Origin of the sequence: Burkholderia sp. BE12, assembly GCF_002959955.1 — a bacterium.
Taxonomy (GTDB): domain Bacteria; phylum Pseudomonadota; class Gammaproteobacteria; order Burkholderiales; family Burkholderiaceae; genus Burkholderia.
On the sequence record NZ_PREY01000001.1, the window covers coordinates 57,389 to 111,558 of the forward strand.

Below are 54,170 nucleotides of genomic sequence, written 5' to 3' on the forward strand. Positions count from 1 at the left end.
AAGGTGAGCACGACGAATTCATCCGACCCGAGCATGCGGCGTACCTCGCGCGGACGATCCCGGGCGCGACGCTGACGATCCTGCCCGGCGTGAGCCATTTCGCGCCGCTGCAGCGGCCCGCGCGGTTCAACGCGGCGATGCTGGCGTTTCTCGACCGGTTGGCGGGTTAATGCGCGCACGGCCCGCCGACGCGCGGGCGTTACTCGGCGAGCGAATCGAGCGGCTGCGCGTACTCGAACGCCCAGACGACCCTGCGAAAGAAATGGTTGCCGAGCCACGCGAGGATGTCGCCCGGATCGCCGCGCTCGGCGCCGCGGCGGGCGAGCCGCCCCCGTCCGGCATTTCGCATATCGCATAAGTTTTTCTTTCGGCTCGCGCAACATATCGTCGATTGTTGGCGGCCGGGCGGTAGCGGATAGTCCTGCTTCGGCAGGCCGGCCGCCGCTCGCTCCGCGCGGCGCGGCCAGGTCTGTTGTCCATGCAACCATCAGAAATCGAAAGGAACCGCACTCATGCGATTCAATGCGACACGCTTCGCCGCGACCCTGTTCGTCGCCGCATGCGCGACCGCCGCGGCCGGCCGTGCGGCCGCCGTCACGCAGGACGCCCTCCACGACACCGTCACCCGCCATATCGCGCCGCTGATGAAGCAGTATGCGGTCCCCGGCATGGCTGTTGGCATCGTCGCCGACGGCAAGCCCTATGTGTTCGACTACGGCGTGATGTCGAAGCAAACCGGCAAGCCGGTGACCGGCGACACGCTGTTCGAAATCGGTTCGGTCAGCAAGACGCTGACCGCGACGCTCGCCGCCGACGCGCAGGAGGGCGGCGAACTGTCGCTCGCCGACCCCGCGGCCAAATATCTGCCTGAGCTGCAGGGCAAGCCGTTCGGCGTCGTGACGCTGCTCCAGCTCGGCACGCACACGCCCGGCGGGACGCCGCTGCAGGTGCCGGACAGCATCCGCGACGACGCGGACCTGATCCGCTATCTCGACGCGTGGCGGCCCGAATATGCGCCGGGCACGCACCGCAAGTATTCGAACGTCGCGATCGGCATGCTCGGCTGGCTCACCGCGAAGGCGATGCACAAGGATTTCGCGACGCTGATGGAGCAGCGCCTCTTTCCCGCGCTCGGGATGACGCATACCTACATCGACGTGCCCGACGCGCGCATGGCCGACTATGCGCAGGGCTACACGAAGGACGGCAAGCCGGTCCGGATGACGGAAGGCATGCTCTGGCAGCCGGCGTACGGCGTGCGCACCACGGCGGCCGACCTGCTGCGCTTCGTGCAGGCGAACATGGGGATGATCCAGACGGCGCCGCGGCTGCAGCGCGCGATCGAACGCACGCACACCGGCTATTTCCGCGCGGGGCCGCTGACCCAGGATTTGATCTGGGAACAGTATCCGTACCCGGTCGCGCTGCCCACGCTGCTCGCGGGCAATGCGCCGAAGATGCTGTTCGATGCGGTGCCGGCCAGCGCGATCCAGCCGCCGCTCGCGCCGAACCCCGCGACCTGGATCAACAAGACGGGTTCGACCGGCGGCTTCAGCACGTATGTCGCGTTCGTTCCCGCGAAGCGGATCGCGATCGTGATGCTCGCGAACGGCAACGTGCCGATCGAGGACCGCGTGAAGGTCGCCTACCGGATCCTCGGGTCGCTCGGCGACGGGCGGTAACGTTGCCGCGCCCGCCCGTCGGGAAATGCTTATGATGGGCGGGCAATCCGGTGCGCGGCGAGCGACGCACCGGGCGACGGAGGAGAGCCGATTGAGCATCGCATGGGACGGAATCACGGGCGCCGACGTGCTTGACGACGCGCAACTGGCGAGCCGGCACGCGCTGGCCGATGCGGCGCGCGACGGCGCATGGGCGACCCTGCTCGAGCGTATCGCGCAACAGCCCGCGCTCGTCAACGCGACGCGGCCGGGCGGCACGTCGCTTTACGCGCCGTTGCATCAGGCCGCGTATGGCGGCGCGCCGGAGGAGGTCGTCACTGAGCTGCTGCGGCTCGGTGCATGGCGGATGCTGCGTGATGCGCGACGCGAGCGTGCGATCGATATTGCCGCGCGGCGCGGGCATCGGCATCTGGTCGCGCTGCTGACGCCGCAGCCGCGACGCTTCGTGCCCGACGGCACGCTGCGCGCCATCCAGCGTCATTTCCACGACATGATCGGTGGCCGCATCGCGCACCTGCGGGTCGACGCGCTGCGTTTTCCCGAACTCGAACCGCTGCTCGAATTCGACGCGCAGGCCGGGCGCATGTGGTTCGCGGTGCCCGGCATGTACGGCGGATTCGATTACGCGCTGCGCACGGACGGCGATGCCGCCGTGCTCGTGTCCGAGAGCTGGAGCCGCGTGGTCGGCGGCTCGGGCCAGCGGCACGAGATTACGGCCCACGGCTGCACGCTGGTCGAAGCGGGCTTCGTCTGACACGGCCGGTCATCCCGCCGGGCACAAGACCGCACCACGTCGATGTCGTTGCGAGTGCACCCAATCAGAGGCATCGCGGCGCCCGGGAAGAATGGCTGCCGGGTTTCGCTTTCCTGCCCCGTGTGCGGTCAGTTCCCGTACATGTCGAAGTCGAAGTATTTCGACTGGATCGCGTCGTAGGTGCCGTCGCTGCGAATTCGCGCGATGGCGCGGTTCAGCGCGTCGCGCAGGTCGGTGTCGGCCTTGCGCACGCCCGCCGCATCGCCGTTGCCCATGATCTTCGCGTCGTACACCACGCCGCCCGCGAACGAGAAGCCCTTGCCGCGCGGCGTCGCCAGGAACCCGAGCTGGCCTTGCACGGCATCCATCAGCACGCCGTCGACGCGCCCGGTGACGAGATCCGCATACGCCTGGTCGTAGCTCGGATACGGCACGACCTCGACCTTCGCGGCCGCCCACTTTTCACGTGCATAGGTTTCCTGGACCGTGCCCTGTTCGACCGCGACGCGCTTGCCGGCGAGCTTGGCCGCGTCCGGGAGCAGCCCCGACCCGCTGCGCGCGATCAGCCGCGTCTGGTTGCGGTACAGGCGATCGGTGAAGTCGATCTGCTGGCGCCGCTGTTCGGTCGCGGCCATCGACGACAGGATCACGTCGAACTTGCGCGCCTGCAACCCGGGAATCAGCCCGTCGAAACTGCTCGATACCCACACGCATTTCGCATTCAGCTTGGCGCACAGCGCGTTGCCGAGATCGATGTCGAAGCCTTTCACGCTGCCGTCGGTCGCGGTCGACTCGAACGGCGGGTAGGTCGGGTCGACGCCGATGCGGATGGTCGTCCATTCCTTCGCGGACGCCAGCGATGCGAAGGCCATCGCGGCGGCGGAAAGGAGAATCGTGATGCGCGTCTTCATGGTCGGGCTCCGTTCGTGTGGGGAAGAGTGGGCGTGCGCGTCAGCTCGGGAATTCGCCGCGCTGAAAATCGTTCGACAGTTCGAGGGCGTCGGCCATCTCGCCGACGGTGACCGGCTTGATCGGCGCGCGGATCCGGTAGTGACCGACGTCGCCGACGCTGCGCTGCTGTACGTCGGCGATCAGTTCGCCGACCGTCGTGCCGCACCAGCGCCCCTGGCACGGACCCATCCCGCAGCGCGTGAACGCCTTCATCTGGTTCGGCCCCTGGCAGCCGAGTGCCGCGAGCCGGCGGATTTCGCCGGCCGTGACTTCCTCGCAGCGGCACACGATCGTGTCGTCGTCGGGGCGGCGCAGCGCGGCGGACGGCGTGTAGAGCGCGTCGAGCAGCGGGCGCACCGCGAGATGACGGCGCAACGCGTGCAGCACCGGGCGTTCGCGCGCGGCCTGCCGTTGCGCGTCGAGCGCACCGAGTTGCACGGCGATGTCGAGCGCCGACACTTCGCCGGCGAGTGCCGCAGCCCGCGCGCCGCCGATGCCCGCGCCGTCGCCGGCGATCCAGACGTGCGGCACGCTGCTGCGGCCGCGTGCGTCGCAGCGCGGCCGCCAGCACGCCGACGAATCGTCCCATTCGTGTGCGCAGCCGAGCGAGCGGGCGAGCTGCGTCGACGGAACGACGCCCTGATGCAGCAGCACGAGCGACGTGTCGAGCATCTGCACGACGCCTTCCGCGTCGCGAAAGCGAATGCGTTCGGCGCGGTCGGCGCCGTCGATGCGGATGTCGGTCGCGCCTCGATACACCGGAATCCCGGCGTGGCGCACCGCGCGCAGCATGCGCCAGCCCTTGAGCAGATAGTCGGCGCCGCGCAGCGCCGGCAGCGCATGCGGGAGCGCGCGGCGCCACGCGTCGCGCGGCGTCGTATCGACCAGCGCGCGCACGCGCCGGCCGGCATTCAGCAATTGCGCGGCGAACAACCAGAGAAGCGGGCCGCTGCCCGCGAGCACGGCGTCGGCCGATGGCGCGAGCCCCGACGCTTTCAGCAGCGTCTGCGCGGCGCCGATGCCCATCACGCCGGGCAACGTCCAGCCGGGCACCGGCCACGACCGCTCCTGCGCGCCGGTCGCGATCAGCACCGCGCGCGCGCCGATTTCGAGCGTGCCGCGCGACGGGCCGCTTTGCGTGAGCATCGCGACGGGCGCCGGCTCGAACGCGATTTGCCAGACGACGCTGCGCGGCAGGTAATGCGCGCCGCTGGCGAGCAGGCCGTCGACGAGCGGGCGGCCGGCCGTGTAGTCGGCGCCGAGCCATTGCGCGAGCGGCGCCGGCGCATCGGCGACGTTGCGGTAGATCTGGCCGCCGGGTGCGCGGCCTTCGTCCGCGACGACGACCGACAAGCCGGTCGCACGCGCGGCGGTGGCCGCCGCCATCCCGGCCGGCCCGGCGCCGACGATCAGCAGGTCGCACTGGCGGCGCGTCATGCGAGCCTCGCCTTGCCGTGCATCGTGCGCACCTGCATGCCGTCGGCGACGGGCGTCATGCAGCCTTGCACATTCGGTACGCCGTCGACTTCGACGAGGCAGTCGAAGCACACGCCCATCATGCAGAACGGGCCGCGCGGCGCGCCGCTGACGGCGCTCGTGCGGCATGCGGCCGAACCGGCGGCGAGCATCGCGGCCGCGACGCTGTCATGCGCGGGTACGTCGTACGGCGTGCCGTCGATATGGATGCGCACGCGTTCGAGCATCGCGGCGGCGGGAATGAGGGATTCAAACATGCCGGGCTTCCGTGGGCGCGGCGAAGCGCGCGGTGGTAAAGGCGGACAGGTCGGCCGGCGCGGCGCGGCCGGCGATCCACGGCGCGACGAGATCGGCGTGGGTCGCCGCGAGCGTCACGCCGCTGTGGCAGATCGCGATGAACGCGCCGGGATGCGTGGCCGACGCCTCGTAGATGGGCAGGCCGTCGGGCGTCATGATGCGCAGCGCCCCCCACGCGCGGACGATGCGTGCATGCGCGAGGGCCGGGAATGCGGTGCGGGCCCGGCGCGCGATGTCGACCATCGCGGGACGCGTCTGTCCGTCGTCGAAGCCGACGTCTTCGGCCGAGTCGCCGAGGAGCACCGAGCCTTCCCGCGTCTGCCGGACGACGAGCGTCGGATAGTCGAGAAACGGCGCAAGGCGCTCGGTGACCATGATCTGGCCGCGCAACGGCGAAATCGGTGCGCGCAGGTCGACCATCGGCGCGAGCCGTGCGTTGTCGAGGCCGGCCGCGAGCACCACGCGCCCGGCTTCGAGCCGCGCGTGGCGTGTGTCGATCTCGAAGCGCCCGGCGCGCGGGCGGATTTCCGTGACGTCGCTGCGCGGCAGATAGACGCCGCCGCACTGCTGGAATGCCAGCAGCATGGCGCGCAGCGTATGGAGCGGATTCGCGTGACCGTCGTTCGGCGACCACAGCGCGCCGGCCAGCGACGGCGATGCCGATGGAATGCGCCGGCGCAGCGCCGCCGGATCGAGGACTTCATACGACAGCGCGGCGTCCCGCCGGCGCAGCGATTCGAGCAGGTCGGTCGCGCTGTCGAGTTCCGCGCGATGTTCGAACAGCTCGATGCCGCCCGGGCGTTCGAACGCACAGTCCACGCCGGTTTCGCGCTGCAACTGCGCGGAGAATGCGTGCCAGCGCGCCGACGATTCGCACGACCAGCGCGCATACGGCAGGCAGCGGCCGCCCTTGCCCTGCACCCACACGAGCCCGAAATTGCCGCGCGCCGCGCGAAACGCGATGTCGTCGCCGTCGCACACCGCGACGCGTTGGCCGAGACGCGCGATGCCCCACGCGAGGGCCATGCCGACGAGACCTCCGCCGGCCACGACGACGTCGAAGCGGCGCACGGTCATGCGCGACTCCGGTGTCGCGGGTGACGCGGTTGCGTGTTATATCCCATGGGAGCGCGGCTCCTTGCTTTCAGTACGGTGTGGCGCCGATGTTCGGACAGGCAAAATGCGCTGTCCAATACAGCTTGATCAACGACCCATAATTCAATGTTATGACTACGCCCTCGCTCAGGATTCGTCAGATCGAAGCGTTTCGCGCGGTGATGCAGCGCCATACCGTCACGCGCGCGGCGCGCGATCTCCATATCTCGCAGCCGGCGGTGAGCCGGCTGATCGCCGATCTCGAGGACCGGATCGGCTTCGTGCTGTTCGAGCGGCAGCAGGGGCGCTTCACGCCGACCGCGCAGGCGCGCGTGCTGTACGAGGAGGTCGAACGCGCGTTCGTCGGCCTCGACCGTGTTGCGCAGGCCGCCGAGCAGATCCGCGCGATGCGGCGCGGCACGCTGCGCGTGGCCGGCTCGCCCGCCGTCGCGCTCGACCTGCTGCCGGAGCTCGTCACGCGTTTCTCGCACGCGCATCCGGGCGTCGACATCACGCTGCTCGCGCACAGTGCGTCCACCGTCGTCGACAAGGTCGCGTCGGGGCAATGCGATGTCGGGTTGATCGCCGAGCCCGTCCCGCATCCGGCCGTGCGCGGCGAGCGGCTCGCGGAAAGCGCGATGTGCTGCATCGTGCCGCGCGGGCATCGGCTCGCGCGCAAGCGCGTCGTGCAGCCAGCCGACCTGCGCGACGAATCGTTCATCTCGTTTCCGCCGAGTTTCGAGGCGCGCAGCGCGATCGACCGCGTGTTCGTCGAAGCCGGCGTGTCGCGCGTGTTGTCGATCGAGGCGCAGCTGTCGCGGACGATCGTCGCGTTCGTCGCGAACGGCGCCGGCGTTGCGCTGATCGATCCGGTGACGGCCGCGTACGCGGGCCCGCGCGTGGCCGTCAAGCCGTTCGAGCCGGCCGTGCCCGATCACTTCTATCTGGTGACGTCCGCGTCGCAGCCGCTGTCGATGATCGGCGACGCGTTCTGCGCGGATTTACGCGACGCGTTCGCGAGGATGCGGGAGAACGAAGCCGGGTGATTCGGTGGAGGGGCCGTCACGACCGCGGGGTGCGGTCGGCGCCGCGCAGCGCGGGTCGTTCAAGCGATGGCCGTGTCGTCCGCTTCGACTGCCGCGGGAGCCGCCGCCGCGGCGCCCGCCAGCCTCCGATAACGCGCGAGTGCCCAGCGGGAAGTACGCGGTATAGCCGTGATACTTCAGGTAGAACGGGCGGGACGCTGCCGATACACCGGCGTAACGGCTCAGGCCGATCGCATGTTGCGTTGATACCCGGCCCTGAGCGCGTCGACCACGAGCTCCACGGCCCGCGACGATTTGCGCCGGCTCGGGTAATAGACGTGGAGCCCGACGAACGTCGGAAACCAGTCCTCCAGCACCCAGCCGAGCCGTCCGGCTTCGACGTGATGCGCGACCAGGTCCTTCGGCACATAGGCGAGCCCGAAGCCGGCAAGCGCCGCGTCGACCATCTGATAGACGTTGTTGAACGTCAACTGCCCTTCGACGCGGACCTGCAATTCGCGGCGCCCCTTGCTCAACTCCCACGACAGCAGCGCGTTTCTGGTCGGCAGCCGAAGATTGATGCAGTTGTGCCCGGTCAGGTCCTGGGGCGTCTTCGCCGCGGCTCGGGACGCTAGATAATCGGGAGAGCCAATGATCGACATCGTCATGTCCGGCGCGATACGCTGCGCGATCATGTCCTTGGCGACCTGGTCGCCAAGCCGCACGCCGATGTCGTAGCGGCCGGCGACGAGGTCGGTCAGACCATAGTCGTTCACCAGCTCGACCTTGAGCGCCGGATACCGACGCAGCAGCGGTTGCAGCCGCGGCCACACGTACTCGTTCGCCGCATAGTCGGTCGTGGTGATGCGGACGTTGCCGGCCGGCTGGTCCGTCGTCGCGCGCAGCGATTCCAGCTCCGCCTCGATTTCCTGAAAGCGCGGGGCGAGCGATTCCAGCAACCGCTCGCCGGCCTCGGTCGGCGACACGCTGCGCGTCGTGCGCGTCAGCAACGCAATGCCCATGCGCGTTTCCAGCGCGCGCACCGTTCGGCTCAACGCCGACTGGGACACGCCAAGCTGCGCGGCCGCGCGGGTGAAATTACGCTCGCGCGCGACGGCCATGAACGCCACCAGATCGTTGAAGTCTTCCATTGATTCATGCACCCCAGCATAGGTCCATGCCGATTTTGCCATCTAGTCGCATGAATCGCGAATCATTAAAGTGGAATGGCTGACCGCTGGAGCGATCCATGCGGCACCCTTTTCGATAGAGGACGACATCATGGAACTGAAGCGCGCGGGCTCGCAGCCCTCGATCAAGGGCCCCGACGAATGGTTCACCGGCACGGTCCGGATCGACCCGCTGAACGCACCGCCGCCGCCGGCGCGCGTATCGTGCGCCAGCGTCACGTTCGAGCCGGGCGCCCGCACCGCGTGGCACACGCACCCGCTCGGCCAGACCCTGCTCGTGACCGCCGGCTGCGGCTGGACGCAATGCGACGGCGAGCCGCGCGTCGAGATCCGCGCGGGCGACGTGATCTGGTGCCCGCCCGGACACAAGCACTGGCACGGTGCGACGTCGACCACCTCGATGACGCATATCGCGATTCAGGAAGCACTCGATGGGCGCAACGTCGACTGGCTCGAACACGTCACCGATGCGCAGTACGACCCGCGCTGACGATCGCACGCGTTGCGTGTCGCGGCTCGCCGCCGCGACGGGCCTGGCGCTGCTTGCCGCCGCGTGCACCACCATGCAAAGGACCGACACCATGCAGGAATCCTTGCCTTCCAATGAGTTGAAGGCCATTGCCCCGGCCTTCGAGCGATATACGACTCGAACCGTGTTCGGCGGCCTGTGGAAGCGGCCGCACCTGTCGCCGCGCGATCGCAGCATCGTGACGCTGTCGGTGCTGATCGCTCGCGGCCAGACCGCGGAGATGCCGCTTCATGTCCGCCTCGCGCTGGATCATGGCGTGAAGCCCGCGGAAATATCGGAAATGATCGCGCATCTGGCCTTTTACTCGGGATGGCCCAACGCGAGCGCTGCGTCGATCGTCGTCAAGCACGCCTATGACGAACGCGGCATCGGGCCCGATCAGCTCGCGCCTGCGGACGTCACGCTGCTGCCGTTGAACGAGGCGGCCGAGGCGCAGCGCGCACGGACGGTCGCGGAGAACTTTGGCGCCGCTGCACCGGGCGTGGTCGAGTACACGACCGACGCGCTGTTTCGCGACTTGTGGCTTCGCCCGGGGCTCGCGCCGCGCGACCGCAGCCTGGTGACGGTGAGCGCGCTCGTCGCCAACGGCCAGGTGGCGCAGATCCCGTATCACCTGAACCGGGCGATGGACAACGGGCTCACGCAGGACGAAGCGTCCGAGACGTTGACGCAACTGGCGTTCTACGCGGGATGGCCGAACGTCTTTTCGGCGATGCCCGTGTTCAAGGAGGTATTTTCACGGCGCGCGACGTGACGTGCCGGGACGCTGTACGAGAAACCGGGCTGGCGGACGCAAGCGCGCATGCCGCGCACCCGCCTTGATACTGGCAGCTTCGCAACCGCCCGTGCCGACGCGACGACGAAGCGTCGCGGTCCTATTGCGACGCGGCGCGCGTGACCGGCCGGGGCAGCCTGCCCGCTTCCTGACGCGTGATCATCCAGCCGGGATAGCAGGGCGGCAACGCGCTCACGGCATCGAGACGCGCCAGTTCTTCGTCGGTCAGGACGGCGTCGACCGCGCCAAGGTTGTCGTCGAGCTGGTCGATCCGCTTGGCGCCGATGATGACGCTGGTGACTGCCGGCTTGGCGAGCAACCACGCGAGCGCGATCCGCGCGACCGAGACGCCATGCGCGCCGGCGATCGCGCGCATCTCCGCCACGCACGGCCAGACCCGATCCGGATCGACCGGCGGAAAATCGAAATGACCGCGCCGTGAACCTGCTTCGGTCGACGCACCGGGGCCGAACTTGCCCGACAGCAATCCGCCGGCGAGCGGCGACCAGACGAGCAGCCCCATCTGCTCGTCGACGGCGAGCGGAATCAGCTCGCGCTCCACGTCGCGCCCGGCGATCGAGTAGTAGGCCTGGAGCGTCTCGAAGCGCGTGGCGTGAAGCGCGGCACTCAGGCCGAGCGCCTTGCCGATCTTGCCCGCGCGCCAGTTCGACACGCCGACGTAACGGATCAGCCCCTGCCGCGTGAGATCGTCGAGCGCGCGCAGCGTCTCCTCGATCGGCGTGACGGGGTCGCTCGCGTGAATCTGGTACAGGTCGATATGGTCGACCTGGAGCCGTTCCAGGCTTCTCTGCACCGAATCCATGATGTGACCGCGCGACGCGCCCTGGTCGTTGGGGCCCGCGCCCATCACGCCGGCCGTCTTCGTCGCCAGCACGATCTCGTGGCGCGGGACGCCGATGTCTCGCAACGCCTGCCCGAGCACGCGTTCGGCTTGGCCGAAGGAATAAATATCGGCGGTATCGATGAAGTTGATGCCTGCGTCGAGCGCACGGGCAATCAAACGGTTCGCGTCGTCCTGGCCGACCGCGCCGATCGCCGCCCACATGCCGGCATCCGCGTTGCCGCCCAGGGTCATCGTGCCGAGGCACAGCTCGGAGACGTACAGGCCGGTGCGGCCCAATTGCTTGTATTTCAATGCAGCCCCCTTCAGAATCGGCCGGACACCAGGCGGGGCGTCGGCCGGTGGCGCCCCGCACGTCGGAATGTCAGTTGCCGCGCGATGTGCCGGCCCGCAACCGCGCGGCGATCGCCGCGACGCGGGCGCCATAGCGGCGGGCCGTTTCGAGATCGCCCGGCGACATCTCCTCGGGCGACGCATCGGCCGGCGTCTGCGCCATCGGCGCGATGTAGGCGCCCATGCGGTTCAGGTCGTCGCGCGTCGACGCTTTCAGGTTGGCCGGCTTGATGTCCATGCTGACCCAGATGCCGCCATGCTGTCCGGCCAGCAGGAAGAAGTATTCGAGCGTATTGAGCTTGTCGCCGTTAATGCTGGCGCTATTGGTGAAGCCGCCGAAGATCTTGTTCTGCCAGCCGCTGTCGAACCAGACCTTCGACGACGCATCCGCGAACTTCTTGAACTGCCAGCTCGGGCCGCCCATGTAGGTCGGCGAGCCGAACAGGATCGCGTCGGCGTCGGCCAGCGTGTTCCACGCGTCGTCGGCCAGGTTTCCGTCGGCATCGATCGCGACGAGTACGGCGCCGGCGCCGTCCGCGACGGCGGCGGCCATACGTTGCGTATGGCCGTAGCCGGAGTGGTAGACGACGACCGTTTTTACCGGCGGGTTGAGTTGATCCATGATGGTTTCCTTTCGTTTGGGGTTGTCGTTCAGACGACGTGGGAAACCACTCTACCGAGCCGCGATCGGGTTATAAACGACGGCAGATTGAACGTTCCGTTACTTTCCGGATGAACAATGCAGAACCTTGACGCGCTGTTGATTTTTGCCCGTGTCGCCGAAATGGCGAGCTTCACGCGTGCCGCCGAGAGCCTCGGTATTCAGAAAGGACGCGTGTCCATGGTCGTTCGCGGACTCGAACGGGACATGGGCGTCGCGCTCCTGCATCGGACCACGAGGCGCGTGCAGCTCACCGAGGACGGCCGCGCGTTCTATGCCCGTGCAACCGACCTGCTCGCCGAAGTGCAGGAATTGCAGTCGATGTTTTCGGGGCGCGGCACATCGTTGCGCGGCAGGTTGCGCGTGGACATGCCCACGGAACTGGCGCGCAGTGTCGTGGTGCCGGCGCTGCCGCAACTGATGGCCGCGCATCCGGATCTGGAGTTGGAACTTTCCAGTACCGACCGGCGTGTCGATCTCGTTCGGGAAGGGTTCGATTGCGTGATCCGGCTGGGCCCGATCGCCGACGAGACGCTGATTGCCCGACCGCTCGGCAGGCTGCGCATGACGAATGCGGCGAGCCCCGACTATTTGGCCCGGCATGGCGTGCCGCACACGCTCGGCGATCTGCACAGCCAGGGGCACAAGATGATCCACTACACGCTGACGCTCGGCGCGCGGCATCCCGGATGGGAATACCCGGACGGCGACGGCTATGCGTGGCTACCGTTGCCGAGCGCGATGCAGGTCAACAGTGTCCAGACTTATCATGCAGCGGGGCTGGCGGGCATCGGGCTGATCCAGGCCGGCTATTCGGCGCTCGCGCATCACATCGAGAGCGGCGCGCTCGTGGAGGTGTTGCCGGCCTTGCGTCCCGAGCCGCTTGCCGCGTCGCTCGTCGTCGCGCATCGGCGCAATCTTTCGCCGCGCGTGCGGGCGTTCATGGACTGGATCGGGGGCGTATTACAGCCCTACCTGGATTAGCTGAGAGGGGAGCGGTTCGACGTGCTGGCGGATGCGGCCGTTTGCGTTATGCGAACTTGCCGAAATCCACGGCTTCCCGGACGAATTTTCCGGTCGACAGCAGCGCTTGTTCGATGTCCGCGACGATGGCCCGATTGTCGACCGGCGCGGTGACGCACCATCCCCAGATATCGTCGTCGATTTCATAGTGACCGCGCGCATACGCCCAATAGCTGAAATAGCGGTCCTGCGACGAGGCGGCCTGCGGGTCGTCGAGGCCGTCCGGATGTGTGAGCCGGACGGAATGCAGCGCATCGCGCAGGATCGCGGCGATATCCGGAAAGTCGGCTGCGCGATGGTCGTCGAGTACCTCGACCAGCAGATCGCTACCGTGATACACCGGCCGAACCCGGAATCGAATCAGGCTCGTCATCGCTCGTTTTTCCGTTGCGATCCCGGCACGATCAGCACCACCGGAACATCGTCCGCGGCGGGAGACAATAGCGTGCCTTTCAGCGGGCCGGCCGGCCCGGGTGCCTCGATATCCGTCTGCATCATGCGTGAAAGGCCCTCCTGATTCGTGTAGCGATGAACATCGGGCACGGCATCAGCGCGCCGCGTCCCGCGCCTCGTCGAGCAACCATTCCGCAAACGCCCGCACCGGCGCCGCGCTCAATTCGATCGGCTCGGGAAGCACGAGGCAAAAGTTTTTCGTAATCGCTTTGCCGTCCGGCCAGGGTGCGACCAGCCGCCCTTGTGCAAGCTCTGTCCCGATGTAAAGGCGCGGCACCAGCGCGACACCGAGGCCGGCCAGCGCGGCCTCGATCAGCATCGAATGGAGATCGTATCGCGGGCCGACCGCCGAATTGGTCAGCGCGATGCCGGTTTCCTGCGCATAGAGCTGCCACGCGTCCGGATTCTGCCGCCGGTGAAGGCGCGGCAGCGCATCGAGCGACGGATTCGCGCCGGCGCGTTCGATGAGCGCCGGACTGCAGACGGGCACGAGCACCTCCTCCAGCAGCGGATGCCGATGCATGCCGGCCCAGGCCGGATGTTCGAAATGAATGGCGGCGTCGAATCCGCTGCCGGCCAGCAGGAACGGCTCCATCCGTTCGGCGATGTGCACGGTGACGTTCGGATGGCGCTCCTGAAAGCGCTTCAGCCGCGGGATCAGCCAGCGGGTCGCGAAGGTCGGGATCGCGGCGATGTCGATGCTCGCGCCTTCGACGGGCTGCCCCATCAGATACAGGCTGTCCCGTTCCAGCCGATCCAGAATCTCGCGCACCTGCACCGCGTATCGCGTGCCGTTGGGGGCGAGCCGCACGCGATTGCCGACGCGCTCGAACAGCGTCACGCCGAGGAACGCCTCCAGCCGGCCGATCTGGCGACTGACGGCGCCCTCGGTGCGCGCCAGCTCGTCGGCGGCGCGGGCGAAGCTGCCGTGTCGGGCCGCCGCCTCGAAGGCCAGAAGCGCGGAATTGCTCGGGATCTTGCGTCGCATCGGGGTCTCGCCGGTCGGGTGCATTCGACGGTCAGCTTGATCAAATATCACTGAAGGCTGACTTTAAGTCGATATCTCTGCGAAAAACAGCAGATTAGCATTACGTCACTGCACTGAATATCCCGCATTCGAAGCACAGGATGCTCATTCGTCACGAAGGACGATCCGATGATCTATACCGTTGAATGCAGTTTCGCCGACGCAGCCAGCGAAGCCGAATGGAACGACTTCTACAGCGTCGACAAGCTGCCGGCCCTCATCTCGGTGACCGGCTTTCATACGTCGCAGCGCTTCAGGGCGATCAGCGGCGGCTGCCCCGTTTATCTGGCCATTCACACGATCGACGGCCTCGACGTGCTGACCGGCGATGAATATCGACGCAAAGGCGGCGGCAATTTCGCGCGGTGGCAGCAGCACATCACCGACTGGCACCGCAACCTCTACAGCGATATCGGTCGTGCGCCGGCGGTCCATGCCGACGAACTGCTCCTGCTGAGCGCCAGCGGGCCCGACTCGCTGATCGAACTGGGCCTGAAACCGCTGGCCATGCAGGCCGTTGCACTCGAGCAGTGTCCGGCGCGCCGCTGGCTTGCGGTACTCCCCCGGCGCGATGCCCCGCTCGTCGACGACGTGCCGGCCGGCCTCGACCTGTACGCACCGATGACGGCGCAACTGACGAAGAAGAGCAGCGATGCCTAACGTGACGTTCCATATCGATGCGGAACGCATGCCGCCTGACGAGCGCCTCGCCGAACTGTCCGGCGACTGCATCGAACTCTGTACGGATGTCCTTCAGGCAGAAGTCGGGAACGTCCACGTCATTTACGTGGCGGTTCGGCATGGGTGCGGGCATCCCGTTTTCGCGGAAATCCAGTATCGCGTGGCGTCGTTCCGGCCGCCCGCGGTCATGAACGCGTTCATGGAAGCGCTGGATCGCGCCATCGTTCGTCGCACGGGGCTGAAGGCGCGCATCCGTTGCTTCGGTCATGCCGCGCCGAACCTTCACGCCCGAAACTAGCCACCGCGGAGAAGCATGATGTCCAACGTTACGTTTCCCGGCCAGCGCGTCGGGGATTTCACGATCACCGCGATCAGCGACGGCTACCTCACGGCCAGCCTCGATTTCCTGTCGAATATTGACGTGACCGACGCTGCCGCGATGCAGCGTGCGGCCGGGCAGCAGGAGCCGTCCGCCGTGCATATCAACTGCTACGTGGTGCGCGGCGCGGGCCGCACGATTCTTATCGACGCCGGGGCCGGTGGCATCAGGCAATGGGGCGGCCGCCTGCAGGACAACTTACGACTGGCCGGCATCGATCCTGTCGCTATCGACACCGTTCTGCTCACGCACGCTCATCCCGATCATGTCGGCGGGCTGGTGAATGCCGACGGATACGTTGCGTTCCCGAATGCGGAACTGGTCGCGCATCGACGCGAGGTCGAATTCTGGCGGGACGACGGCAATCTGAGCCACGCCAGCGAGCGCGCTCGCGGCAATTTCCGGATCGCGCGTCAGGTATTCGACGCTTACAGCGACGCGCTCCGGACGTTCGATGAAGGCGAAGTGCTCCCCGGCATTGCTGCCATACCGCTACCGGGGCATACCGACGGACATACCGGATACCTGCTCGAATCCGGCGATCAGGGCCTGCTCGTGTGGGGCGATATCGTGCATTTTCCGCACATCCAGATCGAACGGCCGGACGTCGCGATTGCATTCGATCAGGACGCGTCGCAAGCGGCGAAGACGCGTTCGCGGCTGCTCGACCGCGTCAGCTCGGAAGGGCTGTTGATCGCCGGCATGCATCTGGGCGAATCCGGCTTCGCGCGCATCAGGCGAACGAACGGCGAATACGGCCTGTTTTACGAAACCGACACCTGAAGTGAGGCACGTCAACGTGCGTGGTCGATACCGTATGCCCGCTTTGCAAGCTGCCGTTCGAGGAGGACAATCCAGCCTGAAATCTCGTCGGAGGTCGCACGTCATGGCCCCATTCCAGCCCGATGGATGGCATACCGTCACGCCGCGGATCGTCGTGCCCGATCCGCGCAACCTGATCGCCTTCATCCGCACGGTGTTCGACGCGGAAGGCGAATTCCGTACCGGTTTGCCTGCCGAGATCCGGATCGGCGACTCCGTCGTGATGATCAGCGGCGCAGACGGCCTGCGCGATCCGATGCCGGCGTTTCTGTACGTGTATGTCCAGGACACCGATGCCACCTATCGACGGGCGCTCGCGGCGCAGGCGATTCCGCTGGAAGCGCCCGCCGACATGCCGTACGGCGACCGGCGGGCGATGGTGAAGGACGCGTGGGGAAACGTTTGGCAGATCGCCACGCACCAGCGCGACCCGTCGGCCGACGAGATTCGTTCGAGGCTCGGCGACGGCGAGTAGCCGCGCTGCTTTCGCCTCCCTCTGTCGCAATCGTCAAGATTCGCGTCGCGTGCGGATAAAAGCCGCCCGTTCCCCGCGCCGTTAACCCGTTCGCAGCCCCGCGCCTGGTATTGCGCCACGGCGCGCGTCGTTCGTGTTCCGGAATTCACTCCGCCGCTGGCCGTGCCCGGCCGGCTCAAGGGAACGTCATGCGAAAACAACTCACTATCCGTGGTGGACTCGTCGCGACCATCGCCGGCTATACCGTGCTGCTCGTGCTGGTGGTCGGCGCCTGCATCGCGGCCCTCTACGTCGGCAACGGCTCGCTCGAGGCGATGTACCGCGACGACACCGCGTCGCTGCTGCACCTGAAGACCAGCTCCGAGCGGATGCTGGTGCTGCGCGAACGCATGAGCGACGTCGCGCAGATCATCAGCGCCGGCCAGCCCGCGAAAGAGGAAGTCGCGCAACTTCATTCGCTGCTCAAGCAGAGCAACGACGAACTGGATGCGTACACGCGTCTGCACGTGCGCGACGCCGGCGAGCAGGCGCTGTTCGACACGCTGCAGAGCCGCCGGCGCGCGCTGCTCGACCGCGTGTTCCTGAAGGCGCTGTCGCAGCTCGACGGCGACGACGCATTCAACTTCCTCGACACGCAGCGCACCGCGCCGCCTGCATTGTTCGCCGCCTACCAGACGGCGATCGACGCGCTCGAATCGTTCCAGGTCACGCGCCAGAAGGCCCGCTACGATGCGGCCGGCATACATTTCCACCGGATCGTGTGGGGGATGGGGGCGGTCGCGGTGCTGGCGCTCGTCGTCGGGTTCCTGGCGCAGCGCGTGCTCGCGAAGGCGATCATCGAGCCGATCAATCTCGCGGTCGAGCAGTTCGAAAAAATCTCGAAAGGCGACCTGACCGGCGCCGTCGTCGTCCCGGGCGAGAATGAAATGGCGTATCTGCTCAATGCGCTGAAGCGGATGCAGGACGGCCTCGTCGATACCGTAAGCCAGGTGCGCGCGAGCACCGAGACGATCGTCGGCGACGTGCGCACGATCGCGAGCGGCAACGTCGACCTGTCCGCGCGTACCGAGCAGCAGGCCGTGTCGTTGCAGCAGGCGGCCGCGAGCGTCGAGCAACTGACGGCGGCCGTGCGCCAGAACGCGGACAACGCGCGCGACGCGCGCACGTATGTCGAGGGCGCGGCCGGCATCGCGTCGCGCGGCGGCGAAGCGATGCAACGCGTCGTCGAGACGATGTCGGAGATTTCGCACAGCTCCACGCGCATCTCCGGCATCGTCGGCGTGATCGAGAGCATTGCGTTTCAGACGAACATCCTCGCGTTGAACGCCGCGGTCGAAGCCGCGCGCGCGGGCGAGCAGGGGCGCGGGTTCGCGGTCGTCGCGACCGAGGTGCGCGGGCTCGCACAGCGCTGTGCGGCCGCGGCGAAGGAAATTCGCGACCTGATCGGCCATTCCGCGCGACGCGTGGAAGACGGCAGCGGCCTCGTCGACCGGGCCGGCTCGGCGATGGCCGAACTCGTCGCGGCGGTCGAGCGTGTGAACGCGATCATGGGCGAAACCAGCCAGGCATTCGACGAGCAGTCGTCGGGCATCGAGCAGGTGAATGCCGCGGTGATCCAGATGGAGCAGACGATGCAACGCAATGCCGCGCTGGTCGAGGAAGCGGCGGCCGCGGCGCTGTCGCTCGACGAACAGGGCGCGCGGCTGAGCGCGGCGGTCGCACAGTTCCGTCTGCGCGACGCGGCGCTCGCGTGACGTGCGGGCTTATTGCGGCGCGTCCGGCAACGCGTAGTCGAAGCGGTACGCGTGCTGGCCGTTGTCGATGTCGATGAGCATCGCGCCGGAGAGCCCGAGCAGTTCGTCCGTTCCGGAATCGGGCACGACCGTGATCGACTGCGTCGGCTGCCCGCGCGTCATCGTGGAGCTGTGCTGCAGGACGAAGCTGCCCTTGCGTCCACCGAGCACGCCTTCGACGGTTTCCATCGCCACGTAGCCGGCCGAACCCTGAACGCTGCTGCGAAACGCGAGCATTTCTCCGTGGCTGACGGCTTCCAGATCGCCGTGAAATTGCTTGTCCAGCGACATGCGGCCGAGCCCGCTGCTTTCCGCGACGTGACTCAGGGGTTCCGGATTCAGCTTCACTTCGAACGGACCGCTGGCCTGCAGTTTCATGACTGTTCTCCTCGTCGAATGGGAATCGGCACTATAAGCCAACGCCGTCGACGGCGGCCGGTCGCGGCGCGTCAATCGTCGCCGGATCGATAAAGCGCTTTCAACTGCGACAACTCGTCGATGAATCGATCCTTGAGCGCCTGCGGCCCGAGGATCCTCACCTGTGCGCCGTACCCCAATAGCTTGCGTGCACCGTGCTCGATCGATTCGATCGGCATCAGGAGCGCTTTCCATCCCGCCGGGACATCCGGGCTGCCCGCGTCCGGCGATACCGGTGCGGTTTCGATCCGCGCGTTGGCCAGCCAGGTTTCGGCGCGCGGCGACACGGCGATATGGGCGGTCAGCCGATAGAGATCGGCCTCGTACCGGCTCATCGCGTCACGCCAGTGCGCGGCGAGATCGAATCGCGCGGGGCGCCTGAAACGGCGGTGCGTCGCTTCGAGTTCGCGGATGTTCGCCAGCCGGAAGGTGAGCGCGCCGGCCTTGCCGGCCACCCGGGCAACCAGGTACCAGGCGCCGCCCTTGAGCACGAGGCCGAGCGGCTCGAGCGCGCGCCGGGACATGCCGCGCCAGCTTTGGTACTTCACGTCGATACGGTACGCACCCCACACCGCATCGGCGACTTCGCGCAGAAATTCCGGCGTTTCCTGCGCGCGGTACCAATCCACGGTATCGACATGCAGCCGGCTGGCGACGCGATCGGCCCGTTCGCGCGCGCCCGGCGGCAGGCTGGCGATCATCTTCAGCCGTGCCGAGGTTGCCATGCCGTCGAGGCCCAGTTCGCTCGCCGGGCCGGGCAGGCCCGCGAGAATCAGCGCATGCGCCTCGTGCTCGGTGAGCCCCGTGAGATCGGTGCTCCAGCCGTCGCGCAACTGAAAGCCGCCATTGCGGCCGCGATCGCCCCAGATCGGCACGCCGGCCGTCGACAATTGGTCGATATCGCGCAGGATCGTGCGCTCGGACACCTCCAGCGCTTCGGCCAGCGCCGGCGCGGTCATCCGGCCGCGCGCTTGCAGCATCATCATGATCGACAACAGGCGGCTCGCTTTCATACACGGCACGTTACCGCAAATACATGACATCGGGTGTCGTGTTTTCACGCTTATGCTTTGTGGCATCCCCGATCCGTTCCGTCGAAGCGAAGACACATCATGAAAATCATTTCAGGACCGCTGAGCATGTTCGGCGCCAAGGTCGAGATTGCGGCGCACGAGAAGGGCATCGATTTCGAGCTGGCGATGGCGCCGTTCAGCCAGCAACGCGGCTACGACCCCACGCATCCGGATGTATTGCGGATCAACCCGAGGCGCCAGGTGCCGGTGCTGATCGACGGCGCGCTGGAGATTTTCGATTCCACGCAGATCTTCGAGTACTTCGAGGACCTGCAGCCGGAACCTGCGTTGTGGCCGGCGCAACCGGCGGCACGCGCCGTTGCGCGTCAGCTCGAACATGGCAGCGACGAGATCTATTTTCCGCACATCGTCCGGCTGATGGGGCTTGAAGCAACGCCGGACGATCCGGCGGCACGGGCCGCGCGCGCCGAAGCGGCACGATACTATCGGCGCATGGAGCATGTGCTCGCGGATCGCGCATTTCTGGCGGATACCTATTCCTATGCCGATATCGCGTTCTACATGGCGCAGTTGTTTGGCGCGCGCAAGGGGGCGCCGATGACCGGAGAGACGCCCAACCTGCTCGCGTGGCGTGACCGGATGACGGCGCGTCCGGCGGTGCGGAAAGTGGCCGGTGCGATGGTCGCGTATCTGGCGTCGATCGGGGAAGCGGTGCCCGATTTTCTTTGCGAGCTCGATCGGCCACGCCCGCCAGCCCCATGATCGGGCGACGAAACGGCTGCGGCCATCGGGCCGCGCCGCCGCAGTCCGACATATTCCTCTACTCGTCGCCTTGACCTTGAAGTTGACTTGAAGCTTAGAGTGCTTGCTGACGGCGGCGAATCGGCAGGCTTCGGATCTCGCCTGCCACGGTCGATCATCGACGAGGGGCAACGGACATGGACAGGCGTTTTATACAGGTCGAATTCGGGCCGCACACGGTCGACGTGCCCGAGGGCGGGGGCTACGACCGGTCCCGGATGAAGCCAGTTGCTCGACGGGCTCGGCGCATCCACGATCATGCGTCTCGACGTGGTCGAGGATGCGCAACGGGTCCTGAATCTGCCGACGCCTTCAAGGGCCTTCGATGAACCCGGAAAGCCACGCTAACGATACGGATGCGTGCGACCTGCGCGCACGGAAGGAGTCGTCCATGCCCCAACCGACCTACGATCTCGTCGTATTTGGCGCCACCAGCTTTGTCGGGCAGATATTGGCACGCTATCTGTCCGACTATCTGTCGGCCGCCGGTACCGACGACACGCTGCGCTGGGCGATCGCGGGCCGGTCCGACGCGAAGCTCAGGCAGGTCAGGGATACGCTCGGCGCGGCCGGGCAATCCGTGCCGATCATCGTCGCCGATGCAGCCGACGAAACGCAGCTTCGGGCGCTGTGCGCGCAAACGCGGGTGGTCGTGTCCACCGTCGGCCCCTACGCGCTGTACGGAGAGCCGCTGGTCAGGGTCTGCGCGCAAACCGGCACCGACTACTGCGACCTCACCGGCGAGACGCAGTGGATCAGGCGGATGATCGACAAGTACGAGCCCGCGGCCCGGCAATCGGGCGCGCGCATCGTGCATTGCTGCGGCTTCGATTCGGTGCCGTCCGACATGGGTGTGTTCTTCCTGCAGCAAGAGGCGCGGCGGCAGTGGGGCGCGCCGGCCGCTCACGTGACGATGCGCGTCAAAACGCTGAAGGGCGGTGCGTCGGGCGGCACCGTGGCCAGCGTGATCAACGTCGTGCGCGAAGCGGCGGCCGATCCGGCATTGCGTCGGGAACTGCTCGATCCTTATTCGTTGTGTCCGCAACGGCATGGTTTCACGGTACGGCAGCATGCGGTTCGCTCCGCCGAATTCGATCGCGACTGCGATGCGTGGATCGCGCCGTTCGTGATGGCGGCGATCAACGAGCGCGTCGTCCACCGCTCCAATGCGCTGGCTGGCGATGCGTACGGCAGCCGCTTTACCTATGACGAAGCCGTGATGACGGGCGCGGGCCTGAAGGGGCGCATGATCGCGCTGACGATGGTGGCGGGCCTCGGCGCGTTCATGATCGGTGTCCTCATCGGGCCGGTGCGCGGCCTGATGCAGCGCTTCCTGCTGCCGAAGCCGGGCGAGGGGCCGAGCATCGACGCCCAACAGGCTGGCCGCTACGATTTGCGCTTCTTCGGCCGCGCCGACGACGGGCGAACCTTGCGCGTGAAAGTCACCGGCGATCGCGATCCCGGCTACGGCTCCACCGGCAAGATGCTCGGCCAGGCCGCGATCGGTCTCGCGCTCGATTGCAGCCGCGACGGCGTGAAGACCGGGCGCGGCGGCGGTTTCTGGACGCCCGCGACGATGTTCGACGAACGCTATATCGAGCGTCTGGTTCGCCATGCCGGGTTGCGTTTCGAGGTGATTCGAACGTAGTTCGCGCCAGCTATTCGAGCCGGGCGGGGGCGTCATGGATGCCCCGCCCGCCGGTACGCTCGCGGCCGCGCTTGCCCGCGCCCGTGCGGGCAGCCGTTTCGTCCAGAATCGTCGCGGCGAATTCGGCGGCCGCCGGCATCCGCGCGTCGTGCATCATCACGAATTCCATCTCCGGCAGTGCCGGCAAACCTTCGGGCAAGCCCAATTCGCGGAGCGTGTCGTCGATCGCGCTGCGCGGCACGGGCGCGATCGCGATGCCGGCCCGTGCGAAGGTCCGGATGCCTGTCACGCTCGGGCTTTCGCACGCGATCCGGTAGCGCATGCCGGCCAGCGCGAGCGCCTTGATGGCGGCGCCGCGGTACGGGCACGGATCGGGGAAGCACGCGAGCGGCACGTCGCCTTCCGGAAGCGGCTCGTGGCGCGCGAACGCCCAGACGAGCGGCTCGTGCGACAACGTCGCGCCGTGGCCCGAGTGCGAGCACCGGCTGCCGATCACGAGATCGAATTCGCCGTTGGCGTGCCGTCGAAACAGGCTGTCGCCGATGTCGACGGCCAGATCCATCCGCAGGCCGCGCCGCGCGGCGCCGTGGCGGCGCATCAGGTCCGCAAGCCAGCCGCCTGCAAAGTCCTCCGACACACCGATCCGCAGTTTGACGTCGACGGCGTCACCCGTTCCCAGCCGGGCTCGAGCTTCCTCGCTCAGATTGAGCATCGCGCGCGCGTAGCCGAGCAGCGTCTCGCCATGCGCGGTCAGCGTGACGCTGCGCGTGTTGCGCACGAGCAGCGCCTGCCCGACCTGTTCCTCGAGGCGAACGATCTGCGCGCTGACCGCGGACTGGCTGAGGTTCAGCCGCCGCCCGGCGCGGGTGAAGCTGCACACGTCGGCAACCGCCACGAAGGTATGAAGCAGCGACGTGTCGAGAGGAGGATTCATTCATCACCAATCCGGGTTAATTCGATCAATTAATATCGTTTCCGGATTATAGGCTGCCTGGATAGGCTGTGAAGCGCGGTGGGCGAGCGCGCATTGGGCGCGCCGTCGTCACCCTTGGCAAGGACCGGCGCCATGACACGCGTTCTCTATATCGAAGGCTCACCCAACAAGGCCTATTCGGCGTCCATCGAGGTGTGCGATGCATTTCTCGACGCGTACCGGCATGCCCATCCCGATCACGAGATTCGGAAGCTCGATATCTGGGATCTGCCGATGCCCGAATTCGACGGCGCCGCGCTGGCCGCGAAATATGCCGGGCTGAGCGGCACGGCGTTGACGCCGGAGCAGGCGGCGGCGTGGCGGCAGATCGAACGGCTCGCGGCGCCGTTCCACGAAGCGGACAAGTTCCTGTTCGGCGTGCCGCTGTGGAATTTCAGCATTCCGTACAAGCTCAAGCACCTGATCGACGTGATCTCGCAGAAGGATGTGTTGTTCACGTTCGACGCAGCGGGTTTTACCGGCAAGCTGGCGGGGAAAAAGGCGGCGGTGGTCTATGCTCGCGGGCTCGCCTACCAGTCGCCGGGGTCGTTTACGCCGGCCGCCGAGTTCGATCTGCAGCGCCCGTACATGGAAACGTGGCTCAAGTTCGTGGGCGTGACGGACGTCGCCGGGATCGTCGTCGAGCGCACGTTGTTCGGTGCGGACGGGAAGGTCGATCGGAGCCGCGCGATCGACGAGGCACGGGCGACGGCGCGCGCGTTCTGAGGCCGCCGCGCCATTAAGCGTCAGCGCCCGCCGTGTGCGATGGCGAGCGCGACGCCGAAGCCCACCAGCAGGCATCCGAACGTGCGATCGATCCAGTGCCGTAGCGACAGCAGGCGATCGTGGACCGCCGTGGCCGAGAAACAGAGCGCCACGAGGCTGAACCAGCCGGCATGGGCGGCCGCGATGAACACGCCGTAGCCGATCTGCACGATCAACGGCGTGTCGGGCCGGACTGCCTGCATGAACAGGCTGACGATGAACACCGTGGTTTTGGGATTCAGCGCATTGGTCAGGAAGCCCGTGCGTAACGCGGCGAGATCGGACAGCGGCGCCACGGCGGTATCGGCTTGCACGCCGCCGGCTTTCGCCATGAGCATCTTTGCGCCGAGGTAGATCAGGTAGATCGCGCCGATCAGCTTGACGGTATCGAAGAGCCACGGCGACTTGCCCCGGACCATATTGTCGCTGATGGAACAAACGCTACCTCGAATCGAAATAAAGAATGAATGGACTTCCCGACGCTTGCTCATGCCGGCCAGCGAATGGAGAATGCATCGATCGACGCACGCCCTGCAAGCAGGATGCCGAATTGCCGGGCGAACGTTCGAGGCTGATTGCCCTGGCTCGACGTTGCAGCGGCCGGCAGGATGTCGACCGGCTTTTACCGAAAAATCGCGCGGGATGGCACGCGCGTCGCCAACGGAATGCCGATGCGTGCTTTATCGCTGCAACGAATGAGCGCCGGTGAAGTCGCCGTCATTCTTCATCTTTTTGACACGGCTTTTAACGACGCACGGGCAAACCAGGGCGACGCCAGGCTGCAGCGAATATTTCCCGTTGCCTTTAAATCCGCATCCTTTACCCGAAGAGCAATGACGAGGCGAAGCCGTGCAACTTCAAACCGGTAATTTATTCGACGTCGAAGGGCGGCGCGGCGGCGACGAGCGAATCGACATGCTCGTCACGGGCCCGCGCGTGAACGTCGAGCGAATCGTATCGATGGGGCATGCGAGCCCGGACGGGTTCTGGTATGACGACCCGCGGGCCGAATGGGTTGTGCTGCTGTCCGGCGCGGCCGTGCTTGAATTCGAAGAGAATGCGACGCGGCTCGATATGCGCGCCGGAGATTACGTGCTGATCGAGCCGCATTGCCGTCATCGTGTCGCATGGACGCATGACGACGTGCAAACCGTCTGGCTTGCCATCTATTACGAACGCTGAAGAAAGGATTGGCGTGCGGCACGATCGGTGGACTGACCGATGCGCGACACGCCGATCGGGCAAAACCTCGTCAACCGGAGCGGCTTTGAAATACCGCCGGTATCGATGCCCCAATCAATGCCCAAATTGCCGGCCAGCGTGTTGAATCACGCGCCGGGCCATGCGGGAATCTTATTCCTGGATCAGGAATCGATTGCGATTCTTCGCATCCTTGATCCATGCGGGCGCGCGACCGCGGCCCGACCAGGTCGCCCCGGACTTCGGATCGCGATACTTTGCCTGCACGGGAGCGCCCGCCTGTTTGGCCGGCCGACCGCGGCGCGTACCGAAAATGTCTTTTTCGGTAATGCCGTATTCCGCGACTTTGGTGCGGATGTCGTCGACGATCGCCTGGAATTCAGCGGCACGCGCTGCTTCGGCTTTCTCGGCCAAAGCATCCATTTGAGCTTTCAGTTCCTTGTAAGTTGCCATATATCACTCTTCAGGTTGTGTCCATACATGATAGCGGTTTCAATCGGAAATGACGAAGAAAATTGCTCCGACTACGAATTCCATTGCCGATATGGCAATGCACGACTGCTTCGAACACCTGAGAAGTGGTTTGTCTGGATCGTTTGCGTCCGATCTTCTCATGCGGGACAAGCTTTGGAGACTCAATTATTCTTTATCTTTTTTCAGAGGGATTGGGGAATTCACTGATGAACAGGGATGACAAACTGAAACAGGTCGCAGCCGAATTCGGATTCGATCCAGACGAAACGATCAGGATCGGCGGAAAGTACACGCCCGTCCTGGTCGACGGAAGAACCGCCTACGTCGCCGGCCAGGTTCCGCGAATCGGGGAAGTCGTGCATTTCGTCGGCATCGTGGGCGAATCCGTTTCACTGAATGACGGCCGCCGCGCGGCCGGCATTTCCGCACTGCGCGCGCTGGCGCTGATCCGCAAGCAGTGCGGCACGCTCGATGCGATCGCGACGGTGCCGCGCATGACCGTGTACGTGCGAAGCGCGCCCGGCTTCACGATGCAGAGCGAGGTGGCCGACGGCGCGTCGGACGTGTTGTACGCGGTGCTCGGCGACGCCGGCGTCCATACGCGTTCGTCGGTCGGCGTGCTGCAATTGCCGAAGGGCGCATCGGTCGAAGCCGATTTCATTTTCGGGCTGAATCGCAGCGGCGCCACTGCCTGACCCAGAATGGCCGCGTGGGCGGACGGGCCGCGTTGCGTCGATCACCGCGCCGTCCGCGAACGGGCCGCTTCGGGCGTCATCCCGGTCCATTCATTGAAGGCACGGAAGAACGAATTCGGATCCTGGTAGCCGAGCAGGAAGGCGATCTGACCGTAGGGCAGGGCCGAGCGATCGAGGTAGTGCCACGCGAGCTTCTCGCGAACTTCGGCCAGCAAGGTTTTGAAGTTCGCGCCTTCGTCGCCGAGTCGCCGCTGCAAGGTCCGCTTGCTGATCGCAAGCGTTTGCGCGACGCCGTCCGCGGTGGCGAGCCCGCCCGGAATCAATTCGAGTAGCGCCGCGCGCACGCGCTCGACGATGCCGGCCTCGGCCGACAGCGCATCGAGGCGGCGGCGCAGGTCGGGCTCGAAGATCTTCCACATCGCATGGTTCGCGGTCACGAACGGACGCCGCGCATCCTGCAGCGCGATGCTCACGGAAGGCGCATCGCCGTACCGCGGCGTCACGCCGAAAAAGTGCGCATAGCCGGGATCGAGGCCGACGTCGCACGGCAGCGTGACGGCGTGCGCCGGCAGCTCGGTGCGGGTCGCCAGGCGCGCGAGTTTCACGAAGAAGCCGAGTTCGGCCGCGACCAGCATGCCGGGCGGCGGCACGTCGCGCTCCAGGAAGTCGACGGCGAGGGTGAGCGCGTCGGCCTCGTGCGACACGTGCAACCGGATCGGGCCGATCAGCGGCTTGAACTGGCCGATGCGCCGGATCGCGATCTCCAGGTTCGGGCTGCACAACGCGGCGAACAGCGGCGGATCGAAGGTTTCGACGGAGAGCAGATCGAGGATGCGCAGCGCGACGGCCGGCGCATTCGTCATGTCTTCCATCGCACGCCACAGGCGGAAGTATTCGCGGGTCGTCAGCCCGTTCTCCGGCCGCGCGAACAGATCGGCGGGCAACCGCGCGCGCCGCAGCAGTTCGTCGACGCGCAGGCCGAGGTCGACCATCACGACCCGCCAGCCCGGCGAAATCGCGAAGCGGTTCATCGCCGCAATTGCCCGGTTTCGACGAGCTGCTGAAAGAAGTCGTTCATCGACTCGGCGAGCGGGCGATAGCGGATGCCCAGCTCGTTGCGGCTGCGGCTGTTGTCCGCGCGCCAGGGCAGGCCGACGTTGCGCGCGATCACGCGGCGCGTCACGCTCTTGTTCGCGAGCGGGCCGACCAGCCACACCAGCCACTTCGGCAGGATGCGTCGCGGTATCGGATAGTCGGCGCCATACCGTTCCAGCAGCGTGGCGGCTATCGCCGGCAGGTTCGTGTCGTGCGCCGATACGATGTAGCGGCCACTGGCGCTCGGCAGAAACGCCGCGCGCAAATGCGCGTCGGCCACGTCGCGGACATCCACCGCGCCGATGCCGAGATCCGGCACGCCGGCCTTCATCGCGCCGTTGCCCATCTGCCGCACGATCTCGAAGCTTTCCGACGTCGCGTACGGATTGATGCCGGGCCCGATCACGAGCGACGGATTGATGGTGACGAGATCCCAGCGTTGCTGCTGGCGGGCGATCCGCCACGCTTCGCGCTCGGCGACCGTCTTCGAATACGAATAGGGTTGATGGGCCAGCGACGAACTGGTGTTCCAGATTGCTTCGGTGAACCTACCGTCGGGCGTCGCGGCGAGATCGGCGTTGTCGCCGTAGATCGCCGCGCAACTGCTGGTCAGCACGACGCGCCGCACCGACGGTGTGCGATTGGCCGTCTCGAGTACGTTGCGCGTGCCGAGCAGCGCCGGATCGACCAGCTCCTTCTGCGGATCGCGAACGGTGACCGTGAATGGCGACGCGGTATGGAACACGATCCCGCAACCCGCCATCGCGTCCTCGTACGACCCGGGTTCGAGCAGGTCGGCGCGGAAGTAGCGGATCGTGCCGGGCTTGCCGGCCGCGATGCGCTGGAGATGCCTGAGCTTGTCCGGGCTGTCGGGGTCGCGAACGGCTGCATGGACCGTCAGGCCGGCCTCGAGCAGCCGTTGCACGAGCCAGCCCGCGACGTATCCGGTTGCGCCGGTCACCATGACGGGCAGGTCGGTATCGATATTCATGGACGGGATTCCGTGGCGGAGAGGATGCGCCATGATGCCGCCTTTTGCGCGCCACTTCACTCGCAAAGCGCGCCAATCGACATGCAGGGGACGACAGGCGACGCGATGCCGGCCGCGTGCGGCGATGCTCGGGATCGCTGACGGATCCGGATACGGCGACCGCACCGCGCGCCGGTTTGCCGGCGGCCATTGACGCGTCGCGCCGTGTCCGATTACGCTCCTCTCCGATCTCATTCCGGGGACGATCGATGAACGACGACGCGACAGAACGGGTGATCGAACTCGCCCGGCACGTAATCGGCTACATGCAATCCGCTTTTCCCGGCTGGCGCGAAGTTTACGTGTGCTTCAGCGCACCGGGCGACGCGCAGTACGGCGTGCGTGCGTCCTATGCGACGGCGACCGGCGTCGAGCTGGTTTCGACCATGGAGCATCGGGATTTGATCGGCGGGATCATGCGCATCGGGCCGCAACTGCGCGACGCGCTCGCGAACGACGGCAGGAAATTCCGCGCCGCGCTGTTTCGCGCCAATGCCCGGTTTTCCTATCGAATGGATTACGACTGGAACGACGCCGCACGCTGGAACATCACGAAGCTCCGCGGCGCATCCGGCCGCCCGGAGGGGCTGGAGGCGCTGGAGCCGCTGGACTGACGGATGCGGCCGGTTGCACGCGCACCGGCAACGAACGCAAAACCGCGTTATCACTTTGACGAATGGCCGACGATACGGACGCGATCGAAGGCAGGAGAGCCGCCATGCCGAAAGCAAAAAAGAAGCTGCTGCCGAAGGACTTCGACGCGCTGCTCGACGAAGGCGACGTTGCGAAGCTTCAGGCGGTGTTCGACACCTGCGACGTGAATGCACGCGGCGGGCCGAGCAAGCGGACCGCGCTGTCGTTCGACCGGTGTCCCGACGATCTCGCGCGCTGGCTCGTCGCGCACGGCGCGGATATCGGCGCGGCCGATGCGTACGGCAACACGGCATTGCACGCGCGGGTGCAATGCCGGCGCAGCCGCTTCGACGTGCTGCTCGAACTCGGCGCGGACGTTCACGACGACGGTGCGTCGATCGGCACGCCCCTGCATGCGGCGGCCGACTCGCGTCATGCATCGTCCGCGCGCCTGCTGCTCGAGCACGGCGCGCGCGTCGATGCATTGAACCGGGACGGACAGACCCCGCTCGAGCGCGCATTGCGCACCTGCGGCAACGCGGATCTCGAGCACATGGTGGCGCTCGCCGACGTGCTGCTCGACGCAGGTGCGGCGAAGACGCCGCAAATGCAGGCCAGCGTCGCCGAAATCGGGGAGCGTTTCGAGTTCATGCGCGAGCGCTACAACCCGCAGGAGGTCGATGCGGCGAGCGCTGCGCTGGACCGGCTCTACACGCTGTTCGACGTGCCTCCGGCGCCGCGTCGTCGGCTGCACGACGGCCGGTCGCCGATCGTCGTCGCGGCCGGAACCTGGCAGCAACAGCATCAGGCGTTGTGGACGCAACTGGTGCCGGGAACGGGGCACGCGGCGACGGTGCAGGGCGAACTCATCCGGATCTCGGGCCGCATCGCGCATGAACTCGACCACAACGGCGGCTGCAACTGGGACGCCGATTTCAGGAAGATGGCCGATGCGTTCGCGGCGATCGTGCGCACCGGCACGTCGCTGCCGGCGGCCGATTTGTCAGACATGGAGGCCGTCGTGCAGGACGTCAAGCGGCAATCCGGCGACCCGGCGCAACTGTGCCGGCTCGCGGTGGCGTGGGTACGCCTGAACCCCGATCCGCTCGAACTCGCGCCGCCGCCCTATCGCCGGTAGCGCGCGGCAGCGTCACCGCGCAGCGCCGGCCGGCCACCCCATGCCGGCCGTTTCGGCGCCTCGTCGTTTCCGGACGTCATCACCCGGCCCATATCGGCCGGCATCCCCACTTTTGGGGATGCCGTCGCCGGGCCGTACGCCTACGATGGACGACGAGGCACCGGGACCGGATGTCGCCAGAACACTCGAACAGGTCCGTCGTTCCTTCGTCGATCTCTGTGCGCGCTCGCACACTTGATTGACACGGTCGTCGCGTACGCTGATGCGCAACGTGTGCGGTGCGTCGTCGGCGCCGCGGACGATGGCGCGTTGATGACGGAAGGCCTTACGTCGTATTTCGGGGAATTTCAATCAATATGCTCGCACGAGACTATGTGGAACGTGAGCTCTCTCACATCCAGAGAATGGTGGCGCTGCTGGACAGCGAGACGGACGTCGACGATGTGTCGATGTCGGGCGCGGGGCGCGTCCGGCATCCGAGATACTGGCGCGGGCGTATCGAGGCGCTGCTGTCGACCCCCGACGTGCCGCGCCACGTCAGAAAGCTGAGCGAAACGGTGCTCGCGAAGATCGACGAGATGGAAGTGCGGTTCGCGACGATGAAGTAAGTGCATCGTCGGGCCGGGCAGCGAAACGCGTTTCATCGCATCGTCGGCCGCGTCCCTTTATCCGGATGCCGTCACGTCGATCGGCGCTGCGCAGGCCGTCTGCTGCGTCGACACGGATGACGCCGCCATGTCGAAAACGGCCATTACGTCTGACGAGAAACGGTATTGAACGTGGTATTTCGATCAAACCTGCATCGGCAATTTGAACAATGAGGCCGATTGAGTAAGATGCCCGAACGGCGTTCGACACAAACGCACGGCGCGGGGTGGCCAGATGCAGATGAACGGGTGGGTTCCGTCGGCATGGATCGATGACGTCTACGCTGCGGCGCTGGGCGACCAACGATGGGAAACGGTGCTGGACGGGCTGCGTCTGTCGGTCGGCGTACGCATGGCCATCCTGCTGTCGTTCGACGATGCCGCCAGGCTGCCGGCGATCGAGCAGGTGGCCGGCGACGATCCGTCCTGGGTCGCCGCGTGCCTCCACCGCTACAACACCGAGTTCCACCTGTACGACCCGGTCGTGCCGGTTGCCGCGGACTGGCCCGTCGGGCGCTGGTTCGAGGACGTGAAGCACCTGTCGGTGCGGCAGCGCACACATGGCGTGTTCTATCGGGAATTCATGCAGCCGTTCGGGCTCGGCGGCATCTCGGGCCTGTACATTCATCGCGGCGACGGCGCGGGCGCTTTTCTCAGCGTACAGAGCGGCCCCGAATCGCAAGGGCTGTCCCATGAGCAGCGTCGCACCATCGAAATCATGGGCGCGCACATCAGCCGCGCGCTGCGCATCCACGCGCGCATCGGCGAGCTCGAAGCGCGCGTGGCCGCCGCGGAATCGGCGCTCGATGCGGTGCCGGTGCCGGTGTTCCTGCTCGGCGCGCAGCGCGAACTGCGCTATACGAACCGCGCGGCCGATCAGCTGATCGCCGCCGAACCGGCGCTGCGGATCGTGAGCGGCCGTTTCGCACCGGAAGGCTGCGTCGACGATGCGCAATGGCGTCATGCATTCGCATGCGGCGGGCTGTTGCTGCGTCGTGCGACGGGCGAACCGCTGCCGCTTGCGCTGATTCCCGTTCCCGAACAGTCGCGCCTCGCGCGCGAACGGCCCGGGGTCGCGGCGCTGATGACGGCCGCCGACCTGCGTGCGCCGTCGGCGCGCGCGCAGCGCTTGCGGGTGTTCTACGGGCTGTCGTCGGCGGAAGCCGATCTCGCGGTGCTGCTGTGCTGCGACGGGCGTTCGCCGCAGGAATGCGCGGCGCTGCGCGGCGTGTCGATCGGCACGGTCCGCGCGCAGATCAAGTCGATCTACACGAAAACGGACGTGGCGCGCGCAGCCCAACTGACGTCGCTGGTCATGCAGACCTGAGCGATCGATGCGCGCCGGTGCGGCGGCGTTTTTACTATCCGCCGCCGATTCCCTGCAGTATCCGGCCGGTCCCGCCGCAGACGGTGCAGGGCTGGCCTTCCACCCTGCCGGTGCCGCGGCAGACGCGGCACGTGTCCTCGCCGATGCCCGGCGCATTTGCCGGGCCTTCGTCGCCGTCATTCGCCGGGGTAGCGGGGTCGGGGGTCGCCGATGGCTTCGTGGTCGACATCACGGGCTCCTTTCGCGTTGCACGTCGTCGTGGTGAGCATCGCGCGTGCCTGGCGGGCGGCACGCGCGACGACGACGGGTTTCCCGCGCGTTACAGCGCCGGCGCCCACGTCGACCCGAACGGGTTCGACTGGTCGATGCCCGGGAAGTCGACGAACGCCTTGCTGCAGTCGAGCACGCTGGCCGGATCGATCGCATGGACCGCGGCGCCGTCGACGACCACCCGGTTCGCGGTCGACGGGAACACCGGCAGGTTCACGTTGCGCAGCGTGAGGTTCGCGTCGGATGCGATCGTCGCGATGCCGTCGGGCGTGTCGGCCACCACGTTGGTCAGCGACATCGCGAGCGGGAACGCCGGCTCGCCGTAACCGCCGGTGTTCGCCTCGAACCCCTGCAGCTTCACGCCGGCCGCGCCCTCGATCACCACGTTCGCAAGCGAGATGTCGTGGAAGTTCGGGTACAGCGGGCCGCTCGCGGGTACGGCCTTCGTGCTGTAGTACGGCGTGAACAGCAGCGCGTTCTTCGCATCGCGGATGCAGATGTTCGCGTAGCGGATGTTGCTCACTTCGCCGCCGCGCGCATAGTCGGACTTGATGCGCAGCCCTTCCTCCGAATCGCGAAACGAATTGTCGTACACCTGAACGTTGGTCACGCCGCCGTTGGTCTCGCTGCCGATCGAGATGCCGTGCCCCCAGTAGATGTGGTTGTGCGCGATCGCGACGCCCCATTTGCGGTCGGCGCGCACGTCGCGATTGCCGTCGATGCCGAACAGCCCCGAGCCGGCGGGCGCCGGGTTGTTGCTGCCCTTGAGTGCGATGTCGTCGTCGCCGGTGCTCACGTAGTTGTAGGCGAACACGAAGTTCTTCAGGTAGCCGTCGAACGAGATCGCGGCGGCGGACGTCGTCGTGCTGCCGGTCGACAGCGCCACCGACGTCGGCTTCGCCGCGGAGCCCGGGTCGAACGCGTCGGTGTTCTTCACGTTGTCCGCGTTGAACGTCTGGCCGTTGTACAGCGGGTTGCCGTTGCCGGCCGGGTTCGCGAATGCGGCGAGCGTCGGCGTCTGCACCTTCACGTTCCAGATCGTCAGCCCGTCGACGCCACTCGGCACCACGTGGAAATTCGGGCTGTTGTTCAGCGTGATGCGATACAGCGTGAGGTTCTTCGCGTAGTTGAACACCATCAGCCGGAAATTCGACTGCGAGCCGAAGCCGGTCGTGCCGTTCTGCACCATGTTGCCGAGATACGCGAGATCCCACCACGTCATGTTGCGCACCGTCGATTTCGAATCGACGACGGTGCCGCCGTCGTCGCACGCGGTGCCGTCGGGCGCCACGGTGCCGCTCTTGTAGGCCGCGTAGGTGTTCGAGCAGGTCAGGTCGACCTTCATCAGCGGGTATTTCGCATCGGACGTGACGAGCTCCGCGTAGCCGCGCCCGTCGATCCGGCCGTCGCCGACCACCGCGGCGTTGACGAGGTTGGCGCCGGCGATCAGCGCGGCGCAGTTCGACGAGCTGCCGGCTTTCGTCGCACTGACGGCCGTATTGCCGCAGTACGGGCCGGCGGCGTTCGGCGAATACGCCTTCACGTCGCGCGACGCATACAGTGTGACGCCCTTGTCGATCCACAGCGTGACGCCGGACGGCAGCGTCAGCGGCCCGCTGATGAAGCCGTTGCCGGGCCCCGCGTGATTGACGACGAGCCGCACGGCGAACTTGCTCGCGCGGTATTTCGGCTTCGCGAGCTCCTCGCCGGACGCGCCGGCGATGTTCACGTTCGGCACGGCAGCCGTCTTCTGCGCGGCGGTGGCCGCGGCGTCCGCCGCCGCGATCGTCGCGCCGACTTCGGCGTCGACCGCCGCGCCGCACGCGTCGAGCGTGGCCTGGATGCGCGCCTGGTCGGGGTTGGCCGTCGCGGCCGACACGGCCTTGCCGACGCCGGCCGTCGACGGGTCGGCCTCCGGCGGCAGCGAGCCGTCGGGGCGGCTCACGAGCGTATTGGCGGCTTCGAGCGTGCTGCATACCTGCGTATCGGCGGGCAGCGCCGGTTCGGCCGGCAGGTTCGGGTCGACGGTCGTCGTGCCGACCTGGAACACGGCGGGGGCGGGCGGCGCGGTGGACGCCACGCCGCCGCCGGTGCTCGAATCGTCGCCGCCGCACGCGGTGAGCGCCGCGGCGGTGGCGAGCAAGGCGGCGAGCAGGCCGAGCGCGCGCGGGCGCCGGTTCGGCCGGGAAACGGGGATGGTCATGACGGAGATCTCCTGAAGAGGCATCGGCTGCGCGATGTCGGGTTGGTATCGGGTCGTTCGGCGGTGCGGGTCCCCCGGCGCGAGCGGACGGGTGGTGGACGAACTGCCGGCAAGGCTGAAACGGGCGGCCGCGGCCGTCGGCGCGGGTCGTCGGGCCGGGCGCTGCAGGCGCGAATCGCGTCGCGCGGGATGCGGGCCGCCGCATGCTCGTGGCATCGCGACGGGCTGATGGTATTGTGATCAGTCATCCTACAACGACCGCAAACGAAGCGAAAGAAGACCGTCGGATGTCGGGAAACCGTCTCATCGGCGTCCGATTCGCAGGGCGACCCATTTCCGGAAAACGTTTCGCGAAAAAGCGTGGAAACAGAGAATGCGATTCCCCGTTCCCCGCCAAAAGCCCCTGATGGCGGCAGTTATAGGGGTATGCACCAAGTGAGTTAAACGGTTAACCGACGTACATTTGCCCAACACGTCATACGACGTATGACTCTGCGATTCGAGGAAGCGCATCGGCGATGCACGCGCGGGCCGACGGATCGCCGCACAACAACGATCGACCATCAAGGAGACTCACCATGAAGCACCGATTCACCGGCTCCCGTACCGCCCTGGCCGTCGCACTGATGGCCGGCTTCGCGATGTCCGCGCAGGCGCGCGTGTTCCGCTCGGCGGACGTGCACGGCGACAACTTCCCGACCAACATGGCCGTGAAGTTCATGGGCGACGAGTTGTCGAAGCAGACGGGCGGCAAGGATTCGATCAAGGTGTTCGGCAACAGCGCGCTCGGCTCCGAGAAGGACACGGTCGATCAGGTGCGGATCGGCGCGATCGACATGGCGCGCGTGAACGGCGCGTCGTTCAACGAGATCGTGCCGGAATCGCTGATCCCGTCGTTCCCGTTCCTGTTCCGCGACGTCGACCATTTCCGCAAGGCGATGTACGGCCCGGCCGGCCAGAAGATCCTCGACGCGTTCACCGCGAAGGGGATGATCGCGCTGACGTTCTACGAGAGCGGCGCGCGTTCGATCTACGCGAAGCGCCCGGTGCGCTCGCCGGCGGACATGAAGGGGCTGAAGGTGCGCGTGCAACCGTCCGACCTGATGGTCGACGAGATCCGGGCGATGGGCGGCACGCCGACGCCGATGCCGTTCGCCGAGGTGTATACGGGCCTGAAGACGGGCCTCGTCGATGCGGCGGAAAACAACCTGCCGTCGTACGAGGAAACCAAGCATTACGAAGTCGCGCCCGATTACTCGGAGACGCAGCACGCGATGACGCCGGAAGTGCTGGTGTTCTCGAAGAAGATCTGGGACACGCTGTCGCCGCAGGAGCAGGCGGCGATCAGGAAGGCGGCGGCCGATTCGGTGCCGTACTACCAGAAGCTGTGGACCGCGCGCGAGGCGTCCGCGCAGCAGATGGTGACGAAGGGCGGCGCGAAGATCCTGCCGGCCGCGCAGATCGACCGCGCGGCGTTCGTGAAGGCGATGCAGCCGCTGTGGACCAAGTATGAAAAGACGCCGCAGATGAAGCAGATCGTCGACGAGATCGAGGCCACCAAGTGACGCGTCGTACTTCCCTGAACGGTGCGGCGGCCGCGGGCTCGCCGGCCGGCGCACCGGACGGCGCGGCGCCGGCGCGGCCGCACGCCGCGCCGCTGTTGCGCTGCGTGAACGACGTGCTGTTCCGCGTGCTGGCCGTGATCGCGTCGGCGTGCCTCGCGGTGCTCACGGTGCTGGTGTTCTACGCGGTCGTGATGCGCTACGTGTTCGAGAACGCGCCGGATTTCGTCGAGCCGATCGCGCTGTTGCTCGTGATCGTGATCGCGATGTTCGGCGCGGCGATGAAGGTGCGCGACGGCGGCCATATCGGCCTCGATTCGCTGGTGCGCCGGCTGTCGCCGAAGGCGCGCACGGTCGTCATCGCGATCCAGCATCTGAGCCTGATCGCGTTCGCGATCATGATCATGATCGGCTGCGGCAGCATGGCCGCCGAGACGATGGGCGACCGCATCCCGATCATCGGGCTGCCCGAAGGCGTGCGTTACCTGATCACGATGCCCGCGGCGGTGGCGATCATCTTCTTCTCGCTCGAGCACCTGCTCGCGCTTCGTCGTTCTTCGTCGGGACAATAACGCCATGGAACTCGCGATCCTGTCCGTCAGTTTTCTGATCTTTCTCGTCCTCGGCGTGCCCGTTTCGTTCGCGCTCGGCATTTCGTGCGTGCTGACCTACCTGGTCGAAGGCCTGCCGATCGCGACCGCGATGCAGGCGATGATCTCGGGGATGAATGCGTTCTCGTTCCTCGCGGTGCCGTTCTTCATCTTCTCCGGCGAACTGATGCTGCATGGTGGCATCGCGGACCGGATCCTGCGCTTCGCGCAGGCGAGCGTCGGCCACTTCCGAGGCGGCCTCGGGATGGCGAACGTCGTCGCGTGCACGCTGTTCGGCGGCGTGTCGGGCTCGCCGACCGCCGATACGTCGGCGATGGGCGGCGTGGTGATTCCGCTGATGAAGCGCGAAGGCTACAGCGCCGCGTACGCGGTCAACGTGACGACGCATGCGTCGCTCGCCGGCGCGCTGATGCCGACGTCGACCAACATGATCATCTACGCGTTCGCCGCGCAGGGCATCACCGGGATGCTGCACGGCCAGCCGGTGAGCGGCGTGTCGATCGGCGACCTGCTGTTCTCGGGACTCCTGCCGGTGTTGTGGGTGATGGGCTTCGTGCTCGCCGCCGCGTACTGGCAGGCCGTGCGTCACGGTTATCCGCGCCGCGAGGACGGCTCGTCCGCGCTGCCGCGGTTTCCCGGCTGGTATGCGGTGCTGCGCAGCTTCGTCGGCGCGGTGCCCGGGCTGATGGTGATCGCGATCATCCTCGTGTGCGTCGCGAAGGGCATTGCCACCGCGACCGAAGCGGCCGCGATCGCCGTCGTCTACTCGCTCGTGCTGACCGCGGTGGTCTACCGGACGCTGACGGCCGCGAAGCTGCGCCGCGCGCTGTCGCATGCGGCGCGCACGACGGGCGTCGTGCTGCTGCTGATCGCGGTGTCCAACATGCTGCGCTTCCAGATGTCGTACCTGGAGATTCCGGATGCGATCGAAGGGCTGCTGAAGCAGTCGACCGCGGCGCCCTGGCTGATGCTGCTGTACATCAACATCATCCAGGTGTTCCTCGGTACGTTCGTCGACATGGCCGCGCACATCCTGATCACGACGCCGCTGTTTCTGCCGATCGCGATGGCGTGCGGCGTCGGGCCGGTGCAGTTCGGGATCATGCTGCTGCTGAATTGCTCGCTCGGCCTGGTGCACCCGCCGATCGGGTCGGTGCAGTTCGTCGGCTGCGCGATCGGCAACGTGTCGATCGGCGAGACGACGAAGATGGCGTGGCCGTACTACCTGGCGATCTTCAGCGCGATCAACATCGTCACGTACCTGCCGTTCTTCTCGACGTGGCTGCCGAGCCTGATCAGCGGGCACGCGGTGTTCTGACCGCACGCTTCGCCCGTCGCGGCGCCGGACGACCGAGGTTGTCCGGCGCCGCGCTCGCATCCGCGGTTCCCTTTCCCCACTTCCCGTCACTCCCATGAAAACGACTCTCCTGCGGCGCGCCGTTGCGGCGGCTGCGTTGACGATGGCGGCCTCGCTCGCGCACGCGGCGACGTATGCGTACGTGTCGAACAGCGACAGCCGCGACATCTCGGTGTTCGGCGTCGACCCGTCAAACGGTGCGCTGACCGCGATCGAAACCGTGCCGGTCGGCGGCGCCGTGATGCCGATGGCGCTGTCGCCCGATCATCGTCGCCTCTACGCGGCATTGCGCTCGACGCCGTATCGCGTCGTCAGCTTCGCGATCAATCCGCTCGACGGGCGGCTGATCGAGCTGGGCCGCGCGCCGCTCGCGGACAGCATGGCGTACGTGTCGACCGATGCGTCGGGGCGTTATCTGTTCTCCGCGTCGTACGGCGGCAACCTGCTCGCGGTGAACCGGATCGGCGCGGACGGCGTGGCCGGCGACGTGCAGCAGACGGTGAAGACCGGCCCGATGGCGCATGCGATCCGCCAGTCGCCGGACGGCCGCTACGCGTTCGCGTCGGTGCTCGGCGCCGATGCGTGGCTGCGGTTGCCGTTCGATGCGTCGACCGGCAAGCTGACCGACACGGGCGAGCCCGCGTATCGGCTGCCGGAGAAGTCGGGTCCGCGCCATTTCGTGTTTTCGTCGAACGGGCGGTTCGCCTACCTGATCGATGAACTCGACGGCAAGCTGCACGTGATCGCGCTGTCGCACGGCGACGCCGATGCGCGGCCGATCCAGACCGTATCGATCCTGCCGTCCGATTTTCACGGCGACAAGCCGTGGGGCGCCGACCTGCATCTGACGCCGGACGGGCGCTTCCTGTACGCATCGGAGCGCACGTCGAGCACGCTCGCCGCGTATCGCGTCGACGCGAAGTCGGGCACGCTCGCGCGGATCGGCACGTTCGCGACGGAGCAGCAGCCGCGCGGCTTTGCGATCGATCCGTCGGGCAGGTATCTGCTCGCGGCCGGGCAATTGTCGCCGACGCTGGCCGTGTACCGGATCGACGGCCGCACCGGGCACCTCGACGCGATCGGCAAGTATCCGGTCGGCAAGGGCGCGAACTGGGTCGAGATCGTCACGTACGACGGGACGAACTGAGTGGCCGAAACGGGCGGCATGCGTCACGTGCCGCTCGTTTCCGACACTCGCCAGCAGGACCACACGCGGAAATGCCTTTAATCGAATCAAGTCGGCGAGACGCAGGCCGTTAACCCATACAGTAAAACTTCAAGAACCGGTTCATCATGCGCGACCTGAAGGTAAAGAACAGTTTGCTCGCCGTGCTGGCTGCTTTTGCCGCGATGATCGTGGTCGGTGGCATCGTCGGGATCGCCGCACTCGGAAACGCGAACACGAACGCGAAGCGCCTGCATGAAATCGCCGCCCAGACGTTGCTCGTCAACGACGCATACAAGGACAGCACCCGTACCCGCTCGGCACTCGTGCGTGCCTACGCGGCGCTGAAGGAGCACGACGATCCGGCGCAGCGCGATGCGGCGCTGCAAAGCGCGCAGCGGACGTTCGATCTGTCCGCGAAGGAAACGCAGGCGTTTCAGAGCGCCCCGTCAGCCGCCGGCATCGACACCGACCTGAAGCGGGCACTTGTCGAATCGTCGACGCATCTCGCGACCGTCCTCGCACGCGCGACCGACGCGCTTCGCAACGGCGACACCGCCGCGTACGCAACGATCAACGACAAGGAGATCACCACGGCCGGCCAGGTCTACTCGGCGAACGTCGAGAAATTCCAGCGCCTCGCAAACCGGCTGTCGGAACAAACGATCGATGACGGCAACGCCGCCTACACGCGCATCATCGCGATGGTCGGCATCGGCGTGGCGCTTGCGCTCGCACTGATCGTCGCGACGCACTTCGCGTTGCGCCGGATCGTGTCGCGGCCGCTCGCGAACGCAGCCGCGCTGCTCGACCGGATCGCATCGAACGACCTGACCGTGACCGTACCGGACGCGGGCCGCAATGAAATCGGCCAATTGTTCGCGGCGATGAAGCGGATGCAGGGCGGTCTCGTCGCCACCGTCGCCGGCGTGCGCGACAGCAGCGACGCGATCCACACGGCCGCACGCGAGATCGCCGCGGGCAACCTCGATTTGTCGAGCCGCACCGAGCAGCAGTCCGCGTCGCTCGAGGAAACGGCCGCAAGCATGGAGCAACTGACGTCGACGGTTCGCCAGAGCGCGGACCATGCGCAGCAGGCGAGTACGCTTGCCGCGAGCGCGGCGGACCTCGCGCAGCATGGCGGCGAACTGGTTGGCCGGGCGGTCGACATGATGGGCGTGATCAATGCGAGCTCGAAGAAGATCGCGGAGATCACCGGGATGATCGACGGGATCGCATTCCAGACCAATATCCTCGCGCTGAATGCGGCGGTCGAATCGGCGCGCGCGGGCGAACACGGGCGCGGCTTTGCAGTGGTTGCGGGCGAGGTGCGCACGCTCGCGCAGCGCAGCGCGAGCGCCGCGCGGGAGATCGGGCAACTGATCGGCACGTCGATCGACGACGTCCGCAGCGGCAACGAACTCGTCGCGCAGGCGGGCCATGCAATGGGCGAGATCGTGTCGTCGGTGCGACGCGTGGCGACGATCATGACCGACATCACGACGGCGACGGTCGAACAGAGTGCCGGCATCGACCAGGTCGGCCAGGCGGTCAGCCAGATGGATCAGATGACGCAGCAGAACGCGGCACTCGTCGAACAGGCGAGTGCTGCCGCGACGGCGCTCGAGAATCAGGCCAGCGCGATGCAGGCCGCGATGTCGGTCTTTCGGATTGCGCACGCGGGCTGAGCCGGTGCCGAATCGGCATTGCCCGGAACGTCCGCGACAAGGCCGAAGCCTGAACAGCAAAAACGGTATCGCGGGCGGGCCCGCGAGCATGGCTGCACGGTAAACGATCAATCCTGCCGCGTGCCCGGCGCGATGCCGCCGCCCGATGCGTCATCGGCCGACCGATCGTCGCGCCAATGCACGAGCTCGCGCCACAGCGCCGGGCGCGCGTGATCCTGCGGCGGCAGCTCGATCACATAAGCGACGCCGCCCACGTTGACCACGACACCCGAGTCGGGCAGCGTGCCCGGGATGCCGGAGAACGAACGGTCGTCGGTGTCGGGTTCGGCCATGGAGTCCGGGCCGGGCGGGTGTCGAAACATCATGCGAAATCTCCGTGGCGCCGCGCATCGGCGCGTCAGTAGCGGACCCGCCCGATCAGGCCCAGCGGGTCGACGGCGTGCTGGATGGCGGCGGCGACCTGTCGTTGCGCGGCCGGCACGTGCTTGCGGTAGTACGCGATATTGACCGGCCCGACGCCGTGCTCCGCGCTGAAGCAGCCGCCCGCGCGCACGACGCGGTCGTACAGCGCGCCGCGCAGCGCCACCTGCTGCAGCGGCCCGTAGCGGTGCGCATCGGCGTGCGGGATCGACACGACGAGATGGCAGCCGCCATCGCCGAAATGGCCGAACGCATGACAACGCAGCGACGGATGCGCGGCGGCGAGCCATTGCTCGGCATTGGCGACGAATCCGGCCAGCGCACCGCGCGGCAACGACACGTCGAACGACAGCGGCATGCCTTCTTGCGCGACTGCGACTGGCAGCGCGTCGCGGATCCGCCAGAACCGTTCGGCCGGCGCACAGGCAGCATCGAGCACCACACGCTCGTTCGCGAGCACGTCGAGCGTCGCGACGGCGCGTTCCTCGAGCAGCGCATCGAGCCCGGGCATGCCGGTCGCGATCTCGACGAGCGCGTGGCACGCGGCGGCGTTGGCGTCGAACGGCACCCGCAACGCCGGAAACGCCGCGGCGACGCAACCGACCGCCGCCGCCGACATGAACTCGAACGCCGACAGCATCTCGCCGAATGCGCGCTCGAACGCGAGCAGGCCGGCGAGCGCCGCGTCGTACGACGCGAACGCGACGAACGCCGCGCACGACGATCGTTCGAGCGGCGCGAGCGCGAACGACACGGCCGTCACGAGCCCGTTCGCGCCGTTCGCGCCGATGAAGCACTGCGCGACGTCGAAGCCCGCGTTGCGCTTGCGCAGCGGTGCGAGCGCGTCGATCACGGTGCCGGCTTCGTCCGCCAGCACGACTTCGACGCCGAGCACGTTGCGGCGCACGTCGCCGTATTTGATCAGGCGGCTGCCGCCCGCGTTGGCGCCGACGAGGCCGCCGGCCGCCGGATCGCTGCCGAGGTCGATCGGCAGGCAGAGTCCGGCTTCGGCCGCCACGCGATTGAGGTCGGACAGCCGCACGCCGGCCTCGACCGTGATGCTGCGATTGGCCGGATCGAACGCGCGAACGGCGCGCATCCGCTCGAACGACACCACGCATTGCGTGCCGCTGCGATCGGGCACGGCGGCGCCGACGAGCCCGGTGCGCGCGCCCTGCGCGACGAGCGCGATCCGGTGCGCGGCGGCGATGCGAACGAGCGCGCGCGTGTCGGCGGTCGATGCCGGCCGCGCGACGCCGAGCGGCACGCCGCCGTATCGCGCGACGTCGGTCGCATACGGCTCGCATGCCGCGCCGTCGAGCCAGCCGTCGCCGAGTGCCGCGGCGAGCGCGTGCCGCTGCGCGGCGCGTTCGGGCAGCGCGCTCATCGTCAGTTCGCCCGCACCAGTTGCTTGCGCAGCCGGCCGCGCACGACGACCAGCGCGATCAGCGGCACGACGCCGCCCCACAGCGGGCTGTGGCGCATCGCGATCGACACCGCGAGCGCGACGACGGTGACGGCGAGCAGCACGAGCGACAGCGAGCGCACACGCGCGTGGTCGACCAACGCGCCGTCGACGAAGCCGCCGTCCGACCACGCGGTATGCACGATGCCGACCACCAGCACGCAGACGAGCATCGCGGCCGGCCCGAGTTCCTCGCCCCACAGACGGCTACCTGTCGGCGAGACGAGCGCGAGCACCGCGCCGATCACGAGGAACAGGTCGACGCCGATCGCGATGCTGTTGCGCTCCGCGCGGCGGATCAGCCACGCGCCGTGCACGAGCGCGAGCACGCCGCCGATCAGGAACGCGTGGGTCCAGCGCAGGTCCGGCTGCTCCGGGCCGAGCCGGCCGTAGAACAGGAACACGATCGCCGGCAGGAAGTTGCTCGCGTGCAGCAGGTAGCCGGTTATGGGATGGGTCGATTTCATCGGTGTCTCTCCTTCGTCGAAACAGCGGGGCGACGCGTCAAGCGTCGTGCCAGCGGAACAGCCGCGCGGCGGCGAACAGGAACAGCGCGGTGCACGCGGTCATGCCGAGCAGTTGCGGCGCGAGCTGCGCGTACGGCGCGCCGTCGACCAGCGCGCCGCGCAGCGCGACGGCGAACTGGTTGGTCGGCAGGAACGCGAGCCCGGCCTTCAGCCAGGCCGGCGCGTCGTGCATCGGGATCGTCAGGTCGCTGAAGAACAGCAGCGGGTAGTAGGTGACGTTGCACGCGAGTTCGGCCGCCGCGAGCGAGCGCGTGCGGCTGGCCAGCAGCACGCCGATGCTCAGCACCATCGCAGCGCCGAGCAGCACGATCGGCAACGCGCGCAGCCCGTCCGGCGTCGCAATCGGCAGCGCGATGCCGAACGCGACGCGTGCGACCATCAACAGCACGAGCGCCGACAGCGCCATCATCGCCATCCGCGCGACGATCAGCGCGGCGAGGAACACGCCGCGCGAGACCGGGAAGCACACGTACAGCTTGAACGTATTGCGCTCGCGCAGCGCGGCGATCGCGGTGGTCGTCGAGTTCAGGCCGATCGCCATGAACGCCATCACCAGGATGCCCGTCGCGAAGAACGCGCCGTAGTCGAACGGCCGGCGCGTCGGCGCGGCATTCTCGAAGCGCGCCTGCGCGGCCGGCAGCCCGAGCCGCTGCGCTGCGCAGCGCGCGAGCGCGATCTCGACGACCCGCGACGCGGCCTTGACCGCGAGCGGGCCGTTGAAGTCGTAGCGGATAGTCGCCGGCGTGCGTTCGTCCGCGCCGAGCACGACGGTCACGTGATCGGCCGGCGCACCACGGCCGCCGAACGTCGCCTTCACCGTGTCGCTGTGCGACAGGCTGTCGACGATCTGCGCTTCGCATGCGCGGCTGTACGGCGTCGTGCCGCCGGGCACGTCGAACGCGATGTCCGCCGTGCCGAGCGAGCCCGATCCGCCGAACGCGAACAGCATCACGCTCAGCAGGAACACCGGGAACACGAGCGTCCAGAACAGCGACGAGCGGCTGCGCAGATAGCCGAGCAGCTCGTTGCGCACGAGGATCAGGAACACCTTAGTCATGGGTCGGGCCCTCGGTGCACAGGCGCAGCAGGTCGCCCAGCGTGCTCGGCGCGAGCGCGAGATGCTGGATGCCGCGTTCGCCGACGATCCGGTGCACGTTCGGATGCAGCGTCGCATCGCCGAACGCCTCGACCACGTGCGCGGCCGACACGCGTACGCCGGTCACGCCCGGCAGCGCCGCGAGCCGCTTGCGCAGCGCGCGCGCATCGGCTTCGTCGCGGCAATGCAGGACCGCGCGCGCCTCGCCGACGAGCTCGGCGCGCAGCGTGTCCCGCTCGCCCTGGTAGCGCACGCCGCCGTCGCGCACCCAGACGAGATCGTCGACCACGCTCAGTTCTTCCTCGGAATGGCAGATCATCGCGACGCTCGTGCCGCGCGCGCGGTGGCGCAGCAGGTCGATCACGACGCCCGCATAGCGGCGGTCGAGGCCAGTGAACGGTTCGTCGAGCACGGCCAGCTCGGGCCGGTGCGCGAGCGCGACGTGGAGGTCCACGCGCTGGCGCTGCCCCTTCGACAGCGCGCGGCACGGCTTGTCGAGCAGTTCGGCAATGCCGAGCGCGTCGGCGATCGCCGCATCGGTGTGCGCGTACATCGCGCGGTGCAGCGCGACGATTTCCGAGACGCGCAGGTGATCGGGATACTCGACCTTCTGCAATTGCGCGCCGATCCGCTGCAGCGAGCGCGAATCGCGCATGAAGCGTTCGGCCGGCACGTCGAGCACGCGCACGTCGCTGCCGCCGCGCCGGAAGCCGAGCAGCGTTTCGAGCAGCGTGGTCTTGCCCGAGCCGTTCGGCCCGACGATCGCGGTGATCGCGCCGAGCCGGAACCGCACGTGGCGCGCGGAAAAGCGGAAATCGCCGGCCGTGACGTCGATCGCGCGCGCCCCGAGCGCCGCGCCCGGCGCATGCGCGTCGGGCAGCGGCGGCGTGCCCGCGCGTTGCGGCCGGTCGAACGCGGCGGGCGGGCCGAACATCGCACGCACGGACCCAAGAAACGAAACGCTCATCGTCGGCATCCTCAGTCGAACAGCATGACCTGCGTGTCGCGCGCGCCCCGGTACGGGTTGCGGCCGTGCGCGACCAGCATGTTGTCGACGACGAGCACGTCGCCGGCCTGCCACGGGAACGCCCGCTCCTCGTCGTCGAGCGCGTCGTAGATCGCCACCAGATCGTCGAACGGCATCGGCGCGCCGTCGCCGTAGCGGATCTCGTACGGGAATGCGGCGCGCGCGCCGTACATGCGCTGCAGGTAGCGATAGCTGAGGTCGCCCATCGAGCGCGGGTTCGGGTGCTGCGCGCTCGCCTGGTTGAACCACACCGCCTCGCCGGTGCGCGGATGCGTGCGCAGCGCGCTGCCGACGTGCGACACGGTCACGCTGCCGTCGTCGAGCCAGCGGCAGCCGACGCCGCGTTCCGCACACAGCCGCTCGACTTCGTCGCGCTTCGTCGTGCCGAATGCGTCGTCCCACGGGCGGTGGTAGGCGGCGAACGGCAGGTTCGGATTGGCGGCGAGGCCGTCCGCGCGGTCGCCGGGCGCCGCGAAATTGCGCAGGTACATCACGCCGCGTTCGGCGAACCGCTCGCGCAGCGCGGCCGGCACGCGCGCGGTCACGCGGCGCATGTCGCAGATCGGTGTTTCGCCGCCCGCGTCGGCCGGCTGCCGGCAGTAGAACGCGACGAGGCGCGGAAAGGTGGGCATGTAGGCCATCTCCTGGTGCAGCCCGATCCTGAACGGCGGCGGCATGCGGGTCGACTCGTAGACCTGGCCGTCGATCTGCCGGCGCGGGGCGGCGCCGGCCGTATAGCCGTTCGCGTGCGCCGGATACAGCGCGCCGAGTTGGCCGAATGCGGCGGTGTCGGGCACCGCGAAGCCGCGCCACAGCAGCGCGCCGCATGCGTCGAGCAGCGTGTCGATCGTGTCGAGCCGCGAGCGGTACCACGCGACGAACATCTCCGGCGACGTCGCGAGTTCGGCGCTGCGCGGCGTTACGCACAGCGGCAGCGTCGCGCCGGGCGCGAGCGCCGCGCAGTGCACGTCGTCGGCGCCGAGCCGCGCGGCGGCATGGGCGGCGAGGAAGGCGAGATCGGTCATCGCTCAGGCCAGCGCCGGTTTCTTCAGCAGGATTTCGAAGCCGAGCGCGCCGAGCCCCGCGCTCGGGCTGTAGATCGATGCAACCGCCGCGAGGCCGGCCGCGGCGACGAGCGCATGCGCTTCGTCGAGCGTGATCTTTTCCTCGACGTGGGTTGGCGGATAGTCGGCGGCCGCGCGCATCTCGGTGAAGCGGTCGAGCAGGTGCTGCGGCGCGTCGCGGCGCATGTCGTGCACGAGCGCGATGCCGCCCGGCTCCAGCACGCGGTACATCTCGGTCAGGCTGAGCGCCTTGTCGGGCAGATGATGCAGCGTCGCGCGGCCGACCGCCATCGTCAGCGTGCCGTCGTCGAACGGCAGCGCGAGCGCGTCGCCGACGCGCATCTCGATCGTGTCGTCGAGCCCGAGTTCGCGGATGCGCGGGCGGCCTTCGTCGAGCATCGCCGGATCGAGGTCGATGCCGACGTAACGCCAGCCGCGCATCGCCGGATCGGTCGCGAGCCGCACCGGCACGACGCCGGTGGCCGTACCGATGTCGGCGATCGTGCCGGGCGTCATCCCGCGCGCCAGCTGGCGGATGCGACTGATGAACAGCAGGTCCCAGGGTTCGAGCGTTTCGGTGGCGAAGCGATCGTAGTCGTTCGCTGGGCGCAGGTTCTTGAGCAGCATGACGTTCCTTGTGCGAAAGGGTGAGGGTTCACAGCCAGCCGACCGGCACGGCGGCCAGCAGCCGTCGCGCGGTCGCGCTGTTGACGCCGAACGCGGGGCGGCGGCGCCGTTCGACCGCATGCGCGGCCATCGCCGCGATGCGCGCGCCGAGCCCGACGCCGACGCCCCACGACGGCGCGGCGACGCCGAGTTCGAGCAGCGTCGCGGCGGTCAGAAAATCGATGTTCGGCCGCAGCGCGCGGCGCGCGTCGGCCTGCGCGCAGCACGCGTCGAACAGCGTCACGTATGCGCCGTCGAAGCCGCATGCCGCGAACCGGCCGCGCATGTGCGGCGGACGCGGATCGGCGACGAACAGCGGATGGCCGAAGCCGTACAGCGTGCGTTTCGCGTCGAGCGCCGCATCGATCGCCGCGCCCCCGGCCGCATCGAGCGCGGCCGGCGGTGCGCCGGCGCCGCCCGGCACCGACCGCGCGAGCGCCGCGAGCCACTGCATCGCTTCGAGCGCCGCGCCGACGTGCGACGGCCCGCTGGCGAGGAAGCCGGACGCGATTGCCTGCACCAGCGTGACGCCGGTGCCGATCGCGACGCGCGGCGCGAGCACGGTCGGCGTGATGTAGCCGAAGCCGGCGTGCCAGGCGACGAGCAGCATGTCCATTGCCGCTTGCGCCGGCGCATCGCCGCGCGTCGCGCCGGTCAGCACGAGCATGCGTTGCGCTTGCGTCGCGGCCGCATCGAGCGATGCGCGGCCGGCCGTGCCGGCGGCGAACGGCCGGCCCTCGATCGCCGCGTGCAGCAGGAACGGCGCGGCGGCCGCGCACAGCAGCATCGTGTCGAGATCGGCATCGTCCGGCGCCGGGCCGCGCACGCGCCCGATCACGTCGTCGAGGCCGCGCAGCAGGCCGGCCGCGGCCGCGAACACCGGCGCGACGCCCGCCGCGCCGAGGTCGGCCGCGACCGACTGGGCGACCGAGCCCGGCGCCAGCGCGTCGGCGAACGCCGCGAGTCGCGCACCGAGCGCCGCCTCGTGCGCGCGGTGCTCGGCGCTGCCGGGCGCGACGTCGAACCACAGATGCGCGAGCGCGCCTTCGAACGTCGTCGCGCCGATCAGCACGTTCAGGTCGAGGTCGCGCACGCGCAGCGCTTCGGGGTCGAGCGTCGCGCCGTCGATGTCGGAGCCGCGATGGCGCGTCGCCGGGCGGCCGAGCAGGTTGCGCGGCGCATCGCCGGCCGCGCTGACGGAGGTGCCGGAATCGAGTGTCGTGTCCATGTCATTCCACCGCGGCGAGTTCGTCGCTGCTGACGCTGATCGCCGCGTGCGCCATCGCGGCGATCACGGCCGCGTGCTGGTCGACGACGGGCAGCACGTTCGCGAAGTAGTAGCGCGCGCTTTTCAGCTTGCCGCGATAGAACGCGAGCTCGGCCGGCACGTCGGCGGTATCGGGCGCGTCGAGCCGGCGTGCGGCGATCGTCGCCGATTCGAGCAGCACCCACGCCGACGTGACCACGCCGAACATCTCCAGGAAGCGCGTGTAGAACTGGCTGCTGCGATGCGTGTGGCCGTCCTGCACGTCGCGCGCGATGTCGTCGAGCGCGGCGGCGATCCGGTCGGCGCCCGCGCGCAGCGCATCGAACAGCGGCCGCAGCTCCGCATGCGTGCCGGATTGATGCTGATGGGCGAGGAACGCGTCGAGTTCGTCGCGGTAATACTGGATCAGCCGCGAATGACGGCCGAAGCCGAGCTTGTCGCGCACGAGGTCCTGCGCCTGGATGTAGTTCGTGCCTTCCCAGATCGACAGGATCTTCACGTCGCGCGCGTTCTGCTCGACGGGGCTCGCGTCGGTGTAGCCGAGCCCGCCGTGCACCTGGATCGCCGTCTCGCAGATGCGCCACGCCTGGTCGGAGATGAACGCCTTGCAGATCGGCGTCAGCAGCAGTTGCAGCTTGCGATGGCGTTCGATCTCGGCCGGGTCGGCGTCGGGCGTCGCTTCGAGCATCGCCGCGCGCGTCGCGGTCGCGGCGAGCTTGCCGAGCAGCCCGCGGCAGCCGTCGACGCGGCTTTTCATGTCGACGAGCATGCGCTGCACGTCCGCATGCTCGACGATCGCGACGCGCGCGGCGTTCGTGTTCGACGCGCTCTCGATCGGCCGGCCCTGCAACCGGCGGCCCGCATACTCGACCGCGTGCAGGTACGCGCTCGACGCGACGCCGACGCCGAACATCCCGGTGCTCATCCGCGCCTGGTTCATCAGCGGCATCAGTTGCAGCAACCCGACGTTGCGCCGGCCGCCGAGCAGCCAGCCCTTGGTCGTGCCGTTCGCGCCGAACACGAGGTGCGTGTTCGCGCAGCCTTTCAGCCCCATCTTGCGCGGCAGGCCGATGCAGTCGACATGGTTCGGCCGCAGCTCGCCGGTTTCCTCGTCGGGCCAGAAGCGCGGCACGACGAGGCACGACAGCGAAAACGAATCCGGCGACGCCGTATCGATGCGGCCGAGCACGAAGTACAGCGTGTTTTCGGTCAGTTCGTGCATGCCGGCCGAGATATAGACCTTCTCGCCGTCGATCGCGTAGACGTCGCGTTCGAGCGGCGTCGCGCGCAGCGCGACCGCGGTGAGGTCGGTGCCGGCCTGCGGCTCGGTCGCGCAGAAGCACGCATCCCAGCGGTACGCTTCGAGCGGTGCGACGAGCGCTTTCTGGTGCGGCGTGCCGTGCATCTGCAGCAACTTGATCGCGGGGCGCGTGAAACCGCCGTAGGTCATGAACGACGGATTCGCGCCCATGAACATCTCGTAGATCATCTGCGTGACGATCGGCGGCAGCCCGTGCGCGGTGCCGAACAGCGTGTTCGACCACTCGTCGCGAAAGCGCGCCCACAGCGCGTGGAAATGTGAAGGAATCCGTACCTGACCGTCGTCGAGCAGCGCGCAGCCCTCGACGTCGGCCTGCTGGTAGCTGCGGCCGAGGTCGAGCGCGAAATCGCGGGCGCGTTCGAGCAGCGCATCGACCGACGCGCGATCGTGCGTGCTGTACGGCCCATGTTCGAGAAAGTGCCGGTCGGCCTCGAACAGTTCCCACAGAAAGAAGCGCAGTTCGCGCAGGCTGACCTTGTACGCGCTCATCATGCGTCTCCTTCGATATCGAGCGCGGCGTCGAGGCCGCCGGCCAGATCGACGACGGCGGCGGCGGCCGCGCCGTGCAGCGCTGCATCCCAGACGAGCACCGTGCGGCGTTCGCCTTCGTCCAGTGCGCCCGCGAGCCGGATCAGCGCGGCGGCCGATTCGGCGGACGACAGATGGCCCGACCCGTCGTGCTGGATGCGCGCGGCGACCGGAATCGACGCGGCGTCGGCGACGCGCGCCGCGAAGCCGGGATCGAAGCCGGGCGGCACGCACCAGTCGATCTGGCTCGCGCGCAGGCTGGCCTGCTCGAGCGCACGGCGGATCGCGCGGGCGGCGACCGGCGCGAGCGTGTCGCGCAGCGTGGCCGGCGCATCGGCCCACGGATCGGCGATCGACGGCCCGAATTCGAGCGCGACGGCCCGCACGCCGCCCCACGCGGCCGGCTCCGGCGCCGGGCCCGCGCGCGACACGAGCAGGGCGGCGGCCGCGTCGCCGTAGCCGACCAGGTCGCCGAACTGGCGGAAGAACGGGTAGAGCCACTTGTCGCTGAGGATCACGAGCGCCTGGTCGCCGTCGTCGAGCAGCCCGTCGAGCAGCATCAGCGCCGAATACCAGCCGAGCGTGCCGTTCTGGCCGAGCGCGAACGGCGTCACGCGCTGCAGCCCGAGTTCGTACTGCATGCGGCCGACGACCGAGTCGCCGATGCCTTCGTTGAGTGCGCTGCTCGCGACGATCACGTGCGTCGTGCGCGCAAGCGCGCCGGAGCCGAGCTGGTCGCGCAGGTCGAGCGCCGCGTCGGCGGCCAGATCGGCGAGGCTGCGCCCGGGCGGCGCGACGCGCAGCGCGGGTCGGCCGCCCGGCGCGAGGCGCGTGCCTTCGTCGGGCGTCAGCGCGCCCATGCCGCGCGGCCGCGCAAAGCGCGCCTGCGGCAGCAGCAGGTGCCGGTAGCCGGGATGGCGCTCCTGCGCCTGGATCGCGCTGAACACGACGGCGGGCGGCAGCACCACGACGCCGCCGGACAACGCGAGCGTGCCGGGTGCGGCGACGCGGGGCGCGCCGAGACAGGTTTCATCGAGCGTCGACAGGGTCATGCGGCGGTCTCCTCGAGATTCGGGCGCGCGAACGCGTCGCGATACTGCGTTTTCAGCGCCGGTCGGTCGATCTTGCCGTTCGGGTTGCGCGGCAACGCCGGCAGCGGCTCGACGACGAGCGGGTTCATGTAGGTGGGCAACGCGTCGCGGCACGCGCGTGCGATGTCGGCGCGGCAGGCGGCGGCGTCGAGCGTCGACACGACGCACGCGGCGATCGCCTCGCCGAGCGCCGGGTGCGGCACGCCGAACACGGCGGCCTCGCGGATGTGCGGCAACGCGAACAGCACGTCCTCGACCTCGGTCGGGCTCACGCGATAGCCGGACGTCTTGATCATGTCGTCGCCGCGTGCGACGAAATACAGGTAGCCGTCCGCGTCGCGCCGCACGATGTCGCCCGACCACACGGCGACGTCCGGGCGCGGGATCTCGCCGTGCCGGCGCGGCAGCGGACGAAAGCGCTGCGCGGTCAGCTCGGGCCGGTTCCAGTAGCCGAGCGTGACGAACGCGCCGCGATGCACGAGTTCGCCGGGTTCGTCGGCCGCGCACTCGCTGCCGTCCGCGCGCAGCACGAGGATCTCCGCGTTCGGCACGGCCTTGCCGATCGACGTCGGGCGCAGCGCCGCGTCGGCCGGCGCGAGGTAGGTCGAGCGGAATGCCTCGGTCAGCCCGTACATCAGGTAGGGCGACGCCTGCGTGAACAGCGCCTGCAGACGATGCAGCAGCGGCGTCGCGAGATGGCCGCCGGTATTCGCGAAGCGGCGGATCCGCGTGCGCGCGGTGTCGCTCCAGCCGGCGGAGGCGAGCTGCATCCACAGCGGCGGCACGCCGGTGATCGACGTGACGCCGAACGCGTCGCAATGGCGCGGCACTTCGGCCGGCTGCAGGAAGTCGAGCGGCGTGTAGCACGCGCCGGACGCCAGCGCGGTCGTGAGCTGGCTCAGGCCCGCATCGAAGCTGAGCGGCAGCACGCCGAGCACGACGTCGTCTTCGGCGAGCCCCTGGTACGCGGCGACGCTGAACGCGCCCGACACCAGGTTGCGGTGCGACACGACGACGCCTTTCGGCTTGCCGGTCGAGCCGGACGTGTAGAGCAGCGCGGCCGGATCGTCGTCGACCGGCCGGCCGGCCGGGGCCGCTGCCGATGCCGGCGTGTCGGCGCCCGGCGAGTCGATCGCCTCGGCCAGTGCCTCGATCAGCATCACGCGTTCGCCGACGAGCGCGGCGAGCGCCGGCAGGCGCTTGAGCCGCTGCGCGCCGGTCACGAACAGCGCGGCGCCGCTGTCGGCGACGATGTGTTCGATCTGCGCTTCCTTCAACTGCGGATTGACCGGCACGAAGATCGCGCCGAGTGCGTTGGCCGCGAGCATCGCGACCACGGTTTCGATGCGCTTGGGCGCATAGATCGCGACGCGTTCGCCGGGCTGCACGCCGCGATCCGCCAGCGCGGCGGCGGCGCGCCGGACCGCGCGGGCGAGCTGATCGTAAGTCAGTGTGCCGCCGCCATCGGCATACGCCGGACGCTGCGGCCAGCGCTGCGCGCCATGTTCGAGCAGGTCGGCGACGCTGATCAATGCGTTCATGATCGGCTCCTCTGGATGGTCTAGGCAGGCCGCACGTACACGTGCGCGGCTTCGTGGGACAGAAAATGCGGCATCGAGTACGTGCGGTGATACGCGCCGCAGCGTGCGAACACGGCGATGTCGCCGACCTGGGGCGGCGCGCCCGTGTCGTCGCGGCCGATCACGTCCGCGCGGCTGCAGGTACTGCCGACGTAGAGCGTCGGCACGCCGCGAGGCGGCGGCGCGGGTGCGCGGCGCACGAGCGACGGCGCGGCCAGGCGGCGCATCACCGATTCGGTCTGCGCGAGCAGGAACGCATGCGACAGGCCGCCGTCGCAGACGGCAATCGTGCGGTCCTGCCACGCCTTCACCGCGACGACGCGCGTCGCGAACACGCCCGCATCGGCGAAGATCGCGCGGCCGGATTCGTGGGCGAGCGAATACCGGCCGGCCAGCGGCGCGAGCGCGGCGGCATAGCGTTCGAACGCGGCGTCGCCCGGATGATCGTCGGCAAAGCCGCCGCCGAGGCTCAGCGAGCCGAGCGGCGCACCGTTGGCCGGTGCGAGATCGCGGGCCAGCGCCGCGAGCAGCTCGGGCAACACGAGCGTGTCGGGCTGCGTCGCGTCCTGGCGGATGAACGAATGCGGGCCGGAGAACACGTGCAGCCCGGCCACGGGCAGACCGGCGGCCGCGAGCGTGCGCACCGCGTCGTGCGCTTCGTTCGGCGTCATCCCGAAGTGGTCGTGCCACAGGGGCCGCGCGTGAGCGCCTGCCAGCGCGCCGGCGTTCACGCGCAGCAGCACCGCGCCGGGCGTGCCGCCGCCGGCCGCCGCTTCACGCGCGAGCGGCACGAAACGCGCGACCGCGTCCGGGTTGTCGAGCACGAAATGGCAGCGCGACGCGAGCCCCGCACGCATGAACATCTCGTCCATCGACGGATTGTTCAGGTAGCGCGGCGTCTTGATCCGGCCGATCACCGCGTCGAGTTCGCCGCGGCTCGCGAGTTCGACGCCGTCCTCGTACGCATGCGCGCAGCGCGCGAGCATGTCCTGGTTCGGGTTCGCCTTCAGCGACACGATCAGCCGCGTGCCGAGCCGCGCCTTCAGCGACCGGTAGCGGGCGATCGCGACGTCCGGCTCGTACACGTAGCACGGCGTGCGCA

Annotated in this window: 59 protein-coding genes and 1 pseudogene (2 of these 60 running past the window's edge); 28 read left to right on the forward strand and 32 right to left on the reverse strand. The window is 68.0% G+C overall.

Annotated elements, in window-relative coordinates:
• Positions 1-170 carry the 3' portion of an alpha/beta fold hydrolase gene (locus tag C4B30_RS00270; RefSeq protein ID WP_027786393.1) on the forward strand. 643 nt of this gene lie to the left of the window's left edge, so only the last 170 of its 813 coding nucleotides appear in the window; the start codon falls outside the window, past its left edge; the stop codon is at positions 168-170.
• 29 nt (positions 171-199) lie between these two features.
• Here the strand turns inward: C4B30_RS00270 and C4B30_RS35095 are convergent, their stop codons facing one another.
• Positions 200-349: a hypothetical protein gene (locus tag C4B30_RS35095; RefSeq protein ID WP_155257384.1), complete on the reverse strand. Its 150-nt coding sequence runs from the start codon at positions 347-349 to the stop codon at positions 200-202.
• A 163-nt stretch (positions 350-512) separates the two neighbouring features.
• Between C4B30_RS35095 and ampC the strand changes: the two genes are divergently transcribed.
• A complete protein-coding gene (gene ampC / locus C4B30_RS00280; RefSeq protein ID WP_027786394.1) occupies positions 513-1,682 on the forward strand; it encodes a class C beta-lactamase in 1,170 nt (389 codons plus the stop codon).
• A 91-nt stretch (positions 1,683-1,773) separates the two neighbouring features.
• Positions 1,774-2,436 carry an ankyrin repeat domain-containing protein gene (locus C4B30_RS00285; RefSeq protein ID WP_027786395.1) on the forward strand — a complete coding sequence of 221 codons (663 nt, stop codon included), beginning with the start codon at positions 1,774-1,776 and terminating at the stop codon, positions 2,434-2,436.
• A gap of 128 nt (positions 2,437-2,564) precedes the next feature.
• Here the strand turns inward: C4B30_RS00285 and C4B30_RS00290 are convergent, their stop codons facing one another.
• Genes C4B30_RS00290 through C4B30_RS00305 form a run of 4 tightly spaced genes read right to left on the reverse strand, consistent with a single transcriptional unit; the run spans position 2,565 to position 6,237 of the window.
• On the reverse strand, positions 2,565-3,347 hold the full coding sequence (locus C4B30_RS00290; protein ID WP_027786396.1) for an ABC transporter substrate-binding protein: 783 nt from the start codon (positions 3,345-3,347) through the stop codon (positions 2,565-2,567).
• A gap of 40 nt (positions 3,348-3,387) precedes the next feature.
• Positions 3,388-4,824: an FAD/NAD(P)-dependent oxidoreductase gene (locus tag C4B30_RS00295; RefSeq protein ID WP_027786397.1), complete on the reverse strand. Its 1,437-nt coding sequence runs from the start codon at positions 4,822-4,824 to the stop codon at positions 3,388-3,390.
• Positions 4,821-5,120, reverse strand: a complete 300-nt coding sequence (locus C4B30_RS00300) for a (2Fe-2S)-binding protein (protein WP_027786398.1) — start codon at positions 5,118-5,120, stop codon at positions 4,821-4,823. The genes C4B30_RS00295 and C4B30_RS00300 overlap by 4 nt, the downstream gene beginning before the upstream one ends.
• A complete protein-coding gene (locus C4B30_RS00305; protein ID WP_089502459.1) occupies positions 5,113-6,237 on the reverse strand; it encodes an NAD(P)/FAD-dependent oxidoreductase in 1,125 nt (374 codons plus the stop codon). Before C4B30_RS00305 ends, C4B30_RS00300 begins: the two co-directional genes overlap by 8 nt.
• Positions 6,238-6,386: 149 nt before the next feature.
• On the opposite strand from C4B30_RS00305, the gene C4B30_RS00310 reads away from it, so the two are divergent.
• On the forward strand, positions 6,387-7,301 hold the full coding sequence (locus C4B30_RS00310; protein ID WP_027786400.1) for a LysR family transcriptional regulator: 915 nt from the start codon (positions 6,387-6,389) through the stop codon (positions 7,299-7,301).
• A 221-nt stretch (positions 7,302-7,522) separates the two neighbouring features.
• On the opposite strand, the gene C4B30_RS00315 is transcribed toward C4B30_RS00310, so the two are convergent.
• Positions 7,523-8,431 carry a LysR family transcriptional regulator gene (locus C4B30_RS00315; RefSeq protein WP_027786401.1) on the reverse strand — a complete coding sequence of 303 codons (909 nt, stop codon included), beginning with the start codon at positions 8,429-8,431 and terminating at the stop codon, positions 7,523-7,525.
• Between the two features lie 130 nt (positions 8,432-8,561).
• Here C4B30_RS00315 and C4B30_RS00320 point away from each other — a divergent pair, with 130 nt between their 5' ends.
• Both C4B30_RS00320 and C4B30_RS00325 read left to right on the forward strand, forming a co-directional pair.
• Entirely contained in the window at positions 8,562-8,960 is a 399-nt protein-coding gene (locus C4B30_RS00320) for a (R)-mandelonitrile lyase (protein WP_027786402.1), read from the forward strand.
• Between the two features lie 16 nt (positions 8,961-8,976).
• Positions 8,977-9,753 (forward strand): carboxymuconolactone decarboxylase family protein, encoded by a 777-nt coding sequence (locus C4B30_RS00325; RefSeq protein WP_373558219.1) that lies wholly within the window; start codon positions 8,977-8,979, stop codon positions 9,751-9,753.
• Between the two features lie 121 nt (positions 9,754-9,874).
• Here C4B30_RS00325 and C4B30_RS00330 read toward each other — a convergent pair whose 3' ends face one another.
• A complete protein-coding gene (locus C4B30_RS00330) occupies positions 9,875-10,930 on the reverse strand; it encodes an aldo/keto reductase (protein WP_027786404.1) in 1,056 nt (351 codons plus the stop codon).
• Between the two features lie 70 nt (positions 10,931-11,000).
• A complete protein-coding gene (locus tag C4B30_RS00335) occupies positions 11,001-11,591 on the reverse strand; it encodes a flavodoxin family protein (protein ID WP_027786405.1) in 591 nt (196 codons plus the stop codon).
• 117 nt (positions 11,592-11,708) lie between these two features.
• Here C4B30_RS00335 and C4B30_RS00340 point away from each other — a divergent pair, with 117 nt between their 5' ends.
• Positions 11,709-12,614 carry a LysR family transcriptional regulator gene (locus tag C4B30_RS00340; protein WP_027786406.1) on the forward strand — a complete coding sequence of 302 codons (906 nt, stop codon included), beginning with the start codon at positions 11,709-11,711 and terminating at the stop codon, positions 12,612-12,614.
• Positions 12,615-12,660: 46 nt separating this feature from the next.
• Here C4B30_RS00340 and C4B30_RS00345 read toward each other — a convergent pair whose 3' ends face one another.
• Genes C4B30_RS00345 through C4B30_RS00355 form a run of 3 tightly spaced genes read right to left on the reverse strand, consistent with a single transcriptional unit; the run spans position 12,661 to position 14,094 of the window.
• On the reverse strand, positions 12,661-13,026 hold the full coding sequence (locus C4B30_RS00345) for a hypothetical protein (protein WP_027786407.1): 366 nt from the start codon (positions 13,024-13,026) through the stop codon (positions 12,661-12,663).
• Entirely contained in the window at positions 13,023-13,151 is a 129-nt protein-coding gene (locus C4B30_RS36030) for a hypothetical protein (protein ID WP_256980743.1), read from the reverse strand. The genes C4B30_RS00345 and C4B30_RS36030 overlap by 4 nt, the downstream gene beginning before the upstream one ends.
• Before the next feature lie 49 nt (positions 13,152-13,200).
• Entirely contained in the window at positions 13,201-14,094 is an 894-nt protein-coding gene (locus C4B30_RS00355) for a LysR substrate-binding domain-containing protein (protein ID WP_027786408.1), read from the reverse strand.
• Positions 14,095-14,262: 168 nt separating this feature from the next.
• Between C4B30_RS00355 and C4B30_RS00360 the strand changes: the two genes are divergently transcribed.
• The 5 genes from C4B30_RS00360 (at position 14,263) to C4B30_RS00385 (ending at position 18,244) form a co-directional block, all read left to right on the forward strand.
• Positions 14,263-14,793, forward strand: a complete 531-nt coding sequence (locus C4B30_RS00360) for a hypothetical protein (RefSeq protein WP_027786409.1) — start codon at positions 14,263-14,265, stop codon at positions 14,791-14,793.
• Positions 14,786-15,112 (forward strand): hypothetical protein, encoded by a 327-nt coding sequence (locus C4B30_RS00365; protein WP_027786410.1) that lies wholly within the window; start codon positions 14,786-14,788, stop codon positions 15,110-15,112. Before C4B30_RS00360 ends, C4B30_RS00365 begins: the two co-directional genes overlap by 8 nt.
• A gap of 18 nt (positions 15,113-15,130) precedes the next feature.
• Positions 15,131-15,976, forward strand: a complete 846-nt coding sequence (locus tag C4B30_RS00370; RefSeq protein WP_027786411.1) for an MBL fold metallo-hydrolase — start codon at positions 15,131-15,133, stop codon at positions 15,974-15,976.
• A gap of 34 nt (positions 15,977-16,010) precedes the next feature.
• Positions 16,011-16,490, forward strand: a complete 480-nt coding sequence (locus tag C4B30_RS35760; RefSeq protein ID WP_227789473.1) for a VOC family protein — start codon at positions 16,011-16,013, stop codon at positions 16,488-16,490.
• 188 nt (positions 16,491-16,678) lie between these two features.
• A complete protein-coding gene (locus tag C4B30_RS00385) occupies positions 16,679-18,244 on the forward strand; it encodes a methyl-accepting chemotaxis protein (protein WP_027786413.1) in 1,566 nt (521 codons plus the stop codon).
• 9 nt (positions 18,245-18,253) lie between these two features.
• Here the strand turns inward: C4B30_RS00385 and C4B30_RS00390 are convergent, their stop codons facing one another.
• Both C4B30_RS00390 and C4B30_RS00395 read right to left on the reverse strand, forming a co-directional pair.
• On the reverse strand, positions 18,254-18,661 hold the full coding sequence (locus C4B30_RS00390) for a DUF3224 domain-containing protein (RefSeq protein ID WP_027786414.1): 408 nt from the start codon (positions 18,659-18,661) through the stop codon (positions 18,254-18,256).
• A gap of 71 nt (positions 18,662-18,732) precedes the next feature.
• Positions 18,733-19,761, reverse strand: a complete 1,029-nt coding sequence (locus C4B30_RS00395; RefSeq protein WP_234015366.1) for a helix-turn-helix transcriptional regulator — start codon at positions 19,759-19,761, stop codon at positions 18,733-18,735.
• A gap of 51 nt (positions 19,762-19,812) precedes the next feature.
• Between C4B30_RS00395 and C4B30_RS00400 the strand changes: the two genes are divergently transcribed.
• From C4B30_RS00400 to C4B30_RS00410, 3 genes and pseudogenes are all read left to right on the forward strand, one after another.
• Positions 19,813-20,496, forward strand: coding sequence for a glutathione S-transferase family protein (locus C4B30_RS00400; protein ID WP_027786416.1), 684 nt, complete (start codon positions 19,813-19,815; stop codon positions 20,494-20,496).
• A 261-nt stretch (positions 20,497-20,757) separates the two neighbouring features.
• Positions 20,758-20,883: pseudogene (locus tag C4B30_RS35765) on the forward strand (acetoacetate decarboxylase); the annotation flags it as partial.
• A gap of 43 nt (positions 20,884-20,926) precedes the next feature.
• A complete protein-coding gene (locus tag C4B30_RS00410; RefSeq protein ID WP_027786417.1) occupies positions 20,927-22,183 on the forward strand; it encodes a saccharopine dehydrogenase family protein in 1,257 nt (418 codons plus the stop codon).
• 10 nt (positions 22,184-22,193) lie between these two features.
• On the opposite strand, the gene C4B30_RS00415 is transcribed toward C4B30_RS00410, so the two are convergent.
• The gene (locus tag C4B30_RS00415; protein WP_051421439.1) at positions 22,194-23,117 is read right to left on the reverse strand and encodes a LysR substrate-binding domain-containing protein; all 924 of its coding nucleotides are present in this window, start codon (positions 23,115-23,117) and stop codon (positions 22,194-22,196) included.
• Positions 23,118-23,249: 132 nt separating this feature from the next.
• Here C4B30_RS00415 and C4B30_RS00420 point away from each other — a divergent pair, with 132 nt between their 5' ends.
• On the forward strand, positions 23,250-23,882 hold the full coding sequence (locus tag C4B30_RS00420) for an FMN-dependent NADH-azoreductase (protein WP_027786418.1): 633 nt from the start codon (positions 23,250-23,252) through the stop codon (positions 23,880-23,882).
• 20 nt (positions 23,883-23,902) lie between these two features.
• On the opposite strand, the gene C4B30_RS00425 is transcribed toward C4B30_RS00420, so the two are convergent.
• Positions 23,903-24,412 carry a LysE family translocator gene (locus C4B30_RS00425; protein ID WP_080681421.1) on the reverse strand — a complete coding sequence of 170 codons (510 nt, stop codon included), beginning with the start codon at positions 24,410-24,412 and terminating at the stop codon, positions 23,903-23,905.
• A gap of 84 nt (positions 24,413-24,496) precedes the next feature.
• Between C4B30_RS00425 and C4B30_RS35100 the strand changes: the two genes are divergently transcribed.
• Both C4B30_RS35100 and C4B30_RS00430 read left to right on the forward strand, forming a co-directional pair.
• Entirely contained in the window at positions 24,497-24,790 is a 294-nt protein-coding gene (locus C4B30_RS35100; RefSeq protein ID WP_155257385.1) for a hypothetical protein, read from the forward strand.
• Positions 24,771-25,103, forward strand: coding sequence for a cupin domain-containing protein (locus C4B30_RS00430; RefSeq protein ID WP_027786419.1), 333 nt, complete (start codon positions 24,771-24,773; stop codon positions 25,101-25,103). The genes C4B30_RS35100 and C4B30_RS00430 overlap by 20 nt, the downstream gene beginning before the upstream one ends.
• 171 nt (positions 25,104-25,274) lie before the next feature.
• Here C4B30_RS00430 and C4B30_RS00435 read toward each other — a convergent pair whose 3' ends face one another.
• Entirely contained in the window at positions 25,275-25,574 is a 300-nt protein-coding gene (locus tag C4B30_RS00435) for an H-NS histone family protein (RefSeq protein WP_027786420.1), read from the reverse strand.
• Positions 25,575-25,801: 227 nt separating this feature from the next.
• On the opposite strand from C4B30_RS00435, the gene C4B30_RS00440 reads away from it, so the two are divergent.
• Positions 25,802-26,290, forward strand: coding sequence for a RidA family protein (locus tag C4B30_RS00440; protein ID WP_027786421.1), 489 nt, complete (start codon positions 25,802-25,804; stop codon positions 26,288-26,290).
• Between the two features lie 41 nt (positions 26,291-26,331).
• Here the strand turns inward: C4B30_RS00440 and C4B30_RS00445 are convergent, their stop codons facing one another.
• Both C4B30_RS00445 and C4B30_RS00450 read right to left on the reverse strand, forming a co-directional pair.
• Complete coding sequence (locus C4B30_RS00445) at positions 26,332-27,321, reverse strand: AraC family transcriptional regulator (RefSeq protein WP_027786422.1); 990 nt, start codon at positions 27,319-27,321, stop codon at positions 26,332-26,334.
• Positions 27,318-28,376 (reverse strand): NAD-dependent epimerase/dehydratase family protein, encoded by a 1,059-nt coding sequence (locus tag C4B30_RS00450; protein WP_027786423.1) that lies wholly within the window; start codon positions 28,374-28,376, stop codon positions 27,318-27,320. The genes C4B30_RS00445 and C4B30_RS00450 overlap by 4 nt, the downstream gene beginning before the upstream one ends.
• Positions 28,377-28,624: 248 nt before the next feature.
• Between C4B30_RS00450 and C4B30_RS35545 the strand changes: the two genes are divergently transcribed.
• The 4 genes from C4B30_RS35545 to C4B30_RS00470 all read left to right on the forward strand — a co-directional run bounded on the left by C4B30_RS35545 (position 28,625) and on the right by C4B30_RS00470 (position 32,160).
• Positions 28,625-29,029, forward strand: a complete 405-nt coding sequence (locus C4B30_RS35545; RefSeq protein ID WP_175888567.1) for a hypothetical protein — start codon at positions 28,625-28,627, stop codon at positions 29,027-29,029.
• Between the two features lie 104 nt (positions 29,030-29,133).
• The gene (locus C4B30_RS00460; protein ID WP_027786424.1) at positions 29,134-30,186 is read left to right on the forward strand and encodes an ankyrin repeat domain-containing protein; all 1,053 of its coding nucleotides are present in this window, start codon (positions 29,134-29,136) and stop codon (positions 30,184-30,186) included.
• A gap of 356 nt (positions 30,187-30,542) precedes the next feature.
• Positions 30,543-30,794 carry a hypothetical protein gene (locus tag C4B30_RS00465; protein WP_027786425.1) on the forward strand — a complete coding sequence of 84 codons (252 nt, stop codon included), beginning with the start codon at positions 30,543-30,545 and terminating at the stop codon, positions 30,792-30,794.
• Positions 30,795-31,074: 280 nt separating this feature from the next.
• A complete protein-coding gene (locus C4B30_RS00470) occupies positions 31,075-32,160 on the forward strand; it encodes a helix-turn-helix transcriptional regulator (RefSeq protein ID WP_227789472.1) in 1,086 nt (361 codons plus the stop codon).
• A 34-nt stretch (positions 32,161-32,194) separates the two neighbouring features.
• Here C4B30_RS00470 and C4B30_RS35770 read toward each other — a convergent pair whose 3' ends face one another.
• Positions 32,195-32,389: a hypothetical protein gene (locus C4B30_RS35770; protein WP_080681422.1), complete on the reverse strand. Its 195-nt coding sequence runs from the start codon at positions 32,387-32,389 to the stop codon at positions 32,195-32,197.
• 90 nt (positions 32,390-32,479) lie between these two features.
• Positions 32,480-34,633 (reverse strand): glycoside hydrolase family 28 protein, encoded by a 2,154-nt coding sequence (locus tag C4B30_RS00480; RefSeq protein ID WP_027786427.1) that lies wholly within the window; start codon positions 34,631-34,633, stop codon positions 32,480-32,482.
• Positions 34,634-35,211: 578 nt separating this feature from the next.
• Between C4B30_RS00480 and C4B30_RS00485 the strand changes: the two genes are divergently transcribed.
• The 5 genes from C4B30_RS00485 to C4B30_RS00505 all read left to right on the forward strand — a co-directional run bounded on the left by C4B30_RS00485 (position 35,212) and on the right by C4B30_RS00505 (position 41,016).
• On the forward strand, positions 35,212-36,198 hold the full coding sequence (locus tag C4B30_RS00485; RefSeq protein ID WP_027786428.1) for a TRAP transporter substrate-binding protein: 987 nt from the start codon (positions 35,212-35,214) through the stop codon (positions 36,196-36,198).
• The gene (locus C4B30_RS00490; protein WP_027786429.1) at positions 36,195-36,767 is read left to right on the forward strand and encodes a TRAP transporter small permease; all 573 of its coding nucleotides are present in this window, start codon (positions 36,195-36,197) and stop codon (positions 36,765-36,767) included. The genes C4B30_RS00485 and C4B30_RS00490 overlap by 4 nt, the downstream gene beginning before the upstream one ends.
• Before the next feature lie 4 nt (positions 36,768-36,771).
• A complete protein-coding gene (locus C4B30_RS00495) occupies positions 36,772-38,124 on the forward strand; it encodes a TRAP transporter large permease (RefSeq protein ID WP_027786430.1) in 1,353 nt (450 codons plus the stop codon).
• 94 nt (positions 38,125-38,218) lie between these two features.
• Positions 38,219-39,310: a lactonase family protein gene (locus C4B30_RS00500; protein ID WP_027786431.1), complete on the forward strand. Its 1,092-nt coding sequence runs from the start codon at positions 38,219-38,221 to the stop codon at positions 39,308-39,310.
• Between the two features lie 146 nt (positions 39,311-39,456).
• Complete coding sequence (locus tag C4B30_RS00505) at positions 39,457-41,016, forward strand: methyl-accepting chemotaxis protein (RefSeq protein WP_027786432.1); 1,560 nt, start codon at positions 39,457-39,459, stop codon at positions 41,014-41,016.
• 107 nt (positions 41,017-41,123) lie between these two features.
• On the opposite strand, the gene C4B30_RS00510 is transcribed toward C4B30_RS00505, so the two are convergent.
• The 12 genes in view from C4B30_RS00510 to C4B30_RS00565 are tightly spaced (at most 37 nt apart) and all read right to left on the reverse strand, a layout consistent with a single transcriptional unit that may run on beyond the window.
• The gene (locus C4B30_RS00510; RefSeq protein ID WP_027786433.1) at positions 41,124-41,381 is read right to left on the reverse strand and encodes a hypothetical protein; all 258 of its coding nucleotides are present in this window, start codon (positions 41,379-41,381) and stop codon (positions 41,124-41,126) included.
• A gap of 32 nt (positions 41,382-41,413) precedes the next feature.
• On the reverse strand, positions 41,414-42,823 hold the full coding sequence (locus C4B30_RS00515) for an FAD-binding oxidoreductase (RefSeq protein ID WP_027786434.1): 1,410 nt from the start codon (positions 42,821-42,823) through the stop codon (positions 41,414-41,416).
• Between the two features lie 2 nt (positions 42,824-42,825).
• Positions 42,826-43,368: a hypothetical protein gene (locus tag C4B30_RS00520; protein WP_027786435.1), complete on the reverse strand. Its 543-nt coding sequence runs from the start codon at positions 43,366-43,368 to the stop codon at positions 42,826-42,828.
• Positions 43,369-43,405: 37 nt separating this feature from the next.
• Complete coding sequence (locus tag C4B30_RS00525; protein WP_027786436.1) at positions 43,406-44,485, reverse strand: ABC transporter permease; 1,080 nt, start codon at positions 44,483-44,485, stop codon at positions 43,406-43,408.
• Entirely contained in the window at positions 44,478-45,491 is a 1,014-nt protein-coding gene (locus C4B30_RS00530; protein WP_027786437.1) for an ATP-binding cassette domain-containing protein, read from the reverse strand. Before C4B30_RS00530 ends, C4B30_RS00525 begins: the two co-directional genes overlap by 8 nt.
• An 11-nt stretch (positions 45,492-45,502) precedes the next feature.
• Positions 45,503-46,576, reverse strand: coding sequence for a TauD/TfdA family dioxygenase (locus C4B30_RS00535; RefSeq protein ID WP_027786438.1), 1,074 nt, complete (start codon positions 46,574-46,576; stop codon positions 45,503-45,505).
• Positions 46,577-46,579: 3 nt separating this feature from the next.
• Complete coding sequence (locus tag C4B30_RS00540) at positions 46,580-47,242, reverse strand: class I SAM-dependent methyltransferase (RefSeq protein WP_027786439.1); 663 nt, start codon at positions 47,240-47,242, stop codon at positions 46,580-46,582.
• Positions 47,243-47,270: 28 nt separating this feature from the next.
• Complete coding sequence (locus tag C4B30_RS00545) at positions 47,271-48,509, reverse strand: citrate/2-methylcitrate synthase (protein ID WP_034185520.1); 1,239 nt, start codon at positions 48,507-48,509, stop codon at positions 47,271-47,273.
• A 1-nt stretch (position 48,510) separates the two neighbouring features.
• The gene (locus C4B30_RS00550) at positions 48,511-50,358 is read right to left on the reverse strand and encodes an acyl-CoA dehydrogenase (RefSeq protein ID WP_027786441.1); all 1,848 of its coding nucleotides are present in this window, start codon (positions 50,356-50,358) and stop codon (positions 48,511-48,513) included.
• Positions 50,358-51,449 (reverse strand): hypothetical protein, encoded by a 1,092-nt coding sequence (locus C4B30_RS00555; RefSeq protein WP_027786442.1) that lies wholly within the window; start codon positions 51,447-51,449, stop codon positions 50,358-50,360. The genes C4B30_RS00550 and C4B30_RS00555 overlap by 1 nt, the downstream gene beginning before the upstream one ends.
• Positions 51,446-53,029 carry an acyl-CoA ligase (AMP-forming), exosortase A system-associated gene (locus tag C4B30_RS00560; protein WP_027786443.1) on the reverse strand — a complete coding sequence of 528 codons (1,584 nt, stop codon included), beginning with the start codon at positions 53,027-53,029 and terminating at the stop codon, positions 51,446-51,448. Before C4B30_RS00560 ends, C4B30_RS00555 begins: the two co-directional genes overlap by 4 nt.
• 20 nt (positions 53,030-53,049) lie before the next feature.
• A protein-coding gene (locus C4B30_RS00565; RefSeq protein WP_027786444.1) for a PLP-dependent decarboxylase crosses the window boundary here: on the reverse strand, positions 53,050-54,170 show its 3' portion. The gene runs 55 nt beyond the window's last position; the window shows 1,121 of its 1,176 coding nt (coding positions 56-1,176); its start codon lies off the right edge, out of view — the gene reads right to left on this strand; it ends in the stop codon at positions 53,050-53,052.

Excerpts from the sequence above, each read along its gene's own strand:
- C4B30_RS35095 (WP_155257384.1), bottom strand. The coding sequence starts at position 349 with ATGCGAAATGCCGGACGGGGGCGGCTCGCCCGCCGCGGCGCCGAGCGC.
- ampC (WP_027786394.1), top strand. The coding sequence starts at position 513 with ATGCGATTCAATGCGACACGCTTCGCCGCGACCCTGTTCGTCGCCGCA.
- C4B30_RS00290 (WP_027786396.1), bottom strand. The coding sequence starts at position 3,347 with ATGAAGACGCGCATCACGATTCTCCTTTCCGCCGCCGCGATGGCCTTC.
- C4B30_RS00295 (WP_027786397.1), bottom strand. The coding sequence starts at position 4,824 with ATGACGCGCCGCCAGTGCGACCTGCTGATCGTCGGCGCCGGGCCGGCC.
- C4B30_RS00300 (WP_027786398.1), bottom strand. The coding sequence starts at position 5,120 with ATGTTTGAATCCCTCATTCCCGCCGCCGCGATGCTCGAACGCGTGCGC.
- C4B30_RS00305 (WP_089502459.1), bottom strand. The coding sequence starts at position 6,237 with ATGACCGTGCGCCGCTTCGACGTCGTCGTGGCCGGCGGAGGTCTCGTC.
- C4B30_RS00310 (WP_027786400.1), top strand. The coding sequence starts at position 6,387 with ATGACTACGCCCTCGCTCAGGATTCGTCAGATCGAAGCGTTTCGCGCG.
- C4B30_RS00315 (WP_027786401.1), bottom strand. The coding sequence starts at position 8,431 with ATGGAAGACTTCAACGATCTGGTGGCGTTCATGGCCGTCGCGCGCGAG.
- C4B30_RS00320 (WP_027786402.1), top strand. The coding sequence starts at position 8,562 with ATGGAACTGAAGCGCGCGGGCTCGCAGCCCTCGATCAAGGGCCCCGAC.
- C4B30_RS00335 (WP_027786405.1), bottom strand. The coding sequence starts at position 11,591 with ATGGATCAACTCAACCCGCCGGTAAAAACGGTCGTCGTCTACCACTCC.
- C4B30_RS00340 (WP_027786406.1), top strand. The coding sequence starts at position 11,709 with ATGCAGAACCTTGACGCGCTGTTGATTTTTGCCCGTGTCGCCGAAATG.
- C4B30_RS00345 (WP_027786407.1), bottom strand. The coding sequence starts at position 13,026 with ATGACGAGCCTGATTCGATTCCGGGTTCGGCCGGTGTATCACGGTAGC.
- C4B30_RS36030 (WP_256980743.1), bottom strand. The coding sequence starts at position 13,151 with ATGATGCAGACGGATATCGAGGCACCCGGGCCGGCCGGCCCGCTGAAA.
- C4B30_RS00355 (WP_027786408.1), bottom strand. The coding sequence starts at position 14,094 with ATGCGACGCAAGATCCCGAGCAATTCCGCGCTTCTGGCCTTCGAGGCG.
- C4B30_RS00360 (WP_027786409.1), top strand. The coding sequence starts at position 14,263 with ATGATCTATACCGTTGAATGCAGTTTCGCCGACGCAGCCAGCGAAGCC.
- C4B30_RS00365 (WP_027786410.1), top strand. The coding sequence starts at position 14,786 with ATGCCTAACGTGACGTTCCATATCGATGCGGAACGCATGCCGCCTGAC.
- C4B30_RS00370 (WP_027786411.1), top strand. The coding sequence starts at position 15,131 with ATGTCCAACGTTACGTTTCCCGGCCAGCGCGTCGGGGATTTCACGATC.
- C4B30_RS35760 (WP_227789473.1), top strand. The coding sequence starts at position 16,011 with ATGCCCGCTTTGCAAGCTGCCGTTCGAGGAGGACAATCCAGCCTGAAA.
- C4B30_RS00385 (WP_027786413.1), top strand. The coding sequence starts at position 16,679 with ATGCGAAAACAACTCACTATCCGTGGTGGACTCGTCGCGACCATCGCC.
- C4B30_RS00390 (WP_027786414.1), bottom strand. The coding sequence starts at position 18,661 with ATGAAACTGCAGGCCAGCGGTCCGTTCGAAGTGAAGCTGAATCCGGAA.
- C4B30_RS00400 (WP_027786416.1), top strand. The coding sequence starts at position 19,813 with ATGAAAATCATTTCAGGACCGCTGAGCATGTTCGGCGCCAAGGTCGAG.
- C4B30_RS00410 (WP_027786417.1), top strand. The coding sequence starts at position 20,927 with ATGCCCCAACCGACCTACGATCTCGTCGTATTTGGCGCCACCAGCTTT.
- C4B30_RS00415 (WP_051421439.1), bottom strand. The coding sequence starts at position 23,117 with ATGAATCCTCCTCTCGACACGTCGCTGCTTCATACCTTCGTGGCGGTT.
- C4B30_RS00420 (WP_027786418.1), top strand. The coding sequence starts at position 23,250 with ATGACACGCGTTCTCTATATCGAAGGCTCACCCAACAAGGCCTATTCG.
- C4B30_RS00425 (WP_080681421.1), bottom strand. The coding sequence starts at position 24,412 with ATGAGCAAGCGTCGGGAAGTCCATTCATTCTTTATTTCGATTCGAGGT.
- C4B30_RS00435 (WP_027786420.1), bottom strand. The coding sequence starts at position 25,574 with ATGGCAACTTACAAGGAACTGAAAGCTCAAATGGATGCTTTGGCCGAG.
- C4B30_RS00440 (WP_027786421.1), top strand. The coding sequence starts at position 25,802 with ATGAACAGGGATGACAAACTGAAACAGGTCGCAGCCGAATTCGGATTC.
- C4B30_RS00445 (WP_027786422.1), bottom strand. The coding sequence starts at position 27,321 with ATGAACCGCTTCGCGATTTCGCCGGGCTGGCGGGTCGTGATGGTCGAC.
- C4B30_RS00450 (WP_027786423.1), bottom strand. The coding sequence starts at position 28,376 with ATGAATATCGATACCGACCTGCCCGTCATGGTGACCGGCGCAACCGGA.
- C4B30_RS35545 (WP_175888567.1), top strand. The coding sequence starts at position 28,625 with ATGAACGACGACGCGACAGAACGGGTGATCGAACTCGCCCGGCACGTA.
- C4B30_RS00460 (WP_027786424.1), top strand. The coding sequence starts at position 29,134 with ATGCCGAAAGCAAAAAAGAAGCTGCTGCCGAAGGACTTCGACGCGCTG.
- C4B30_RS00465 (WP_027786425.1), top strand. The coding sequence starts at position 30,543 with ATGCTCGCACGAGACTATGTGGAACGTGAGCTCTCTCACATCCAGAGA.
- C4B30_RS00470 (WP_227789472.1), top strand. The coding sequence starts at position 31,075 with ATGAACGGGTGGGTTCCGTCGGCATGGATCGATGACGTCTACGCTGCG.
- C4B30_RS35770 (WP_080681422.1), bottom strand. The coding sequence starts at position 32,389 with ATGTCGACCACGAAGCCATCGGCGACCCCCGACCCCGCTACCCCGGCG.
- C4B30_RS00480 (WP_027786427.1), bottom strand. The coding sequence starts at position 34,633 with ATGACCATCCCCGTTTCCCGGCCGAACCGGCGCCCGCGCGCGCTCGGC.
- C4B30_RS00485 (WP_027786428.1), top strand. The coding sequence starts at position 35,212 with ATGAAGCACCGATTCACCGGCTCCCGTACCGCCCTGGCCGTCGCACTG.
- C4B30_RS00495 (WP_027786430.1), top strand. The coding sequence starts at position 36,772 with ATGGAACTCGCGATCCTGTCCGTCAGTTTTCTGATCTTTCTCGTCCTC.
- C4B30_RS00500 (WP_027786431.1), top strand. The coding sequence starts at position 38,219 with ATGAAAACGACTCTCCTGCGGCGCGCCGTTGCGGCGGCTGCGTTGACG.
- C4B30_RS00505 (WP_027786432.1), top strand. The coding sequence starts at position 39,457 with ATGCGCGACCTGAAGGTAAAGAACAGTTTGCTCGCCGTGCTGGCTGCT.
- C4B30_RS00510 (WP_027786433.1), bottom strand. The coding sequence starts at position 41,381 with ATGATGTTTCGACACCCGCCCGGCCCGGACTCCATGGCCGAACCCGAC.
- C4B30_RS00515 (WP_027786434.1), bottom strand. The coding sequence starts at position 42,823 with ATGAGCGCGCTGCCCGAACGCGCCGCGCAGCGGCACGCGCTCGCCGCG.
- C4B30_RS00520 (WP_027786435.1), bottom strand. The coding sequence starts at position 43,368 with ATGAAATCGACCCATCCCATAACCGGCTACCTGCTGCACGCGAGCAAC.
- C4B30_RS00525 (WP_027786436.1), bottom strand. The coding sequence starts at position 44,485 with ATGACTAAGGTGTTCCTGATCCTCGTGCGCAACGAGCTGCTCGGCTAT.
- C4B30_RS00530 (WP_027786437.1), bottom strand. The coding sequence starts at position 45,491 with ATGAGCGTTTCGTTTCTTGGGTCCGTGCGTGCGATGTTCGGCCCGCCC.
- C4B30_RS00535 (WP_027786438.1), bottom strand. The coding sequence starts at position 46,576 with ATGACCGATCTCGCCTTCCTCGCCGCCCATGCCGCCGCGCGGCTCGGC.
- C4B30_RS00540 (WP_027786439.1), bottom strand. The coding sequence starts at position 47,242 with ATGCTGCTCAAGAACCTGCGCCCAGCGAACGACTACGATCGCTTCGCC.
- C4B30_RS00545 (WP_034185520.1), bottom strand. The coding sequence starts at position 48,509 with ATGGACACGACACTCGATTCCGGCACCTCCGTCAGCGCGGCCGGCGAT.
- C4B30_RS00550 (WP_027786441.1), bottom strand. The coding sequence starts at position 50,358 with ATGAGCGCGTACAAGGTCAGCCTGCGCGAACTGCGCTTCTTTCTGTGG.
- C4B30_RS00555 (WP_027786442.1), bottom strand. The coding sequence starts at position 51,449 with ATGACCCTGTCGACGCTCGATGAAACCTGTCTCGGCGCGCCCCGCGTC.
- C4B30_RS00560 (WP_027786443.1), bottom strand. The coding sequence starts at position 53,029 with ATGAACGCATTGATCAGCGTCGCCGACCTGCTCGAACATGGCGCGCAG.